The organism is Bacteroides salyersiae, from assembly GCF_031172035.1.
Lineage (GTDB): Bacteria > Bacteroidota > Bacteroidia > Bacteroidales > Bacteroidaceae > Bacteroides > Bacteroides salyersiae.
This window is the reverse complement of sequence record NZ_CP133452.1, coordinates 2,133,844-2,191,514: the sequence shown is the minus strand read 5'-3', so window position 1 is coordinate 2,191,514 and position 57,671 is coordinate 2,133,844. Positions and strand designations below refer to the sequence as shown.

General features: G+C 41.7%; 39 protein-coding genes and 2 tRNA genes (2 of these 41 only partly in view). 26 read left to right on the top strand and 15 right to left on the bottom strand.

Going from position 1 to position 57,671, the window contains the following annotated elements:
• The 3 genes from rsmA to RB604_RS08070 all read left to right on the top strand — a co-directional run.
• Positions 1–65 carry the end of a 16S rRNA (adenine(1518)-N(6)/adenine(1519)-N(6))-dimethyltransferase RsmA gene (gene rsmA / locus RB604_RS08080; RefSeq protein ID WP_005925778.1) on the top strand. Its footprint begins 730 nt before the window's first position, so only the last 65 of its 795 coding nucleotides appear in the window; its start codon lies off the left edge, out of view; it ends in the stop codon at positions 63–65.
• Positions 66–136: 71 nt separating this feature from the next.
• Positions 137–1,477 (top strand): magnesium transporter, encoded by a 1,341-nt coding sequence (mgtE, locus tag RB604_RS08075; RefSeq protein WP_025818959.1) that lies wholly within the window; start codon positions 137–139, stop codon positions 1,475–1,477.
• A gap of 119 nt (positions 1,478–1,596) precedes the next feature.
• Positions 1,597–3,450: a DUF349 domain-containing protein gene (locus RB604_RS08070; RefSeq protein ID WP_005925783.1), complete on the top strand. Its 1,854-nt coding sequence runs from the start codon at positions 1,597–1,599 to the stop codon at positions 3,448–3,450.
• Positions 3,451–3,666: 216 nt separating this feature from the next.
• Here the strand turns inward: RB604_RS08070 and RB604_RS08065 are convergent.
• A tRNA-Gln gene (locus tag RB604_RS08065) sits at positions 3,667–3,737 on the bottom strand.
• A gap of 307 nt (positions 3,738–4,044) precedes the next feature.
• Here RB604_RS08065 and rsfS point away from each other — a divergent pair.
• Genes rsfS through RB604_RS08050 form a run of 3 tightly spaced genes read left to right on the top strand, consistent with a single transcriptional unit; the run spans position 4,045 to position 7,296 of the window.
• Positions 4,045–4,404, top strand: a complete 360-nt coding sequence (gene rsfS / locus RB604_RS08060; protein WP_005925786.1) for a ribosome silencing factor — start codon at positions 4,045–4,047, stop codon at positions 4,402–4,404.
• A 9-nt stretch (positions 4,405–4,413) separates the two neighbouring features.
• Positions 4,414–6,444: an ATP-dependent zinc metalloprotease FtsH gene (gene ftsH, locus RB604_RS08055; RefSeq protein WP_005925789.1), complete on the top strand. Its 2,031-nt coding sequence runs from the start codon at positions 4,414–4,416 to the stop codon at positions 6,442–6,444.
• A 12-nt stretch (positions 6,445–6,456) separates the two neighbouring features.
• The gene (locus RB604_RS08050; protein WP_007478731.1) at positions 6,457–7,296 is read left to right on the top strand and encodes a phosphatidate cytidylyltransferase; all 840 of its coding nucleotides are present in this window, start codon (positions 6,457–6,459) and stop codon (positions 7,294–7,296) included.
• Positions 7,297–7,374: 78 nt separating this feature from the next.
• On the opposite strand, the gene RB604_RS08045 is transcribed toward RB604_RS08050, so the two are convergent.
• The 3 genes from RB604_RS08045 to surE all read right to left on the bottom strand — a co-directional run bounded on the left by RB604_RS08045 (position 7,375) and on the right by surE (position 10,111).
• Entirely contained in the window at positions 7,375–8,118 is a 744-nt protein-coding gene (locus RB604_RS08045; RefSeq protein ID WP_005925795.1) for a NigD1/NigD2 family lipoprotein, read from the bottom strand.
• A gap of 89 nt (positions 8,119–8,207) precedes the next feature.
• Positions 8,208–9,344, bottom strand: coding sequence for a lipid-A-disaccharide synthase (gene lpxB / locus RB604_RS08040; protein ID WP_007478732.1), 1,137 nt, complete (start codon positions 9,342–9,344; stop codon positions 8,208–8,210).
• Complete coding sequence (gene surE, locus RB604_RS08035) at positions 9,344–10,111, bottom strand: 5'/3'-nucleotidase SurE (RefSeq protein WP_005925801.1); 768 nt, start codon at positions 10,109–10,111, stop codon at positions 9,344–9,346. The genes lpxB and surE overlap by 1 nt, the downstream gene beginning before the upstream one ends.
• Positions 10,112–10,423: 312 nt before the next feature.
• Between surE and RB604_RS08030 the strand changes: the two genes are divergently transcribed.
• The 5 genes from RB604_RS08030 (at position 10,424) to RB604_RS08010 (ending at position 16,611) form a co-directional block, all read left to right on the top strand.
• Positions 10,424–11,191 carry a ParA family protein gene (locus tag RB604_RS08030; protein ID WP_005925803.1) on the top strand — a complete coding sequence of 256 codons (768 nt, stop codon included), beginning with the start codon at positions 10,424–10,426 and terminating at the stop codon, positions 11,189–11,191.
• 10 nt (positions 11,192–11,201) lie between these two features.
• Entirely contained in the window at positions 11,202–12,092 is an 891-nt protein-coding gene (locus RB604_RS08025) for a ParB/RepB/Spo0J family partition protein (RefSeq protein WP_007478733.1), read from the top strand.
• Positions 12,093–12,968 (top strand): DUF5683 domain-containing protein, encoded by an 876-nt coding sequence (locus tag RB604_RS08020; RefSeq protein ID WP_007478734.1) that lies wholly within the window; start codon positions 12,093–12,095, stop codon positions 12,966–12,968.
• Between the two features lie 29 nt (positions 12,969–12,997).
• Positions 12,998–14,293, top strand: a complete 1,296-nt coding sequence (locus RB604_RS08015; protein WP_025818961.1) for a lytic transglycosylase domain-containing protein — start codon at positions 12,998–13,000, stop codon at positions 14,291–14,293.
• Between the two features lie 68 nt (positions 14,294–14,361).
• Positions 14,362–16,611 carry a RelA/SpoT family protein gene (locus RB604_RS08010; protein ID WP_005925823.1) on the top strand — a complete coding sequence of 750 codons (2,250 nt, stop codon included), beginning with the start codon at positions 14,362–14,364 and terminating at the stop codon, positions 16,609–16,611.
• 38 nt (positions 16,612–16,649) lie between these two features.
• On the opposite strand, the gene RB604_RS08005 is transcribed toward RB604_RS08010, so the two are convergent.
• Together RB604_RS08005 and RB604_RS08000 are read right to left on the bottom strand one after the other, a co-directional pair.
• A complete protein-coding gene (locus tag RB604_RS08005; RefSeq protein WP_005925825.1) occupies positions 16,650–16,994 on the bottom strand; it encodes a MerR family transcriptional regulator in 345 nt (114 codons plus the stop codon).
• Between the two features lie 2 nt (positions 16,995–16,996).
• On the bottom strand, positions 16,997–17,965 hold the full coding sequence (locus RB604_RS08000) for a M23 family metallopeptidase (RefSeq protein ID WP_055293506.1): 969 nt from the start codon (positions 17,963–17,965) through the stop codon (positions 16,997–16,999).
• 105 nt (positions 17,966–18,070) lie between these two features.
• Here RB604_RS08000 and alaS point away from each other — a divergent pair, with 105 nt between their 5' ends.
• From alaS to RB604_RS07955, 9 genes are all read left to right on the top strand, one after another.
• Positions 18,071–20,689 (top strand): alanine--tRNA ligase, encoded by a 2,619-nt coding sequence (alaS, locus tag RB604_RS07995; RefSeq protein WP_007478735.1) that lies wholly within the window; start codon positions 18,071–18,073, stop codon positions 20,687–20,689.
• 201 nt (positions 20,690–20,890) lie between these two features.
• Complete coding sequence (locus tag RB604_RS07990; protein ID WP_044093553.1) at positions 20,891–23,110, top strand: GH92 family glycosyl hydrolase; 2,220 nt, start codon at positions 20,891–20,893, stop codon at positions 23,108–23,110.
• Positions 23,111–23,126: 16 nt separating this feature from the next.
• Positions 23,127–23,681: an RNA polymerase sigma-70 factor gene (locus RB604_RS07985; RefSeq protein WP_005925836.1), complete on the top strand. Its 555-nt coding sequence runs from the start codon at positions 23,127–23,129 to the stop codon at positions 23,679–23,681.
• 50 nt (positions 23,682–23,731) lie between these two features.
• A complete protein-coding gene (locus RB604_RS07980) occupies positions 23,732–24,733 on the top strand; it encodes a FecR family protein (protein ID WP_007478737.1) in 1,002 nt (333 codons plus the stop codon).
• A gap of 46 nt (positions 24,734–24,779) precedes the next feature.
• A complete protein-coding gene (locus tag RB604_RS07975) occupies positions 24,780–27,059 on the top strand; it encodes a GH92 family glycosyl hydrolase (protein WP_044093554.1) in 2,280 nt (759 codons plus the stop codon).
• A gap of 698 nt (positions 27,060–27,757) precedes the next feature.
• Positions 27,758–31,306 carry a SusC/RagA family TonB-linked outer membrane protein gene (locus tag RB604_RS07970; protein ID WP_007478739.1) on the top strand — a complete coding sequence of 1,183 codons (3,549 nt, stop codon included), beginning with the start codon at positions 27,758–27,760 and terminating at the stop codon, positions 31,304–31,306.
• Positions 31,307–31,320: 14 nt separating this feature from the next.
• Complete coding sequence (locus tag RB604_RS07965; RefSeq protein WP_005925848.1) at positions 31,321–33,195, top strand: SusD/RagB family nutrient-binding outer membrane lipoprotein; 1,875 nt, start codon at positions 31,321–31,323, stop codon at positions 33,193–33,195.
• A 70-nt stretch (positions 33,196–33,265) separates the two neighbouring features.
• On the top strand, positions 33,266–37,609 hold the full coding sequence (locus tag RB604_RS07960) for an endo-beta-N-acetylglucosaminidase (RefSeq protein WP_229103556.1): 4,344 nt from the start codon (positions 33,266–33,268) through the stop codon (positions 37,607–37,609).
• A 194-nt stretch (positions 37,610–37,803) separates the two neighbouring features.
• Positions 37,804–39,819: a glycoside hydrolase family 97 protein gene (locus tag RB604_RS07955; protein ID WP_007478741.1), complete on the top strand. Its 2,016-nt coding sequence runs from the start codon at positions 37,804–37,806 to the stop codon at positions 39,817–39,819.
• 131 nt (positions 39,820–39,950) lie between these two features.
• Here RB604_RS07955 and RB604_RS07950 read toward each other — a convergent pair whose 3' ends face one another.
• Positions 39,951–41,369 carry an ATP-dependent DNA helicase gene (locus RB604_RS07950; protein WP_005925856.1) on the bottom strand — a complete coding sequence of 473 codons (1,419 nt, stop codon included), beginning with the start codon at positions 41,367–41,369 and terminating at the stop codon, positions 39,951–39,953.
• Between the two features lie 97 nt (positions 41,370–41,466).
• Here RB604_RS07950 and RB604_RS07945 point away from each other — a divergent pair, with 97 nt between their 5' ends.
• From RB604_RS07945 to RB604_RS07935, 3 genes are read left to right on the top strand one after another with little or no spacing between them, the layout of a single operon-like run.
• Positions 41,467–42,153 carry a hypothetical protein gene (locus RB604_RS07945; protein ID WP_007478742.1) on the top strand — a complete coding sequence of 229 codons (687 nt, stop codon included), beginning with the start codon at positions 41,467–41,469 and terminating at the stop codon, positions 42,151–42,153.
• Positions 42,134–42,925, top strand: a complete 792-nt coding sequence (locus RB604_RS07940) for a DUF3822 family protein (RefSeq protein WP_007478743.1) — start codon at positions 42,134–42,136, stop codon at positions 42,923–42,925. Before RB604_RS07945 ends, RB604_RS07940 begins: the two co-directional genes overlap by 20 nt.
• Positions 42,916–43,449: an RsmD family RNA methyltransferase gene (locus RB604_RS07935; RefSeq protein ID WP_005925865.1), complete on the top strand. Its 534-nt coding sequence runs from the start codon at positions 42,916–42,918 to the stop codon at positions 43,447–43,449. The genes RB604_RS07940 and RB604_RS07935 overlap by 10 nt, the downstream gene beginning before the upstream one ends.
• A gap of 38 nt (positions 43,450–43,487) precedes the next feature.
• Here the strand turns inward: RB604_RS07935 and cls are convergent, their stop codons facing one another.
• The 3 genes from cls to RB604_RS07920 form a co-directional block, all read right to left on the bottom strand.
• Positions 43,488–44,927: a cardiolipin synthase gene (gene cls, locus RB604_RS07930; RefSeq protein WP_044093795.1), complete on the bottom strand. Its 1,440-nt coding sequence runs from the start codon at positions 44,925–44,927 to the stop codon at positions 43,488–43,490.
• Positions 44,928–45,113: 186 nt separating this feature from the next.
• Positions 45,114–47,927 (bottom strand): TonB-dependent receptor, encoded by a 2,814-nt coding sequence (locus tag RB604_RS07925; protein WP_007478745.1) that lies wholly within the window; start codon positions 47,925–47,927, stop codon positions 45,114–45,116.
• A 74-nt stretch (positions 47,928–48,001) separates the two neighbouring features.
• On the bottom strand, positions 48,002–48,406 hold the full coding sequence (locus RB604_RS07920) for a hypothetical protein (RefSeq protein WP_005925875.1): 405 nt from the start codon (positions 48,404–48,406) through the stop codon (positions 48,002–48,004).
• An 81-nt stretch (positions 48,407–48,487) separates the two neighbouring features.
• On the opposite strand from RB604_RS07920, the gene aroB reads away from it, so the two are divergent.
• Positions 48,488–49,549 (top strand): 3-dehydroquinate synthase, encoded by a 1,062-nt coding sequence (gene aroB, locus RB604_RS07915; protein WP_007478746.1) that lies wholly within the window; start codon positions 48,488–48,490, stop codon positions 49,547–49,549.
• 17 nt (positions 49,550–49,566) lie between these two features.
• On the opposite strand, the gene RB604_RS07910 is transcribed toward aroB, so the two are convergent.
• Together RB604_RS07910 and RB604_RS07905 are read right to left on the bottom strand one after the other, a co-directional pair.
• A complete protein-coding gene (locus RB604_RS07910; protein WP_005925880.1) occupies positions 49,567–52,281 on the bottom strand; it encodes an ATP-binding protein in 2,715 nt (904 codons plus the stop codon).
• A gap of 15 nt (positions 52,282–52,296) precedes the next feature.
• Complete coding sequence (locus RB604_RS07905; RefSeq protein WP_005925883.1) at positions 52,297–53,163, bottom strand: helix-turn-helix domain-containing protein; 867 nt, start codon at positions 53,161–53,163, stop codon at positions 52,297–52,299.
• Between the two features lie 346 nt (positions 53,164–53,509).
• Here RB604_RS07905 and RB604_RS07900 point away from each other — a divergent pair.
• Positions 53,510–53,583, top strand: a tRNA-Pro gene (locus tag RB604_RS07900).
• 116 nt (positions 53,584–53,699) lie between these two features.
• Here RB604_RS07900 and RB604_RS07895 read toward each other — a convergent pair.
• The 3 genes from RB604_RS07895 to RB604_RS07885 are packed head-to-tail and all read right to left on the bottom strand — an operon-like array spanning position 53,700 to position 56,703.
• Positions 53,700–54,173 (bottom strand): DUF4625 domain-containing protein, encoded by a 474-nt coding sequence (locus tag RB604_RS07895; RefSeq protein ID WP_007478748.1) that lies wholly within the window; start codon positions 54,171–54,173, stop codon positions 53,700–53,702.
• Positions 54,170–56,326: a TonB-dependent receptor gene (locus RB604_RS07890; protein ID WP_025818966.1), complete on the bottom strand. Its 2,157-nt coding sequence runs from the start codon at positions 56,324–56,326 to the stop codon at positions 54,170–54,172. Before RB604_RS07890 ends, RB604_RS07895 begins: the two co-directional genes overlap by 4 nt.
• Positions 56,327–56,373: 47 nt before the next feature.
• Positions 56,374–56,703: a hypothetical protein gene (locus tag RB604_RS07885; protein WP_025818967.1), complete on the bottom strand. Its 330-nt coding sequence runs from the start codon at positions 56,701–56,703 to the stop codon at positions 56,374–56,376.
• A gap of 207 nt (positions 56,704–56,910) precedes the next feature.
• Between RB604_RS07885 and RB604_RS07880 the strand changes: the two genes are divergently transcribed.
• Positions 56,911–57,671, top strand: partial view of a 3-phosphoshikimate 1-carboxyvinyltransferase gene (locus RB604_RS07880; protein WP_007478749.1) — the 5' portion only. Its footprint extends 472 nt past the window's final position; 761 of the gene's 1,233 nt are visible here — the first part of the coding sequence; the start codon lies at positions 56,911–56,913; the stop codon falls past the right edge of the window.

Below are 57,671 nucleotides of genomic sequence, written 5' to 3'. Positions count from 1 at the left end.
CCGTGCAAGAATTCATTAACCTGACAAACAGTGTGGAAAAGGCACTGAAAACAATGGATCGTTAAGAAGAGAATTAAATTACAATAGTTTTCGATCGTAAATTGTAAATCATAAAATTGGAGATGCAATTATGGAGATGAACGAGGAATACATAGACAACGTCAAACAACTTATCGAACTGAAAGATGCCGATAAAGTAAAAGAGCTTCTTGTTGACCTGCACCCGGCCGACATAGCAGAGTTGTGTAATGACCTCAACGCAGAAGAAGCCCGTTTTGTCTACCGGTTGCTCGATAATGAAACAGCCGCTGACGTACTGGTAGAAATGGATGAGGATGTTCGTAAAGAATTCCTTGAGATTCTACCTTCGGAAACCATAGCCAAACGATTCGTCGATTATATGGATACGGACGATGCCGTAGACCTGATGCGCGAACTCGACGAAGAAAAGCAGGAAGAGGTTCTTTCGCACATTGAAGATATAGAACAGGCCGGCGATATCGTAGACCTTTTGAAATACGATGAAGATACGGCCGGTGGGTTGATGGGTACGGAAATGGTACTCGTCAATGAGAACTGGAGTATGCCGGAATGCTTGAAAGAGATGCGCCAGCAAGCCGAAGAATTGGATGAAATCTATTATGTATATGTAATAGATGACGACGAACGGTTACGCGGTATCTTTCCCTTAAAAAAAATGATCACCTCTCCTTCTGTGTCGAAAGTAAAACACGTGATGCAGAAAGACCCGATCTCCGTACACGTAGATACTCCCCTTGATGAGGTTGCTCAGATTATTGAGAAATATGACCTTGTTGCTATCCCCGTACTGGACAGTATAGGACGTCTCGTCGGACAAATCACCGTTGACGACGTGATGGACGAAGTCCGCGAGCAGTCGGAACGAGACTATCAATTGGCTTCCGGTCTTTCGCAAGATGTAGAAACCGACGATAATGTCTTTCGTCAAACAACGGCGCGTCTTCCGTGGTTAATCATCGGCATGCTGGGAGGAATTGGCAATTCAATGATATTAGGCAATTTCGATGCGACTTTTGCAGCACACCCGGAGATGGCTCTCTACATCCCGCTTATCGGCGGTACGGGAGGAAACGTAGGAACACAATCTTCCGCGCTCATCGTGCAAGGATTGGCCAACAGTTCGCTCGATTCCAAAAATACACTTAAACAAGTGGCTAAAGAGGCAGTGGTAGCATTAATCAATGCGACCATCATCTCTTTATTAGTGTACACGTATAACTTCATCCGCTTTGGCGCCATGGCAACCGTGACCTATTCTGTATCCATCAGTTTGTTTGCAGTAGTCATGTTTGCTTCTATTTTCGGCACATTAGTCCCGATGACTCTTGAAAGGCTGAAAATAGACCCGGCAATCGCCACAGGACCATTTATTGCCATCACGAATGACATCATCGGCATGATGCTTTATATGGGAATCACTGTTTTATTGTCCTAAATAGAAAATAAATGAAAAAAAATCAGGCAAAAAAGTATGAAGTAATCGTTTTATTTCATTAATTTGTGACCTAATGTAATAAAAGGACTTAAATCCTAATTTCCTAAAACGAATATACAATGATGGACTCTCATGACACTAACCAACCTTTGAATCAAGGGGAGTTAGAAGAAGAAAAGAAAACAGTTGAGGTTTCCGAAGCAATAACAGAAACTCCGACTGAAGAAGCAAATGCTGAAGAACAAGTTGAAACTACATCTCGTCTGACCACCAAAGAGGAAGTGCTTGCGAGAATGAAAGAGCTTGCCTTGAATGCAGAAAGTGCCGGTAAGCAAGAATTGGACAGCTTGAAACAAAGCTTTTACAAATTTCATAATGCTGAATTGGAAGCAGCTAAAAAACAATTCATTGACAATGGCGGCTCCGAAGAAGACTACGCACCACAAAGCGATGCGATAGAAGAAGAGTTCAAAAATGTAATGGCCATTATCAAGGAAAAGAGAAGCGCACAAATGGCCGAGTTGGAAAGACAAAAAGAAGAAAATCTGCAAATCAAACTTTCAATCATTGAAGAACTGAAAGAATTGGTGGAATCACCTGATGACGCCAACAAATCATATACAGAATTCAAGAAGCTTCAACAACAATGGAACGAAACGAAACTGATTCCGCAAGCTAAAGTCAACGAACTTTGGAAAAGTTACCAGTTGTATGTAGAAAAGTTCTATGACATATTGAAGCTAAACAACGAATTCCGCGAATATGACTTCAAAAAGAATCTTGAAATAAAAAATCGTCTTTGCGAAGCAGCCGAAAAATTGGCCGATGAAGAAGATGTCATATCCGCTTTCCATCAACTGCAAAAGTTGCATCAGGAATTCCGTGATACGGGTCCGGTTGCCAAAGAATTGCGTGATGAGGTTTGGAATCGTTTTAAAGCAGCATCCACAGTCGTCAATCGTCGCCACCAGCAGCACTTTGAGGCGTTGAAAGAAGCGGAACAACATAATCTTGATCAAAAAACAGTGATTTGCGAGATTGTAGAATCAATAGAATATGATGAACTGAAAACATTCTCCGCGTGGGAAAACAAAACCCAGGAAGTTATTGCCCTGCAAACCAAGTGGAAAACAATCGGTTTTGCCCCGCAAAAGATGAATGTAAAAATATTCGAGCGTTTCCGTCACGCTTGTGATGATTTCTTCAAGAAAAAAGGAGAATTCTTCAAAACTTTGAAAGAAGGTATGAATGAAAATCTGGAAAAGAAAAAGGCTCTTTGTGAAAAGGCAGAAAGCTTAAAAGAAAGTACAGATTGGAAAGCAACCGCCGATACGTTGACCAAACTCCAAAAAGAATGGAAAACAATCGGCCCGGTTCCCAAAAAACATTCGGATACCATATGGAAACGTTTTATTTCAGCTTGTGATTATTTCTTTGAACAAAAAAATAAAGCCACTTCTTCACAACGTTCGGTCGAACTGGAAAACATGGAGAAGAAAAAAGAAATTATCACCCGGTTAAGCGCTATCGACGAGTCCATAGATACGGAAGAAGCGAGCAAACAAGTTCGTGAACTGATGAAAGAATGGGGTACAATAGGTCATGTTCCATTTAAAGAGAAAGACAAATTGTATAAGCAATACCATAGCTTAGTCGACCAATTGTTTGAACGCTTCAATATCAGTGCGTCCAACAGAAAACTCAGTAACTTTAAGTCAAACATCAGTAACATTCAGAGTGGAGGTTCACAAACTTTATACAGAGAACGTGAAAAGCTTGTTCGTGCTTATGAGAACATGAAGAGCGAACTCCAGACTTATGAGAACAACCTTGGCTTTTTAACTTCTGCATCTAAGAAAGGAAACAGTCTGCTTACGGAACTCAACCGAAAGGTAGAGAAACTAAAAGCCGACTTGGAATTGGTTCTGCAGAAAATAAAAGTAATCGACGAGTCGATTAAAGAAGAAGAGTAACGATTTAATAATGTGTCAATATGCCAATGTCATGCGGTACACGGTGCAGCCAATTGGTATATTGACACATTAACATATTATCTCAATACCTGCCACCGAAAATGTGGATCACCGAATCGCTGTTATCTTTTTTCGGTTACATTGCTATCGGATACAAAGAAAGCCGCTAAAAATGCAATTTTAGCGGCTTTTTATCTGTAATTGACTGTAGTGTTGTTGGGCTATCTGGACTCGAACCAGAAATGACAGGACCAGAATCTGTAGTGTTACCATTACACCATAGCCCAATACTTATTTTTCAACGTCCAACCACTTGTTGTTCGTTTGCGGGTGCAAAGATACAAAGAATTTGAGAACCGCAAACATTTTCGGCATTTTTTTTGCAAAAATCCTCTATTTCTCCCCTTAAACAAAAAGATACATCCCTAAAAAACACAAAAAAAGAAGAGTTTTACGACATAACTTTCTTTGATACAAGAATTCAGCGTATATTTGTAAAATATATCATGTTGGTATGATAAAAAACAAAGAACGAAGTGTTCTTGTTATAAAAAGAAAAGCAAAAAACATTGACTATTAAATTTCAATTGATAAATGAACGAAACGAAATTATTAATCGAAAAAATTACAGAAGGAATTCAAGAAAAAAAAGGTAAGAACATAGTGATAGCCGATCTGACTAATATTGACGATACCATATGCAAATATTTTGTAATCTGTCAAGGTAACTCTCCCAGTCAGGTGAGTGCTATTGTCGATTCAATTAAAGATTCTGCCCGAAAAGGAGCAGATGCTAAACCTTACGGTGTAGACGGACTACGCAATGCAGAATGGGTAGCGATGGACTATTCTGACGTATTAGTGCATGTATTCTTACCGGAAATAAGAAACTTCTACAACTTGGAAAATCTCTGGGCTGATGCCAAATTAACAACAATTCCCGACATTGACTAATTTTTCAATATGGACGATAACAACAAAAAACCTAATAAAGTGAATATGCCAAAGTTCAATTTGAACTGGATGTATATGATTATTGCTTTGATGCTTTTAGGACTATGGTGGAGCAATCAAGGCGGCACTGTAAGTAAACAGGTTCCTTACGACGAATTCCAACAATATGTTCGAGACGGATACGTCAACAAAGTAGTTGGATATGACGACAGTTCGGTCGAAGTATATATCAAACCTCAGTTTGTAGGCCAAGTATTCAAACAAGATTCGAATCGTGTTGGAAAGAACCCGATGATTGTAACAGAAGCACCAACCCGGGAAAGTCTCGGAAACTTCATTGATGCAGAAAAAAAAGAAGGTCATTTCGACGGTTCTATCAGTTATGATAAAAAGAATAATTTATTCAATTCTATTCTGATAAATTTTCTGCCTATCATCTTCCTGATAGCTTTATGGATATTCTTTATGCGCCGAATGAGCGGTGGAGCCGGTGGTGGCGGTGGCGGTGTTTTCAATGTAGGAAAATCCAAAGCACAACTGTTCGAGAAAGGAAGCGCCATCAAAATTACATTCAAAGACGTAGCCGGGCTTGCCGAAGCCAAGCAGGAAGTAGAAGAGATTGTAGAATTCTTAAAACAACCACAGAAATACACCGACTTGGGAGGTAAAATTCCTAAAGGAGCATTACTTGTAGGGCCTCCGGGAACGGGAAAAACATTACTGGCTAAAGCTGTAGCCGGTGAAGCCAATGTACCGTTTTTCTCTCTGGCCGGTTCAGATTTTGTTGAAATGTTTGTAGGTGTAGGCGCATCACGTGTACGCGACCTTTTCCGCCAAGCAAAAGAGAAAGCCCCTTGTATCATATTTATCGACGAAATTGATGCAGTAGGGCGTGCCCGTGGGAAAAATCCTGCTATGGGCGGCAATGATGAACGCGAAAACACATTGAACCAGTTGCTGACAGAAATGGACGGTTTCGGTTCCAACAGTGGTGTTATCATTCTTGCAGCAACCAACCGGGTAGACGTATTAGATAAAGCACTCTTGCGTGCCGGACGTTTTGACCGCCAAATCCATGTAGATTTACCCGATTTAAATGAGCGCAAAGAGGTATTCGGCGTACACTTACGGCCTATAAAGATAGACGACACAGTGGATGTAGACTTATTGGCACGCCAAACTCCCGGATTTTCCGGAGCCGACATAGCTAATGTTTGCAATGAAGCTGCCTTGATCGCTGCCCGTCACGGTAAGAAGTTTGTAGGCAAACAAGATTTTCTGGATGCCGTAGACCGTATCATCGGTGGTTTGGAAAAGAAAACTAAAATAACAACCGAAGCAGAACGTCGGTCAATCGCCTTACACGAAGCCGGTCACGCTTCTATTTCCTGGTTGCTCGAATATGCCAACCCATTGATTAAAGTCACAATCGTACCACGCGGTCGCGCATTGGGTGCAGCCTGGTATCTACCGGAAGAGCGCCAAATTACCACAAAGGAACAGATGCTTGACGAAATGTGTGCCACGTTGGGAGGACGGGCTGCAGAAGACCTGTTCTTAGGCAGAATATCCACTGGAGCCATGAACGATTTGGAACGGGTTACCAAACAGGCATACGGTATGATCGCTTATCTGGGAATGAGTGAGAAGTTGCCCAATTTATGCTATTATAACAATGAGGAATATTCTTTCAACCGCCCATATAGCGAAAAAACAGCCGAACTGATTGATGAAGAAGTGAAAAAGATGGTGAACGAGCAATATGAACGAGCCAAACGAATCCTTTCCGAACATAAAGAAGGGCATAACGAATTGGCTCAGTTATTGATCGACAAAGAAGTTATCTTTGCAGAAGATGTCGAACGGATATTCGGTAAACGTCCATGGGCTTCCCGTTCGGAAGAGATTATGGCTGCCAAAGAGAGCAAAGATGCTGCGGATGCAGAAAAAGCACTTGCTCAAAAAGTAAATGAAGAAGAAAAGAATGAATCAAAACCGGCTACTGGCGAATCATCGGCAGAAGTTGAGCCGCAAAACTAAAATCGAAGTACTTTGAAAAGCAACTTTTTACAGAGAGCAATTACCGGCATACTGTTCGTTGGGGTATTGGTAGGGTGTATACTCTACGATCCATGGACTTTCAGTGCGCTCTTCGTCGTGATCAGCGCCTTGACAATACGTGAATTCGGGCACTTGATCAATCAGGTTGAAGGGGTGAGTATCAATAAGAATATCACTATGCTGGCCGGAGTCTACCTATACATGGCGGTCATGGCATTTTGTACCAACCTGTCCGGTTCTAAGATTTTCCTTCCCTATTTGCTTTTAATCATGTATTTGATGATTAGCGAATTATATCTAAAGAAAGAAAATCCGGTAATGAATTGGGCTTATTCCATGCTAAGCCAACTTTATATCGCCTTACCTTTCGCCATGTTGAATGTACTTTCATTTCACACCAGTCCAATGGATACAAGTGTCAGTTATAACCCGATACTTCCATTGTCGGTCTTTGTTTTTATATGGCTGAGTGATACAGGCGCTTATTGTGTGGGATCCTTAATCGGCAGACATCGTCTTTTCGAGCGTATCTCTCCTAAAAAGTCATGGGAAGGTTCTATTGGGGGAGGCATAGTAGCGATCGGTTCTTCTTTCATATTCGCTCACTATTTTCCTATTATGAATATGGCAGAATGGGCCGGGTTAGCACTGATTGTTGTCATTTTCGGAACATGGGGCGATCTTACCGAATCTTTGCTGAAACGTCAACTTCATATTAAAGATTCGGGAGCTATTCTGCCGGGACACGGTGGCATGCTCGACCGCTTCGACAGTGCATTAATGGCTATTCCGGCAGCAGTAGTCTATCTGTATGCATTGACATGGATTTAATTTAATAAAATTATAAAGAAACGGGCCTATCTCCAACAGCAAAGACAGGCCCGTTTTAGTTGAAAGACACATAAGATTTTATTTCACCTTATCGGCTTCCAGCTCACTATAATCTAAATTCAATACAGCTTCCGGCACTGACATCGTTTCTTTTATATTAAATGTAATTTCCACTTCATCATTCACTGCAGAGTTCAGTTTTAGTTTCAATCCTTTCTTTCCCTCAAAATCAACAGAATTCAAATTAAACGAAACAGCTTCATCTCCCCATCTTCCGGAAAGATCGCCATAGGTATTATAACGGAATTCAAGATGAACATAATCATCTTCTTCGGGCACCTCCAATGTATTATGCACTAAACTCACGAGATGAGGCGTATATACAGGTTTGTCCTGCCTGAATACAACATTCAGATAACCATTGGCAATCCATATCCTATCTTTAAAAATAGTTACCGGATCATTTCCTATTTCTTCCTCGTTTTCAGCTGTCAAAGTTTCTACCTGTTTCGTTAAAATAGGAAAAACATTCTCTACCTTGACAGCCAAATCATAGTTATCAAAATTATCATATAAAGGATTAAAAAGAACAGCCAATCTTTGACCATCCACAGGCCTGAAACCATAAACATTGCTGGCTGCCGGCCAAAGCGTCCCATAATAATCAGAATCTAAATAATAAGTATTACCACTCAAAACACGAACTGTAGCCCAGCTACCACCAAACTGCCCGATAGAATATCCATCATTGTCGTCACACGATTGTAATGCCGGCATCAGCAGAAACAACATTGCTACTAAAAAACAACTTAACTTTTTCATATAGATGTTCCTTTCTTTTATTTCTATCTGATAAATAAAAAAGCCGGGCTTTTACTGCACCGGCTTCACGTTTATTATCAAAACAGATTCTATTTTTTAAGCAATTTCACCATTTCACGGGCTGCATGCCGGGGAGCACCAGCCGGCCCGAGCAACCGGGCCATATGTTCATATTCTTTCAGTATCTTCTGACGACACTTCTCATTAGAGAGAAGGCGTGCAAGTTCTACTTGTATATTTTCAACCGTCATAGTATCTGCCACTAATTCTTTAACAACCTCACGACCGGCAATCAAATTAACAAGAGAGATATATTTTACCTTCAATACATGCCGCCGCAAAAAAGAAACAAACTTACCACAAGTCAAGTAATAACAAACGACCTGCGGAACCCGGAAAAGTGCAGTCTCCAATGTAGCCGTACCGGAAGTTACCAAAGCAGCTTCCGAATGTTGTAACAAACGATACGTTTGATCAAAAATAATTTTTACATTCGCATCACCGATATATTGCCGATAATAGTCGGGAGAAATAGAGGGAGCACCAGCCAATATCATCTGATAATCCGGAAAAGCCGCTGCTGCCTCCAGCATACGGGGCAGATTGTCTTTTATCTCCTGCTTCCTGCTTCCGGCAAGAAGAGCAATAACCGGTTTATCCTCGAGATTATTATCTCTGACAAAAGTAGAAAAATCTTTTGAATGTGCTGCGCTAAAAGCTGTCACTTCATCTACAGTAGGATTACCCACATAGTGTATAGGATACTTATGTTTCTTTTCAAAAAAATCAACCTCAAAAGGAAGGATTGAAAAAAGCTCGTTAACATCCCGTTTAATATTCTTAATGCGGTACTCTTTCCAAGCCCAAATCTTCGGCGAGATATAATAGTATACGGGAATCCGGGTATGAGAATGAACGAATTTGGCAATATTCAAATTAAATCCCGGATAGTCCACAAGAATAACAACATCCGGATTCCATGAACGTATGTCTTCTTTGCAACGTTTCATGTTGGCAAAAATAGTACGCAGATGAAGCAGAACAGGAATAAACCCCATGTATGCGAGTTCCTTATAATGTTTCACCATCGTCCCGCCGACGGCAGCCATTAAATCGCCACCGAAAAAACGGAATTCCGCAGAAGGATCTTCTTCTTTTAGTGCCGCCATCAAATGAGAAGCGTGCAAATCTCCGGAAGCTTCACCGACAATGAGGTAATATTTCATTATTCAAACCATTTGCTTAGTTCGTTCATAAAGCCATAAGCCGTCACATCTACTACGGTAGGGGTAATGGCAACATACCCATTGGCAAGTGCCCAATGATCGTTTTTCTCGTTTTCCGGTTCATCGTCCTTGAACTCCCCTATCAACCAAAAATAATTGTCATCACCTTTACGCGGACAAGGCTCCCATTCATTCGTCCATCTCCCCTTTGCCTGCTCACAAATCTTAATACCTTTAAGTTCTGCCATATCGGGAAAATTCACATTAAGGCAAGTTAACGGAGGCAACCCTTTTTCCAGTACCATAGCAGCTATCTGACGAATATATGGACCGGCAGGTTCAAAGTTTGCACCGGGATCATGACTGCAAAGAGAAAAGCCAATAGACGGAATACCATTCAGACATCCTTCGATAACTACTCCCATCGTACCGGAATAATGAACATTCGTAGCCGAATTATCGCCATGGTTAATGCCACCGACAACAAGATCCGGTTTTCGTTCGAGTACCGTGTTCCAAGCCAGTTTTATACAATCAGACGGTGTACCGGAACATTTATATACAGTCAATCCCACATCTTTACGAAGCAACTGATAATGTACCGGTTGCGTTACAGTAATCGCACATCCGCTTCCGGAACGGGGCGCATCAGGCGCCATTACTACAATTTCCCCCAATGGACGGAGAAATTTTATCAGTTCACTAATACCTTTTGCCATGATACCGTCATCATTAGAGATGAGAATCAGTGGCCGTCTATTTTCCATAATGACCTCCTTAGTCTATATAATTCAGCACAAAAGTAAGAAAAAGAACGTTTACCGCCAACTTAGCCCGATTCAATCTGACATCCACTTCACGCGTTTACAAATCTTAATCTTCTGCAAGTGAGTAAAAAAGCACTCTGTTATTTAATATAAATATGTATATTTGCACGCTAAAAAGAGAATACGCAGCAGTTTCATCATCCAGTTATTAACAAAACAGATGACTTATCAACAGATTTTGCAAAGTTTCTCTTTTTTCGTAGGCACTCTGAGTTATTATCACTTATTTCGCTGCCGATAAAATTAGATAATATGGGAAAAATAATTGCTTTGGCCAATCAAAAAGGCGGTGTAGGGAAAACAACAACTACGATTAACCTCGCAGCCTCGCTTGCTACTCTCGAAAAAAAAGTACTGGTGGTTGATGCAGACCCACAGGCTAATGCCTCTTCAGGCCTGGGAGTCGACATCAAACAGTCTGAATGTACTATCTACGAATGTATTATAGACAGAGCCAACGTAGAAGATGCTATCCATGACACTGAGATAGAATCACTGAAAGTCATCTCTTCACATATCAATCTGGTAGGAGCGGAAATAGAAATGCTGAATCTCAAAAATCGGGAGAAAATATTAAAAGAGGTACTGACTCCATTGAAAAAAGAATACGATTATATCTTAATAGACTGTTCTCCGTCGCTGGGTCTTATTACTATCAACGCATTAACAGCAGCCGACTCGGTAATTATCCCCGTACAGGCAGAATATTTTGCTCTTGAAGGAATCAGTAAGCTACTGAATACCATCAAAATCATCAAATCCAAGTTGAATCCGTCATTAGAGATCGAAGGTTTCCTGTTGACCATGTACGATTCACGACTACGCCAAGCCAACCAGATATATGACGAAGTAAAACGCCATTTTCAAGAATTGGTGTTTAAAACCGTTATTCAACGTAATGTGAAGCTAAGTGAAGCTCCCAGTTACGGCATACCGACTATTCTTTATGATGCCGAATCGACCGGAGCAAAAAATCATATGGCATTAGCTCAGGAAATTATCAACAGAAATAGTAAATAAACGAAGATATATGGCAACACAAAGAAGAAATGCATTAGGCCGCGGACTGGACGCTCTGCTTTCAATGGATGAAGTGAAAACCGAAGGGTCTTCGTCTATCAATGAAATAGAGCTTTCCAAAATCTCCGTTAATCCTAACCAACCACGCCGTGAGTTCGATGAAACAGCATTGCAGGAATTGGCAGATTCTATCTCCGAAATCGGCATTATCCAACCGATCACGTTGCGCAAACTTAACGATGACGCCTATCAGATTATAGCGGGAGAACGCCGATATCGTGCATCATTGAAAGCCGGATTGGAAACAATACCTGCCTACATCCGCACAGCCGATGATGAAAACGTAATGGAGATGGCATTGATCGAGAACATCCAGCGTGAAGACTTAAACGCAGTAGAAATTGCTCTTGCTTATCAACACCTGATAGAACAATACGAACTGACCCAAGAACGTCTCAGCGAACGTGTAGGAAAGAAACGTACTACAATTGCCAACTATCTGCGTTTGCTCAAATTACCCGCTCCCATACAAATGGCGCTACAAAACAAACAGATCGATATGGGGCATGCCCGCGCATTGATAACTTTGGGAGACCCTAAATTACAGGTAAAAATATTCGAAGAGATATTGGAACACGGCTATTCCGTACGTAAAGTGGAAGAAATCGTAAAATCACTCAGTGAAGGTGAAAGTGTAAAAAGCGGTACCCGGAAAATTACACCGAAACGCTCTAAGCTACCGGAAGAATTCAATATGCTCAAACAGCATCTTTCCGGATTTTTCAATACCAAGGTACAACTGACCTGTTCAGAAAAAGGAAAAGGTAAGATCAGTATTCCTTTCAGTAATGAGGAAGAGCTGGAACGTATCATGGAAATCTTCGACACTTTAAAGAAGTAAATGACAAGGATATATAAGATATATAAACCATACTTAACCACCCTGCTTCTCTGTTTTTTACAGGTAGCAGGGATTGATGTGTATGCACAAGAGCCCATCAAAACCACAGTACAGGATTCCATCGGCATCCGCGAAGCTCCTAAAGCCCGTGCACGCCGTCATCGTGATACAAACCGACAGGAAACAGCCGATTCTCTTAAAACTGCCCGCCTGTCTCTTAACCAAGACAGTATCACAGTACTGAAAACTGATAGCATCCTTATGCAAGTAACAGCCCCTGTAGTAGCTGACAGCCTGGATAAAATCAACAAAAAGAATCTTGAACAGATAGAAACAACATTTACACCACCCCAACCGATAGACACTGTTCCTCCGAGTATCCCACAAACCGTATGGATGCCCAATCCTACCAAAGCGACTTGGCTGGCTGTTGTTTTCCCCGGCGGAGGACAAATTTATAATCGAAAATACTGGAAGCTTCCCATTATTTATGGTGGATTCGCCGGATGTGCCTACGCATTGAGCTGGAACGGAAAAATGTATAAAGATTATGCCAAGGCCTATCTGGACATCATGGACAATGACCCGAACACCAACAGCCATCTCGATATACGTGGTCTTAGCAATTATCCGGAAAACCAACAAAAAGAATTGTTACGCAAACGCAAGGATATGTTCCGCCGCTATCGGGACCTCAGTATATTTGCCTTTATCGGAGTGTATCTGATTTCCGTAATAGATGCCTATGTAGATGCCGAATTATCAAACTTTGACATCACTCCGGATCTGAGTATGCGTGTCGAACCAGCTATTATCAACGACCAATTTCACTCAAGAAATAAATCGGTGGGCGTGCAATGTAGCTTTAGATTTTAAAATTACAATTGAAGATGCAACAACTAAGAATGAAGAAACTAAAAAACTATTATTCCCTTATTCTCTTTTTCCTGTTGGTAAGCACACAGGTTAAAGCACAAAGTGTAGATGTAATTATCAAAGAAAACGGAAACGAACGCCAAGAGAGTATCGACCTTCCGGTGAGCATGACATACCCGCTCGACAGCCTGCTTAATGACTGGAAAGCTAAAAACTATATCGATCTTGGCAAGGATTGCAGTACTTCTGAAATCAATCCTCTTTTCAGTGACTCCGTCTACATCGACCGCCTTTCACGTATCCCGGCTGTCATGGAAATGCCCTATAATGAAATCATACGCAAATTCATCGACATGTATACCGGACGTTTACGTAATCAAGTTTCTTTTATGCTAAGTGCCTGTAACTTCTACATGCCTATTTTCGAGGAAGCACTCGATGCCTACAATCTGCCTCTGGAGCTCAGATACCTGCCCATTATAGAATCTGCACTGAATCCTTCAGCCGTATCCCGCGCAGGGGCTTCCGGGTTGTGGCAATTCATGCTTGCTACCGGAAAGATGTACGGACTGGAGTCGAACAGCCTTGTAGACGAACGTCGTGATCCGATCAAAGCCACTTGGGCGGCTGCACGTTATTTAAAAGAGCTGTATGCCATTTATGGTGACTGGAACCTCGTTATTGCCGCTTACAATTGCGGTCCGGGTACCATAAATAAAGCCATACGCCGTGCAAACGGAAAAACAGATTATTGGGAGATTTACAACTTCCTGCCCAAAGAGACACGGGGTTATGTACCTGCATTTATTGCCGCCAATTATGTAATGACTTACTATTGTGACCATAACATCTGTCCGATGGAAACAAATATTCCGGCAAGTACAGACACAATACAAGTAAACAAAAAACTTCATTTTGAACAAATAGCCGATATTTGCGGAGTCAGTCTCGAACAAATCAAAAGTCTGAATCCTCAATATAAGAAAAATGTGATTCCCGGGGACAGTAAGCCTTACACACTCCGCCTGCCACAAAATTACATCAGTACATTCATCGACCAACAGGACACCATCTACGTACACCGTGCCGATGAATTATTTAAAAACAGAAAAACAATCGCTATCAGAGACAATACACCTCCAAGTGCGACAAGAGGAAAAGCGGTTGTCGGCAATGGGAAATTGGTTTATCACAAAATCAGCAGTGGTGAAACGTTGGGAAGTATTGCCGAAAAATACAAAGTCCGCGTAAAAGACATTCAAAATTGGAATGGGCTGCGAAATACCAAGATTACGGCAGGAAAACGATTGAAAATATACAAATAAATACATCTTTGCTTGCTCACTGTTGAAAATTGCCTATTTTTGCAGAAAGCAATGAAAAGATGACATTTATGGATAATAATATACCCCCAAAAGAAATAGCGGAAGAAGAAATGATCGACCAGGCATTTCAACAACTGCTACATGATTATCTTGCCACAAAGCATCGTAAACGTGTTGAAATTATAACCAAAGCGTTCAATTTTGCCAATCAAGCGCACAAAGGTATCAAACGACGTTCCGGTGAGCCTTATATCATGCACCCTATTGCTGTAGCTCAAATTGTGTGTAATGAAATAGGGTTAGGTTCCACATCCATTTGTGCAGCCCTGCTCCATGATGTTGTAGAAGATACCGATTATACGGTAGAAGACATTGAAAACATTTTTGGAACCAAGATCGCACAAATCGTAGACGGACTTACCAAGATATCCGGCGGTATCTTTGGCGACCGTGCATCGGCTCAGGCGGAAAATTTCAAGAAGTTGCTACTCACAATGTCGGATGATATCCGCGTGATCCTCATAAAGATTGCCGATCGTCTGCACAACATGCGCACATTGGGTTCAATGTTGCCTAATAAACAGTACAAAATTGCCGGAGAAACACTCTATATCTATGCTCCCCTTGCTAACCGTTTGGGATTGTATAAGATAAAAACAGAATTAGAAAACTTAAGTTTCAAATACGAACACCCCGAAGAATATCAAGAAATCGAAAAGAAGCTGGACGCCACTGCCGCCGAACGCGATAAGGTATTCAATAATTTCACAGCCCCGATCCGTGAACAGCTGGATAAAATGGGGTTAAAATATCGTATTATCGCCCGTGTAAAATCGATCTATTCTATCTGGAACAAGATGCAAACCAAGCATGTCCCGTTTGAAGAAATATACGACTTGCTTGCAGTACGTATCATATTCGAACCCCGAAATCCGGAAGAAGAACTGAACGACTGCTTTGACATCTATGTATCCATCTCCAAAATATACAAACCCCACCCTGACCGTCTGCGTGACTGGGTAAGCCACCCGAAAGCAAATGGCTATCAGGCATTGCACGTCACCTTAATGGGAAACAACGGGCAGTGGATTGAAGTACAGATTCGTAGCGAACGTATGAACGACGTTGCCGAACAAGGGTTTGCCGCTCATTGGAAATACAAAGAAGGCGGTGGAAGTGAAGATGAAGGAGAATTAGAGAAATGGCTAAAAACGATTAAAGAGATCCTTGACGATCCGCAACCGGATGCCATTGACTTTTTAGACACCATTAAGCTAAATTTATTCGCTTCCGAAATATTTGTGTTCACCCCCAAAGGAGAGCTTAAGACTATGCCTCAAAATTCTACGGCCTTAGATTTTGCTTTCTCATTGCACACAGATATCGGCAGTCATTGCATCGGGGCTAAAGTGAACCATAAACTGGTACCATTAAGCCATAAATTACAAAGTGGAGATCAGGTAGAAATCCTTACTTCCAAATCACAACGCGTACAACCTCAATGGGAAGTATTCGCTACTACAGCCCGCGCACGAGCCAAAATTGCAGCAATTCTTCGTAAAGAGCGAAAAATCAATCAAAAAGAGGGTGAAGAGCTTCTCAACGAATTTCTAAAAAAAGAAGAAGTACGTCCGAGTGCAGTGGTCATCGAAAAATTATGCAAACTGCATAACATGAAGAATGAAGAGGATTTACTTGTAGCTATCGGCAATAAAACAATTATCTTGGGAGAAGCCGATAAGAACGAACTAAAAGAAAAACAAAGTAATAACTGGAAAAAATATCTCACTTTCTCTTTTGGTGGTGGCAACAAAGACAAACAACCGGAAGAAAAAGAGATTCCGGAAAAAGAGATCATCAATCCGAAGCAGATCTTAAAATTAACGGAAGAAGCCCTACAGAAAAAGTATATCATGGCCGAATGTTGTCATCCGATTCCGGGTGACGATGTACTGGGATATATTGATGAGAATGATCAGGTTATCATCCACAAGCGCCAATGTCCGGTTGCTGCAAAATTAAAGAGCAGCTATGGCAACCGTATCATTGCTACGGCATGGGATACCCATAAAACACTTTCTTTCCTGGTATATATCTATATTAAGGGTATAGACGGCATGGGACTCTTAAACGAAATCACCCAAATTATCTCACGACAGCTCAATGTCAATATCCGAAAGTTGGATATAGAAACGAACGATGGCATTTTCGAGGGAAAAGTACAGCTTTATGTACACGATGTAGATGATGTAAAAGCTATCTGCGACAATCTGCGTAAAATAAAAAATGTCAAATCCGTCACACGCGTAGAGAACTAAAGCAATGTATAATTAATAAAAAGAACCGGATTCAGCATTTATCGCTCATCCAGTTCTTTTTTTATAGATAACAATTCTTCTCTAATCTCTTTCAACCGATTAATGATTTCGAAATTACGGATCGTAGCCTCTTTATTATCTTTCAACTTCTGACGGGCACCGGGAAGGGTCATCCCTTTTTCTTTTACCAAATGATAAATCAAAGCAATGGTATCCACATCCTCCTTACGGTATTGCCGCACACCACGCCCATTGGTTTTAGGAGCAATCTGTGGAAACTCTTTCTCCCAAAAACGAAGCAAAGACTGATTGACATCAAACATCTCTGCTACTTCAGCTATCGAATAATATAGCTTATAATTTTTCTCTGTATGGATTGGCATCTTTAATCGAATACTTTACCGTGGTTAGCAGCTAATTGAACCATCTTATCATAATCTTCCGCACTCAAATCCATAAAGTAATAGTTCACGGGATTCATTACCTGCCCCTTGAAATGCACTTCATAATGCAAATGTGGTCCCGTACTCTTACCCGTACTACCCACTCCGGCAATCACTTCACCGCGCACAACCTTCTTTCCGAGCTTCGTACGATATTCCTTGAGGTGTGCATAACGCGTCCGGTATCCAAAACCATGATCTATCTCGACCGTATTCCCGTACCCTGTCTCCCATCCTACTTTTACAACCACTCCATCTCCGGTGGCATACACATCCGTGCCCGGATTGGCAGAAAAGTCCATGCCGGCATGAAATTTAGTAGTTCCGTAAATAGGGTCGATACGCGTTCCGTATCCCGAAGCTGTTTTCTTCAAATCCTTATTCGAAATCGGCTGAATGGCCGGAATACACCTAAGCATTTCATCCTGATTCTTACACATGGCAACAACATCATCAAACGATTTAGACTGAATATATAACTGCTTCGTGAGCAAGTCCAACTTCTGAGTCGTATTGATAACAAGTTTTGAATTTGCCAGATCGATCAGGTCTTCATAACGGTTCGTTCCACCATATCCGGCTCTCCGGATGGCAGGTGACACCGGATCAGCCTGCAAAATAACACGATAAAGATTATCATCACGCTGTTGCACATCCTGCAATACCCCCAAAGCATCATCCAACCGACGAGAAAGCACGTTGTATTGTGCCAGCAAACGGCTATTTTCCGTCCTCAGTTCTTTCTCGGACGGAGAGCCGAAGATGAATAACAATACAATAAAACTCCCTGCCCCCAGTCCCATACCGATAAAAAGACGGCGAAGAATACTCAACGCCTTCTGCCGGACAGTAGGATAAATTCGGTCATAAGTCTGTGTTCGCGGATTATAGATGTAATAAACTTTACGCATCTTAGGAAATATTTCGATGGTTGATGGGGCAAAAATAATAAAAACAAGCTATCTTTGCACTGTTTTTTTGAGAATATTAACCTCAACAATAGATATATAAAAAGTATGTTGACTGCAAAAGAGACAAGAGATTCGTTTAAGAATTTCTTTGAGTCGAAAGGACATCAGATTGTTCCATCGGCTCCGATGGTGATAAAAGACGATCCTACCCTGATGTTTACAAACGCAGGGATGAATCAGTTTAAAGATATTATTTTGGGTAATCACCCGGCGAAATACCACAGAGTGGCGGATTCACAGAAATGCCTTCGCGTAAGCGGAAAACATAATGACCTTGAAGAAGTAGGACATGACACGTACCACCATACCATGTTCGAAATGTTGGGCAACTGGTCTTTCGGTGATTACTTCAAGAAAGAGGCTATCAGTTGGGCATGGGAATATCTGGTAGACGTACTGAAGCTAAACCCGGAACACTTGTATGCCACCGTATTCGAAGGCAGCCCCGAAGAAGGATTGGAGCGCGACAATGAGGCAGCTTCTTATTGGGAACAATTCCTGCCGAAAGATCACATCATCAATGGAAACAAGCATGATAACTTCTGGGAAATGGGTGATACCGGTCCTTGCGGTCCTTGCTCGGAAATCCATATCGACCTGCGTCCGGCAGAAGAACGTGCAAAAGTTTCCGGTCGCGATCTCGTAAACCACGATCATCCGCAAGTAATCGAAATATGGAATCTCGTATTCATGCAATACAACCGCAAAGCGGATGGCAGTCTCGAATCGCTTCCTGCAAAAGTAATCGATACAGGTATGGGTTTCGAACGTCTGTGTATGGCATTGCAAGGAAAAACCTCCAATTACGATACGGATGTATTCCAGCCGATGATCAAGGCCATTGCCAAAATGGCGGGAGTTGAATACGGTAAAGACAAACAGCAGGATATCGCCATGCGCGTAATAGCCGACCACATTCGTACGATTGCTTTCTCCATCACAGACGGACAATTGCCATCGAATGCCAAAGCCGGATACGTTATCCGTCGCATCCTGCGTCGTGCCGTACGTTACGGTTATACCTTCCTGGGACGGAAACAGGCATTTATGTATAAGCTTCTTCCAGTACTGATTGATAATATGGGAGATGCTTATCCGGAATTGATCGCCCAGAAAGGATTAATCGAAAAGGTAATTAAAGAAGAAGAAGAAGCTTTTCTCCGTACATTGGAAACAGGAATTCGTCTGCTCGACAAGACAATGGCCGATACCAAAGCTGCCGGAAAGACAGAAATCAGTGGAAAAGACGCCTTCACTTTATATGATACCTTCGGTTTCCCGCTTGACCTTACGGAATTGATTCTTCGCGAAAACGGCATGACCGTAAACATCGGAGAGTTTGACGCAGAAATGCAACAACAAAAACAACGTGCACGCAACGCTGCTGCAATAGAAACAGGAGACTGGATCATACTAAAAGAAGGAACCAGTGAATTTGTCGGTTATGACTACACAGAATACGAAGTATCTATTTTGCGTTACCGTCAGATAAAACAAAAAAATCAGACATTGTATCAAATCGTACTCGATCATACTCCTTTCTACGCCGAAAGCGGCGGCCAGGTAGGTGATACCGGTGTATTGGTCAGCGAATTCGAGACCATCGACGTAATTGATACCAAGAAAGAAAATAATCTGCCGATTCACATTACCAAGAAATTACCGGAACATCCGGATGCTCCGATGATGGCTTGTGTAGATACAGACAAACGTGCAGCCTGTGCGGCCAACCACTCTGCCACCCACTTACTGGACGAGGCCCTGCGTGAGGTTCTGGGCGAACATGTAGAACAAAAAGGATCGCTGGTAACCCCGGATTCCCTGCGCTTTGACTTCTCCCACTTCCAGAAAGTGACAGACGAAGAAATCCGTAAAGTAGAGCATATGGTAAATGCCAAAATCCGCGCCAATATTCCCTTGAAAGAGTATCGCAATATTCCTATTGAAGAAGCTAAAGAGCTGGGTGCAATTGCCCTCTTCGGTGAAAAATACGGCGACCACGTGCGCGTCATACAATTTGGTTCATCCGTGGAATTCTGTGGAGGTACCCATGTAGCTGCCACCGGAAGCATCGGCATGATAAAAATCATGTCTGAAAGTTCGGTTGCTGCCGGTGTACGCCGTATCGAAGCATTTACAGGGGTAAAAGTGGAAGAGATGTTGGACACTATCCAAGATACTCTGAGCGATCTCAAGGCACTTTTCAACAATGCACCCGATTTAGGCATTGCCATCCGTAAGTACATTGACGAAAACGCCGGACTGAAGAAACAGCTCGAAGACTTTATGAAAGAGAAAGAGGTAGCTCTCAAAGAACGCCTATTGAAAAATGTACAGGAAATCCACGGCATTAAAGTGGTTAAGTTCTGCGCTCCAATGCCAGCCGAAACCATAAAGAATATCGCTTTCCAACTGCGCGGGGAAATCACAGAAAACTTCTTCTTCGTAGCAGGAACCATCGACCACGCAAAACCGATGCTGACAGTTATGATCAGTGACAATCTGGTTGCAGGTGGATTAAAAGCCGGTGATCTGGTAAGAGAAGCTGCCAAACTGATTCAAGGCGGTGGCGGTGGCCAACCTCATTTCGCAACAGCCGGAGGAAAGAATCCGGACGGGTTAAATGCCGCCATAGAAAAAGTATTGGAACTGGCCGGTATCTAAAATCAGATTTTTTCTTATAAAAGCAAAGGATTGATTCTCGTAAAAGGAGATTCAATCCTTTTTTTCTTTATAACCCAGCGAAAACAGACCTAAACATAGAGAAATTGACATAAAGTTCAGCTTTTATATTACTTATTTACCTTATATTTTTTACATTTGCGGCTTAAAACTATGTTATCGCTAAACTCTAACCCCGAACATATGAAGACATTCACCTACGCACTTTTATTTTTTTTACTACTATTCACTGCCTGCACCGCTCCTCACGAAAAAGTATCTGTAGACTACACAACGTACGTAAACCCTTTCATAGGAACCGATTTTACAGGTAATACCTATCCCGGAGCACAAGCGCCATTCGGCATGGTCCAGCTTAGTCCGGACAATGGTCTCCCCGGCTGGGATCGAATATCAGGATACTTTTACCCAGACAGTACCATTGCCGGATTCAGCCATACCCATCTGTCGGGAACAGGTGCCGGCGACCTGTATGATATTTCTTTCATGCCCGTAACCCTGCCTTATAAAGAGGCGGAAGTACCGTTAGGCATCCACTCCCGTTTCTCCCATGACGACGAATCGGCAACAGCCGGTTACTACCAGGTACTGCTAAAAGACTATAATATAAATGTAGAACTTACTGCTACCGAACGCTGCGGTATTCAGCGTTACACTTTTCCGGAAGCACAGGCAGCCATCTTCCTGAATCTAAAAAAGGCGATGAACTGGGATTTCACCAACGACTCCCGCATCGAGATTGTAGATTCTGTCACCATACAAGGTTACCGATTCTCCGACGGATGGGCACGTGACCAGCATATTTATTTCCGGACCCGTTTCTCAAAACCTTTTACCTCTGTACAAATAGATACGACTGCCATCATCAAAGATGGCAAACACATAGGAACCGCCGCCATAGCCCGCTTTGATTTCAACACAAAGAAAGGTGAACAAATTATTGTCAGCACTGCCATTTCCGGAGTCAGCATGCAAGGAGCCGAAAGAAATTTATCGGCCGAAGTACCCGACAATGACTTTGATAAATATCGTAATGCGATTCGCGACAACTGGAACCGGCAACTTTCCAAAATAAAAGTGGAAAGCAGCAACAACGATGATAAAGTAAACTTTTATACCGCACTCTATCACAGCATGATTGCGCCGACCATTTATAGCGATGTGGACGGTGCATATTACGGCCCTGACAAACAAATCCACCAGACAAACGGCTGGGTAAACTACAGTACCTTCTCACTATGGGATACTTTCCGTGCCGCCCATCCCCTTTTCACCTATACCGAACCGGAACGTGCCAACGATATGGTGAAATCCTTCCTTGCCTTTTATGAACAAAACGGCCGCCTTCCGGTGTGGAACTTCTACGGCAGTGAAACCGATATGATGATCGGTTACCATGCCGTTCCTGTAATCGTAGATGCCTACTTGAAAGGCATAGGCAATTTTGATCCGGAAAAAGCGCTTGAAGCCTGTGTCGCAACAGCTAATATAGATGATTATCGCGGCATCGGAATCTATAAAAAATCAGGATATGTACCTTACAATATCACAGATAGCTACAATGCCGAAAACTGGTCGCTGTCTAAAACACTGGAATATGCATATGACGATTATTGCATTGCCAAGATGGCTGAAAAGATGGGTAGGAAAGAGGTCGCCGAAGAATTTCACAAACGTTCTCAAAACTATAAAAACCTATACAATCCCGCTACTTCTTTCATGCAGCCACGAGATGACAAAGGGAACTTTATAAAAGATTTCCATCCGGATGAATATATCCCGCATATCTGTGAAAGCAACGGCTGGCAATATTTCTGGTCCGTGCAGCAAGACATCAACGGGCTCATGGCACTGACCGGCGGTAAAGAACGTTTCGCGGAGAAACTGGACAGCATGTTCACTTATCACCCTTCTGCGGATGACAAACTTCCTATATTCAGCACCGGTATGATCGGTCAATACGCCCACGGAAATGAGCCCAGCCATCATGTGATCTACCTGTACAACACCGTAAACCAACCTTGGAAAACCCAGCAATATGCAGCCAAAGTCATGCATGAACTTTATCTAAATACTCCCGCCGGACTTTGTGGCAACGAAGATTGCGGTCAGATGTCCGCCTGGTATGTATTCAGCGCAATGGGATTTTATCCGGTAGATCCGGTCAGTGGAAAATATGAGATAGGTACCCCCCTGTTTCCTGAAATGAAAATGCAGTTATCGAACGGTAATGCATTTACTGTACTCGCTCCGGCCGTCAGCAGAGAGAATATTTACATTCAATCCGTAAAACTCGACGGTAAGCCTTATGACAAGAGCTACATCACCCATGAACAAATAATGGGAGGTGCCACTCTTGAATTTGAAATGGGCAACACCCCCGGCCCGGTATGGTATAAGTAACCTAAAAAAACCGTGAATGAAGGAAGATTTTAATATCACCTACAAAGCTCTCTTTCGAAAGTACTATCCGAATCTGATCTTCTACGCCACCCGTCTGGTAGGTGAAGAAGAAGCAGAGGACGTGGTACAGGACGTATTTGTGGAGCTTTGGAAACGTAAAGATTCCATGGAAATCGGAGACCAGATCCAGGCTTTCCTTTACCGGGCTGTGTATACACGTTCGCTCAACGTGTTGAAACACCGCAATATCGAAAGCGGCTACATGGCCATCGTAGAAGAAATCAACCAGAAACGTGTGGAATTCTATCAACCGGACAACAACGAAGTAATCCGGCGGATAGAAGACCGTGAATTAAAAAAAGAAATATATGATGCCATAAATGAGTTGCCCGACAAATGTAAGGAGGTGTTCAAATTAAGCTATCTGCACGATATGAAAAACCGGGAAATAGCAGATACAATGGGAGTTTCACTGCGCACAGTAGAAGCACATATGTACAAGGCACTGAAATACTTACGGAGCAGACTCGATCACTTAATTATCTTACTCACATTATTTTTTCTGAGATAAGTAAGTGTTTTTATTGATTGAGTTGTTTATTTATATAATATATAGAAGAAATGAATAATCTCAGCGAAGAAATAATAGCAAAGTTCCTCATGGGGAAGTGCACAGAGGAAGAACTCGTCCAGGTAAATCTCTGGATAAAAGAATCAGATGAAAATGCCCGAAAGCTATTCCGGATGGAAGAAATATACCATCTCGGAAAAGAAAAACATACAGTATCTCCCAAAAGAATGGACCAGGCGGAAAGGAGTTTGTACAAACGTCTGGCCATAGAAGAAGCAAAGCAGAACAGGACATTGGCGATCCACCGCTGGATGAAATACGCAGCCATCATCACTGTCATTTTATTGACAGGTACCGGCATCACCTATTGGATAGGACAAAATGCCTTGATAAACAACAAGATGATCGCTGTTGCCTCAGAAGGCAATGTAGAAGAAATCGTATTGCCGGACGGCACTAAAGTATGGTTAAACCAGTCGGCTGTCCTCAAATACCCACGCGAATTCTCCGACAAAGAGAGAAACGTTTATCTGGAAGGTGAAGCCTATTTCGAAGTAACCAAAAATAAAGCAAAACCCTTTATCGTGCAGAGCGAAGCCATGCAGGTAAGGGTACTTGGAACCACCTTCAACTTCAAGAGCAGCAAAGCCTGCAAATCGGCAGAGGCCACTCTGATAGAAGGAGAGATTGAAGTCAAAGGCAATAATGAAGAAGGGATGATCATCCTTGCCCCGGGACAAAAAGCAGAGCTTAACAGAGAGAGCAAACGGCTGACCGTAAAGCAAGTGGACGCCCGAATGGATGCGGTGTGGCACAATAATCTGATACCTTTCGAGAAAGCGGATATCTATAGCATAGCAAAAACATTGGAACGCTTCTACAATGTAAAAATCATCTTATCTCCTGATATCACAATCAACAATACATATTCGGGAGTATTAAAAAGAAAAGACAGCATCAATTCTGTATTAAAATCTTTAAAGAATTCAATTCCCATCGATTATAAGATCGTAGGAAACAGTATATTTATATCCGACCAGGCTAAGAAATAATTTCATCGGTTTACCTTCTCCCCGGTAAACACTCAACTCATATATTATGAAAAAACTTCTTTTAATGATCTGTGCGCTGAGTAGCGCACTTCTTATCCAGGCAAAAGACCGGACTCAATATGTCAATCCCCTGATGGGAACCCAGTCTTCCTACGAACTCTCCACCGGAAATACATATCCTGCTATTTCCCGCCCTTGGGGAATGAACTTCTGGACACCCCAAACCGGAAAAATGGGGGATGGCTGGCAGTATGTTTACACTGCAAACAAAATTCGCGGTTTCAAACAGACCCATCAGCCCAGCCCATGGATCAATGATTACGGGCAGTTCTCTATTATGCCTGTTGTTGGGAAGCCCGAATTCGATGAAGAAAAACGAGCCAGCTGGTTCGCCCACAAAGGAGAAGTAGCCCGCCCTCATTATTATAAAGTATACCTTGCCGAACACGATGTAGTAACCGAAATGACCCCAACCGAACGTGCCGTTCTTTTCCGCTTTACCTTTCCGGAAAATGATCATTCGTACATCGTTGTAGATGCCTTTGACAAAGGGTCATGCATCCGTATTTTACCGGAACAGAACAAAATCATCGGTTACACTACACGTAATAGCGGAGGAGTACCGGAGAATTTTAAAAACTACTTCGTTATCGAATTCGATAAACCGTTTACCTATAAAGCTACTTTTGCGGACAAGGCTCTGAAAGAAAATACGCTTGAACAAACAGCCGACCACACCGGTGCCGTTATCGGTTTCAAAACCCGTAAAGGAGAAATAGTGCATGCCCGTATCGCCTCTTCGTTCATCAGCCCCGACCAGGCCGTACAGAATCTGAAAGAACTCGGAAACGATGATTTCGACACCTTAGTCCAGAAAGGAAAAGATTCCTGGAACAACGTTTTAGGTAAAATAGAAGTAGAAGGCGGTAATCTCGATCAATATCGCACATTCTATTCGTGCCTCTATCGCTCTCTTCTTTTTCCACGCAAATTCTACGAACTGGATATAAACGGAAATCCTGTTCATTACAGCCCATACAACGGACAAGTGCTTCCCGGATACATGTACACCGACACCGGTTTCTGGGACACCTTCCGTTGCCTGTTTCCTTTTCTCAACTTAATGTATCCGTCGGTGAACCAAGAGATGCAGGAAGGTCTCATCAATACCTACAAGGAAAGCGGATTCTTCCCCGAATGGGCAAGCCCCGGACACAGAGGTTGCATGATTGGTAACAACTCGGCATCCGTACTGGTAGATGCCTACTTGAAAGGAGTGAAAGTGGACGATGTAAAAACACTGTACGAAGGGCTTATTCACGGAACAGAGAATGTACATCCGGAAGTTTCTTCTACCGGACGTCTCGGATATGAATATTACAATAAATTGGGTTACGTGCCCTATGATGTAAAAATCAACGAAAATGCTGCCCGCACATTAGAATACGCATACAACGACTGGTGTATCTACCAGCTTGCCAAAGCATTGAACCGCCCGAAAAAAGAGCAAAAGCTCTTTGCACAACGTGCCATGAATTATCGTAATATATTCGACAAGGAATCGAAATTGATGCGCGGACGCAATGAAGACGGACAATTTCAATCTCCATTTTCCCCTTTAAAATGGGGAGATGCTTTCACAGAAGGCAATAGCTGGCACTATTCCTGGTCTGTATTCCATGATCCCCAGGGACTGATTGACCTTATGGGAGGTAAAGCCCCCTTCGTTCAGATGCTCGACTCCGTATTTGCCGTTCCACCTTTATTCGACGACAGCTATTACGGACAAGTAATTCATGAGATCCGCGAAATGACCGTAATGAATATGGGAAATTATGCACACGGCAATCAGCCCATTCAGCACATGATCTATCTGTATAATTATGTCGGACAACCCTGGAAAGCCCAATATTGGTTACGCCAAGTGATGGATCGCATGTATACTCCCGGTCCCGACGGTTATTGCGGTGATGAAGATAACGGTCAAACTTCTGCCTGGTATGTATTCTCTGCATTGGGATTCTACCCGGTATGTCCGGGAACCGATGAATATGTACTTGGAGCCCCTCTGTTCAAAAAAGCGACCCTGCATCTGGAGAATGGTAATAATTTGGTAATAGATGCTCCTGACAATGACGAGAATACCATGTATATAAAATCGCTCCAGTTCAACGGAGATAATTATACCAAGAACTATCTGAAACACGGGGATCTGCTCAAAGGCGGAACCATAAAATGCCATATGAGCCGGACTCCTAATTTACAGAGAGGTATTCAGCCTTCTGATTTCCCCTATTCCTTTTCAACAGAAGAAAAGAAAAAATAATCGAATTTATTCCTTTTTTACTGATTGCATCCAGACCCCAACAGTAAATCCGTTTACTCACTCCCTTCACTTTTTCCAATGTCCGACAAAGGCATGGGATTGTGAAGGGAGTTGTTTATTATCTCCCCTCCCCCCTTTCAGGCAAGAACATTGCATTTATAAGCGAGGATATATATTTTTGCAACATCTCTAAAATGACAATTTATATAGGACTAACAACGGGAAAAGCAAACTTATCGAGGTCTTAAAAATATTGGGCAAATTAACTTGGCATAACAAGAGAAGTTGTCAACTAAATCCCAGTACAGTATAATAATTCGTTTCAACTTATTGGAAAGGAAAGTTTCTTCTACATGGAACTCCTTGTTTCATTAGGTTGGAACTCTTTGTTTCATCAGCTTGAAACTCTTTGTTTCATCCGTATGAAACTTTTTGTTTCTCGGTGTGGAACGAATGGTTTCTCCGGAGGAAACAAAGTTAATATAATGTTTCACCTCATAATCATCTATATAAAAACGCTTTTAAGATAACAAAAAACTGTATTAACACACTCCTTGAACACATAAACAAAATTATTTAAAAAAAACTTCATTTAGCAGTAAGTGTATTTTCATCTATCATTGTTTTATTATCAAAAGGGGAAACAGAAGTATCCTCATACAAATATATTACTAATGTATAACCACTAAATTTTGTTTATGGAAAGCAATCATTCTTTTCGAAGTGCTAAATCACTTCGGGCTTTACTGATTCTTTTGCTTATGGTAATCCCAGTACAATGGGCCGTCGCTCAATTGACACTGAACACCTCTCGCACCACATTAGGAGCAATCATTAAGCAAATTCAGTCTCAATCCGAGTATCAATTCTTTTATGACGATCAATTGTCAACAATCCCCGTTGAGGCCATAAAAGTAGAAAATGCATCATTAGAAGATGTATTAAATCGAATCCTCAAAAATAAAAACATTTCATTTAAGGTAGAAGATAACATTATCTATCTGAAACCTCAAACACCTGCCCAAGATCAACAACCAAAGGTAGGACAACCACGCAAAATAAGCGGGACTATTGTCGATGAAAACGGTGAACCGTTGATTGGTGTAAATGTACTTGTAAAAGGAACAACCAATGGAGTGATCAGCGATTTCGACGGCAATTACACTTTAATGGTCGATGAAGAAAACCCTATCCTCCAGTTTTCATACATAGGCTATACTCCGCAAGAAATAACCGTAAAAGAACAAGCTGTTATCAACCTGAAAATGACATCCGATACACAAGTAATTGATGAAGTCGTAGTAACAGCATTAGGAATCAAACGTGAAAAAAAGATGCTCGGATATTCCGTTCAAGAAATAAAGAGCGACGCATTGAACACGACCGGAGATCCTTCCGTAACCAGTGCATTGCAAGGAAAAGTTGCCGGCTTGCAAATGAACACCTCCAGTACCGGGTTAGGTGGTTCTACTAAAATAACAATCCGTGGTAATTCTTCTTTAACAGACAACAACCAACCATTATGGATCGTAGACGGTGTACCTTTCACAGATAACCAGACATCCGAAGCTTCCGCTTACGGAGGATACGATCGCGGAGGTACGTCTTTCGATATTAATCCTGAAGACATTGAATCAATTTCCGTATTAAAAGGACCGAATGCAGCTGCCCTATACGGATCACGTGCCGGTAATGGTGTAATTCTTGTTACAACTAAAAAAGGCAGTAAAAAAGACGGATTTGGTGTAACCTACAACGGTAGTTTCACTTGGAGCCAAGTAACCGGTACATTGAAAATGCAAGATAAATATGGTCAAGGAAGCAGAGGGGAGTTGGTATATAAGCCTAAAGAAGGTACTCAAGAGGTAGCAAAACCGACTGTTCCTAACGATAACGAGCACCAAGATGAATGGAATGCATATAATGAATATATTGCTAACAGAACCTTGAGCGGTGAACTTGCTTATGGTCCCGAACTCGACGGTCGCATGGAACGTACCTGGAATGGAGAACTAATCCCCTATTCATATTATGGCAATAAATTGAAAGATTATTTCGACACAGGTTTCTCACAATTCCATAGTGTGTCAGTAGGTAGTTCTACCGAAAAATCCCATTTTAGGGCATCATTCGGATTTAATGGCAATGATGGTTTATTCAAAGACGAGACTTTGGAAAAAATCACAGCGGATATCAACGCGGGAGCAGAAGTTAACAAATATCTATCAATAGATGGTAAAATATCGCTTTCACGTATGTCTGCCAAAAATCGTCCACTGACAGGACTCAACGGTGAAGTGGCACAACTACTCCTCATTCCGGGTAACATCCGCTTGTCCGATTTACAGAATTATACAACCACAGAACGTTTACACGAAAACTGGTTTGGTCCCAATCAACATTATTCCAATCCTTACTATGTGCGTCACCGTTATCAAAACTCCGATGAACGTTGGAGGGCATTCGGTTATTACGCAGCCAAACTGAACCTGACAGACTGGATGAAATTTTCTGCTAAATATGCATTCGATTACTATCGTACCAGACTACAGACCAGCGACTTAAGCTTGGGTGATCAGGCCATCGCCGGAAACGGAGAAAGTTGGCAGGAAAAACTTACTACGGACAATATGAGCAGAGGAGAAGAAAATCATTTTGAGCACAACATCGAATTCATGTTTACAGGAGATAAAGCATTCGGTGAAAAATTCCGTCTCGGCTACAATGTGGGTAGTAATATCATGTATCAGCAATTTGAAACTCTGACAGTAGGAGTCAAAAATATGTTAGATAAAAACAACTGGTTATTCAATACAGCCGAAAGATTGGACAATGCAACAGACAAGGGACATGAAAGAGCCATGTATTCCGTATTCGGATCATTACAACTTGCTTACAACGAATATCTGTCATTAGACTTAACTGCACGTAATGACTGGTCTTCTACTCTGCCCCAACAAAACAATTCTTTCTTTTATCCTTCTGCCAGCTTAAGTTTTGTTATTTCAGACTTTGTCCGCTCTTTAGACAAAAATTTGCCTACATGGCTGACTTTTGCCAAACTCCGCTTATCCGCAGCCCAAGTCGGTAAAGATCCCGAACCGTATAACTTATGGAATACAAGAAAGTTCGAATTCCAAAACGGAACCCGCGTTCCTATTGTTGAAACTATTAAAAAGAACAGTAATCTCAAACCGGAAATCAAAACGTCCTACGAAATGGGATTGGATATGAAATTCCTCAATAACCGGTTAGGATTCGACTTCACTTATTACTATAGTTCAACCAAAAATCAGGCAATGCTGGTGGATGCTTCCTCACCATGGAGCCAACAATGGGTAAATGCCGGAAAAATCAGTAATAAAGGTGTGGAAATGATGATCTATTCTACTCCTGTGCAGACAAAAGATTTCCGATTCGATCTGGGCGTAAATCTTGCTAAAAATATTTCCACTGTAGACGAATTGGCCAATGGCGTAAATCATATTTATTTTAGCGGTGATCCTAACATGCCGGTAAAGGTAGGAGCAGTACCGGGAGGAAAATTAGGAAACATCTATGCCAATAATCTCATGAAACGCGATGCCCAAGGCAACGTTGTCGTAGGAAGCGATGGCCTTCCTATACCGGAAACCGGTAATGGTAATCTGGAACAATACATATTGGATCATCCTATAGGAAATATCGAGCCCAATCTGCTAATGTCTGTTACCCCTTCTTTCTCATATAAAGGCTTCACGTTATCAGCGATGTTCGATATGAAATTCGGCGGAGATATTGTCTGTGTATCTGAAGGTATGGCTACCGCTGTTGGTACTGCCAAGCGTACTGAATACCGTGGAGAATATAAAGAGATTAACGGAGTGAAAGACTATTATATGGTAGTGCCCGGAGTAAAAGAAGATGGAAGTCTGAATGACATCCCCGTCAGTGCACAAACCTATTACTCCACCATCGGTTTATACAAATCAGCCAAAGGATATGCCGAAGAGTTTGTATACGATGCTTCCTATATCAAATTAAAGGAATTATCCATCGGATACAATTTTCCCTCAAGAATTCTGAAAAAAACTCCGTTCACAGCTTTGAAATTATCATTTGTAGGACGTAACCTCTGCTTTCTGCTTAAACACACACCAGGAAATCCAGACGGAGGCTATGATACAACGATGTTCTCACAAGCACTTGACTATGCTGCTGTGCCTTATACACGCACATTCGGTTTTTCAATTAATGTAGGATTTTAATAAGTAAGATAACCATGTTTATATATAATAAATCAATCATATTCAAGACGCTACTCGCTTCTATGACTTTGTTCTTGGCAACTTCCTGTTATGACTTGGACGAAATGAATAAGAATCCATATGAGTTACCGGATAATTCCGTCAGTGGCGGTGATACAGATACAGGTGACGATGGTACCAAATATAACGATCTTAATCTTAATTTCGAGGTGACCAAAGAAGATTCTGCGGCATACAAAATAGATTTAATGGCTGCCAGTTCTACTTTCCGCAATTTCTTATACGAAGGATATTATGCGGAATATCAGATTACCACCAACTTGAGCCATGATATTTACGCCGGCTATGTAGCAAACAACCAGCCCAAACATGCCAAATCAAGCCCGGATTACAAATACGCTGATGGCTGGTCGGGAAAACGTTGGAGTGAGTTTTACCAGAAAAGAAGTGCCGAATACCGAACGTTACTAAGATCTTTCAAGTTCAATGAAACTCCGGAAAGATATACCAATATGTTCTATATTACACGTATTTATTATGCGTTCTTAGCTTTGGCCAATACTGATACATATGGTGATATGCCATTCAAAGAATACGTACAAGCGCGTATTCCTGAAACAAACAACGTAAAATATGAAACGCAGCAAGAAGTATACGATGCGATGTTCCGTATTCTGGAGCAAGCCGTAGACAGCATTGATCCTGAAGATGTATCACAGTTCTCCATTACAAAAGATGATATCTGCTATTTCGGAGATACTTACAAATGGTTGCGTTTTGCCAATACACTCCGCTTGCGAATGGCCTTACGCATATCCAATATAGATCCGGAACGTGCACAAAAAGAAGGAGAAGCTGCATTGAACAATCAATACGGATTAATGCTAAGCAATGAAGATAATATGTGTACAGTACCCAAATATGCACCTATAGATATGGGAGGTACCGATGACGGAGGTAATGAGAATGCACTTGCCATGTGTAGTGTAGCCTATAACGGCGAAAGTGTAATGTCATGGGATATGGAACAATTTTATCGTAATCTCAGTACCGGCGGTGAAGAGTATCAGATAAAAGAAGGGCGAAACGGTTATATCACCAAAATCATAGACCCACGTTGCCTGGTATCCTGGTACAGAAGCAAAATGACTACCAACGGTATTGCCACCGGCGAAGAAAGCTTACGTGAAGATTTTGTAGGTTGCAAGCGTGGTGCTCAAGAACCGGATATATCCATGTCTCCGCTTAATTATAGCATCACTCGTACACAACCCCATGGTATAAAAGACCTAAATCCAAAATATTGGTTTAACTACGCCCGTCCGACAGTATGGTTAGGTTATGCAGAATCTTTATTCTTGAAATCAGAAGCAGCATTAAGAGGATGGAATGGCGCCGATCTGACCATGGGAGTAGAAGACTATTTCCGTGCCGGTATTCAAGCCTCTATGGATTATTACATGATAGATCCAAACTTTACAACCTCTTATATTAACGGTTTAAAAATATATTCGGAAGGAAACAACCCCTTCAGCGGAGGTGACAAAGAAGCCATGTTGGAACAGATCATTACACAAAAATGGCTGGCCGTATTCCCTAATGGTAACGAAGGATGGGCAGAATTCAGACGAACCGACTATCCGGCATTGCAAAATCAATTGACCAACGAATCAGGCGGTGATGTACCACAAGGAAAAACGATCAAACGCCTATTATATCCAAACAGTGAAGCTTCCAATCAATATTTCGTAGAGAATGCGGATCTGAAAGCGAAAAACACACAAGGCACACGCCTGTGGTGGGACATAGCCGATACTAACGATTCAAATGGTAATCGCCTAAAGCCCAACAACTTTCATTCAGCAATAACCAATAAATTATTACAGTAAGAATAAAAAACGGTAGAAACAATTCATTATAGTTGTTTCTACCAAATCAAACCTATTAAATTTTATTATCATGAATCTAAAAAAGCTACTTGGACTAATGTTGTTTGCCTCTATTTTTGCAGGCAATGTACACGCGCAGCAGCCTTATGGTGCTTGTTGGCACCCAGAGGATATCAAAAACTGGTCTCCGGAAACAGACCCGGATGCAAAATTCAATCGTAGTACCGTAAAATACGCAAAAAGATTTAAAGAGCCAGAGCTGATTAAAGCCAATCAATTCCAGTTCTATGAAGGGCAGGTTTGTAACTCTACCATTTTGTATCATACTTGTAGTCTATGCCCAGCTCAAGGTGCAAACAATTTTACCGGTTATCAACCTACTTATTGGCAATACATGGACAAAGTTGTATATTGGGCAGGATCTGCTTCGGAAGGTATTATTATTCCTCCTCCCGCACCCTCTATCGATGCCGCTCACATGAATGGTGTAAAGATGTTGGGACAAGTTTTCTTCCCGCCTTCTGCATTTGGAGGTACACAAGAATGGGTGCGCCAGATGTTAACTGTTGAAAACGGCAAATATATCTATGCTATCAAACTGTATGAAATAGCTAAATATATGGGATTTGACGGATGGTTCATCAATGAGGAAACCGGAGGTGGAAGTACAAGCGAATGGGTAGCATTCGTCAAAGAATTCAACAAAATAGCAGATGAAAACGGTGATACCCAAATGGAAATCCAATGGTACAATGCCAGTGGTTATCCAAATACATCAATCTTGAATGCACACCCTAACACCTCGCAATTCTTGGAATACGGTTCGGTAGGAGATTATCGCAGTTATGCCAGCCAATTAAACTGTACAGAAGAAGAAGTGATGCAGAAAATCTACAGTGGTGTACAATGTGTAAACTCCGGACTAACCGGTTATGGTAGTGCCATGCGTACGGTATACAAAGAAACGGAGCATGTAGGTTCTCTCGATTTATTCTGTCCGGAAGAACGCGTATGGAAAGACAATGTGAAAGATATTCTGGACACTCAGAACAACTGTGGTGAAAAAGCATACGCTGCAATAGAAAAAACATTCCAAAACGAAGAAACCATGTGGGTAAACCGTGCAGGCGATCCGACAGATGTAAGCGAGCGAAACAGTTGGCCCGGTTTCTCCGGATGTATTTTGGAACGTTCCGTCATCACTTCTATGCCGTTTGTCACTTCTTTCAGCACGGGTGTAGGTAAACACCGTTTTGTCAACGGCGAAAAGATGAATACACAAGACTGGTATCATAGCGGTGTTCAAAGTATCATGCCGACATGGCGTTGGTGGATCGAAAATAAAGGAAACTTAAAAGCAAAAATAAACTGGGATGACGCTTATAATTTTGGTACCAGTATCAAAATCTCCGGTACACTAACTCAAGGTGATCACCTCACACGCCTATACAAGACCATGATTCCGGTAGAAAATGGCGGTAAGTTCCGTCTGGTTTATAAAACCAACACAGAAAACTCTATCGAAGTGAAACTCGGAACTGAAAGTAAAACAGATGGCGCTTGGATCACTTTAGGCAATCCGACCATTACTGACCAAAACGGATGGAAAGTAGCCGAATATGATCTGTCAGCATTGAAAGGAAAAACAGTTTATATTATAGCACTAAACTTTAAAGCTACTTCGGAAGTGGCTGCATACGAAGCTTTATTAGGCGAGCTGGCAATGTTGCCTGCCAACTATGCACCAGTAGCCCCAACCGTCACTAATTTGAATACTACAAGTGTTTTAGGTGAAGAAAAAGGAGATATCCGTTTAACTTGGGACTTTACAACAAACGAAGATTTCGAACATTTTGACATTTATACCGAATTAGCAGATGGCAGTAAAAAACTTGTCGGACAAACTCGTGGCGAAGCTTTTTACATCCCGACATTCGAAAGGAACGGTAACGATGCATATGTAAACATCGCCGTAGTACCGGTATTAAAAGATATGAGCGAAGGTGCTGCAAACAAATTGAAAGTAGAATATCCTAAAGCAACAGCCCCTAAGATTTCATTCAAGTTAAGCAAAAGTTATGCAGTTGTAGGTGAAGAAGTAACCATTACAGCCAAAGGTACAGGCAATCCAAGCGCATACGAATGGGTACTGCCTTCGTCATTGCAGCTTACCGCCGGCAATCTTACTGATGCCACTATTACCGTAAAATGTCTGGCTGCCGGAAAACAAAAAGTTACAGTAAAAGCTACCAATGTAATCGGTACGTCCGAAACGACCAGTGAAGTGGTTGATGTTATGGAAGAAGCCGAAATTGGTGAAGTAAAGAATGTCGCACTGAAAAAAACAATCTTAGATTTCAGCGGTTCAACCAATAATAATGAAACTCCCAAGAACATCATCGATGGGGTAACACGGCCAGGTTCAACCAGCCAAAAATGGTGTAATATCAGTTCCGACCATTGGACTGTTATCGATTTAGAAGGAGCTTATAGAATATATGGATTCAAAATATACGATTGTAACTCCGGTCCGGAAACAGGCCAGAATATTAACAGTTACCGAATCTACGTCAGCAACGATGCTAAAAACTGGGAACTTCTGGTAGATGAAACCGGACGTGAAAAAGATGATGTAAAATCCGATTTTATTGCTCCGGTCAAAGCACGTTACATCAAACTTAATCCATACTCTGAATCAGGTATGACTATCCGTATATGGGAATTCGAAGTATATGGTAAGGATGACAATAACATGACTGTGGAATTACCTGCCACAATGAATATCAATGCAGGAAAAACCGCAACTCTTGTTGTTAATTACAATCTGAACGGAGATGAAAGAGCAGAACAATTCACATGTACGGCAATTCCATCAAATGCTTTTGTAACGATTGGTGAGATAACAGAAGATACAGAAAAAGGCGTCTTCAATATTCCTGTAACAGGAGCGAATGCAATAGGTGGTTCACAAATCAAAGTAACCGTAAATAATGGCGGTGCTTATAAAGAAAGAACAGTAACAGTGACCATCGATTCTGAAAAAGCCCCTAATATATTATCCGGTATGACGGCCCAACTTCGTCAATATAAATCCGACTATTCGTTTGAAGCAGAGTATGATGAATACACGACGGTTGATTTAACAGACGGAAATACCGGCAAAGAAGGCTTGATGGTAATTGAGAATCCATCTTCACACAAAGATGACTTCTGGGCTATATTTGAAGCGACTGAAACATGGAAACTTTCTAAGATAAAAGTATATATCCCCGATAATAATCAAGGTGAGAATGACAATGGCAATAAAGGTTCAGTAAATAATGAAATCAGCTTTAGAATAAGTAATGACGCCAAATCCTGGACTACCCTCAAAACTTTCTCTGACTTACAGGAAGTTTCTGAACTGGAATACATCCTTCCTGAATATAAAGAATGCAAATATTTGGCCATCGTATGCAACCTAAATGTTTATTTCTATCCATCATTGGCCGAAGTGGAAGCCTACGAACAGTTAGCTGAAGCCATTCCGGTAATGGCTCCGGTCACAATCAAATCAGGATTTAATGCAGACGTGGTAGCAGAGGCAAAACCTGCTGTCGATCATAGTACAATGGTTTTGGATGACCAAGGATGGGTTCTTTACAACGAGGATATCCAGAAAGAAGGCAGCTTGCCTAATGATGGTATCTTAACCTCAAATTCCGGTATAAAATACCAACTGGCGGATTACACAGCGCTCAATGCCGCGACTTTGAAAACGACTAATTCTCCTATAACTTTGGAATTTGTATCAGCCCAGCAAGCAGAAGAACTATATTTACTAAGCATTAGTGCAAATGGTACTTCCAAATTAGAAGTAACGGTAAATTATGAAGATGAAAGTACAGATGTACAAACATTCAGTATCGGCGACTGGTGGAGTGCTTCATCCGGACAAGGAGAAGCTTATTATGGTTTAAGCCGTATTATTACTAAAAAGAATGGTTGGGATTTCAATGCCGATGATATTGACGAACGTTTCGAATTCCGTCTATTCGAACAAACTGTTACGGCCGATCCCTCCAAAAAAATAGTATCCATCACATTGAACAGTAAACAAAGCGGTTCATATCCTACAGTATTAGCTGTATCTAAAAAAGGCAAAAACGAATCTGTAGGCGTTGAAGATACTAAATTGAAAGAAAGTACAGTACATGTTTATCCGAATCCTGTAGCTGCTAACGAAACATTATACATAACGACTGATGATGTCCAACAAGTTTCATTAATAGCTTTAGACGGTACAGTACTGATACAACAACCTGTGACTAAGGACATCACGGAAATTCAGATGAACAATATCTCTTCCGGCATGTATCTGCTCATTACAAAAGGTAACAACGGATTAGAATCGGTTAAGGTGATTGTTAAGTAATCATCTTTCAGAGAGATAATAAATCTATAAAACAAGACCTACCTTAGTTCTTTTTTACTAAGGTAGGTTTTCTGCTTTATACAAGCATTATTATTAATTTTTTAATAAATTTGAAGCACAATTCACCACTTACAATGAGTGATTGACCTTTATCATAAAGGTACTTGTAAAACAATATAAACTACAAAAACAGAATGAAAAAAGCCCTTTTTATCTCCATTGCATTTATATGCGTATTGGGTAGTTGTACCCGTCCCCGGCCTACAGAAATCAACTCTCCCGATAATACGATCAAACTTGCTTTCTACCTGAATGACAGCAATCAAATGGCTTACCATATCACTGTTAATGATACCCCATTTATTGCTCCCTCCATTCTCGGTTTCGAAGCCAGAGACGGAATCAACCTATCAGAAGATTTCCACATTACCGGAACAGATTTCGACTCCAAAGATGAAATATGGACACAACCGTGGGGAGAAAATAAATCAATACGCAATCATTATAATGAAATGGCTGTACATCTGACAGACACCAAAGAGACTCTGCTAACCCTTCGATTCAGAGTATTCAATGATGGTATAGGATTTCGCTACGAATACCAGGTGCCCGATGCGGACAGCCTGTTTATCACGGATGAACTGACCTCCTTCAATATTGCACAAGACGGAACATCCTGGTCAATCCCGGCCAGTTTCGACACCTATGAACTGCTATACCGCACACAGCCCATAAGCCAAATAGACAATGCCAACACGCCCATGACATTCAAAACAGGAAATATATATGCCAGTATACACGAAGCGGCACTGACCGACTTCCCCGAAATGACCTTGAAAAATACAGGCAACTGTCTGCTGAAATCGGAACTGGCTCCCTGGCCGGACGGTGTAAAAGCCCGAATCACAGGTGGAACTTTCCAAACTCCCTGGAGGACCATACAAATTGCTCCGAAAGCCGTCGGGCTGATTAATTCGGGATTAATCCTAAACCTGAATGAACCGTGCGTATTGGAGACAACCGACTGGATACGTCCGATGAAATACGTAGGTATCTGGTGGGGCATGCATTTGGGAGTGGAAAGCTGGGTAATCAATGACCGCCACGGCGCAACAACAGAAAATGCCAAAAGATACATCGACTTTGCCGCCGCCAACCACATTGAAGCGGTGATGTTTGAAGGCTGGAATGAAGGATGGGAAAATTGGGGAGGCACACAAAACTTCGATTACACCCGGCCATATGCCGATTTCAACCTGCAAGAAACAGCCCGTTATGCCCGGGAAAAGGGAATAGAGATAATCGGTCATCACGAAACTGGCGGTAATATTCCGAATTACGAGAATCAATTGGACAAAGCCTACCAATGGTATGCAGACTTAGGCATACATTCGGTAAAAACCGGCTACGCCGGAGGGCTCCCTGCCGGACACAATCATCATGGGCAATACAACGTACGCCACTATCGGAACGTAGTAAAAACAGCTGCCAAATATCACACTACCCTCGATGTGCATGAACCGATCAAGGATACCGGTATCCGCCGTACCTATCCGAATATGATGACGCGTGAAGGTGCACGGGGAATGGAGTGGAACGCCTGGAGTACGGGAAATCCGCCCTCCCATCACGAACTGCTGCCATTCACCAGATTACTGAGCGGCCCGATGGATTATACACCGGGAATCTTCGACATCCTGTATGAACGGGCCAAGCACTCACCTTTCCGGAAAAAGTGGAATAGCATGGATAGCAAGGACTGCCGCGTCAATACAACATTAGCCAAGCAGATTGCCAATTGGGTGGTAATCTACTCCCCACTCCAAATGGCTGCGGACATGATAGAAAATTATGAAGGACATCCTGCTTTTCAATTCTTCCGTGATTTCGACGCCGACTGTGACTGGTCGGAAGCTCTGGCTGGAGAACCCGGTGAGTTTGTAGTAATCGTCCGTAAAGCAAAGGACAAATATTTCTTGGGAGCCACAACTAACGAAGAAGCACGTACAACAGATATCAAACTGGATTTCCTTGAAAAAGGAAAGACGTATAAAGCAACAATCTATGCCGACGGAGCAAATGCCGATTGGGAAACCAATCCTACTTCATACGAAATCTTAGAGAAAACGGTGACAACCGATGATACTCTTTCTATCCGCATGGCAAAAGGCGGAGGACAAGCCATTACTTTCATACCGCTTGAAAAATAGTTAAGGAAAAGGGAGATACTGCACACTCGTAAAAGTATCTCCCTTTTCTGTATTTACCATCGCATTCTATATTTGCCACCACCAATCAACAGCACCGCTTCTATCGACAACAGACCACATAGAAATCACCACTATATCCACTGCTCCTTCGGATAATTGACCAAATACAACGTTCGAGTAGCACGAGTGAAAGCCGTATATAACCAACGAAAATAATCGGGTGTCAGATACTCATCCGTCATATATCCCTGATCAAGAAAAACATTTTGCCACTGACCGCCCTGAGCTTTATGACAGGTGACAGCATATGCATATTTCACCTGTAAAGCATTGTAATGCGGGTCAGCCTTCATCTTTTTCATACGATCCCTCTTAACAGGAATATCCGCATAGTCCTCTAACACGCTATAGAACAAACGGTCGTTTTCCGTTTTCGGCAAAGCCGGAGCATCCGAATGAAGTGTATCCAGCAATAAATTGGCCTCCAACTCAAAATCTTCATGGTCGGGAAATGTCAATACGACCTCTGCAAAGCGAAACTCATACAGCTCGCGCGTACGACGAACCCGACGCACCACAGCAATCTCTCCATTTGCAATAAAATCCATTTCCTTGCTTTTTTCCGTCCAATAATAATTATTCTTTGCCACCATCAACATATCACCGGTATTCAGTTCGTCTTCCCGATAGAGAATTTGCGCCCTTATACCTTTATTATATATATTGGCCCGTTTATTGGAACGGCAAACCACAATTGTCTCATCCATGCCGTCCCGCTCATAACAGGCAGTAAGTGTATCGATCAGTTCCTCCCCCGGTACTACCTTTATATCGGCAAATCCGGAAATCCGAATCTTGGGAAGAGAATAACATTCATCTTCCGCAATCAATTCACGAAGACGGGTCGCATTCCATAAAATACCGGAATCCTGTACCTGTCGCACTACCTGTGTCAGATCGACCTCCCGCACTTCCAAACCGTATCCTTTCAAAGCGTCCGTAAAAAGCGCCGGACTCAACTCCTCACCCACCGGCGGAAGCTGAGCCGTATCGCCCATCAATAACAAACGGCATCCCGTACCGGAATAGACAAACTGTATCAAATCATCCAACAACCGTCCTGTACCGAACATTGCCCCAGACAACCCTTCATTGGAAATCATGGAAGCCTCATCTACTATAAATAAAGTATGTGTAGCAAGATTGTCATTTATAGAAAAATTACCGGTCTCATTCGAAAAAGACTGTTGCCGGTATATCTTTTTATGGATAGTAAATGCCGGATGTCCTGCGTAAGCCGAAAACACCTTCGCCGCCCGCCCCGTAGGAGCCAGTAGAACAGACCTTTGCTGCAATTTGTCCATTGTCTTAACCAATGCACCCACCAATGACGTTTTACCGGTTCCGGCATACCCACGCAGCACAAACACTGCGTCATTGCTTTGCGAAAGCAAAAACTCCGAAAGAGATTTTACAGCTATTTCTTGCTCAAAAGTTGGTTGATAAGGAAAATTTTCCTTAATTTGCCTTTCTAAATAGTTATTTATCATTTTTGTACGAGAAAAAAGTTCTCGGAACCATCGAATTTAGATTTATTTATTTTAATTTTGCGATGCGAATATAACAACTAAAAAAAACATATTTATCATGAAAACAGTATTTAATATCGTATTAGGTCTGTGTGCGCTTGCTTTAATCTACATCTGCTACACCAGCATCATGGGGCCTATCAATTTTGAAGAAGCTAAAAAGCAAAGAGATCAAGCTGTTATTGCCCGCCTGATTGACATCCGTAAAGCACAGATGGAATTTCGTAATCTTAACAAAGGTCAATATACGGCAAGCTTTGATACTTTGATTGATTTTGTTAAAAATAAAAAGCTTCCTTTCTTATATAAAGTAGGTGAGTTGACAGACAAGCAGCTGGATGAAGGTATGACTGAGAAAAAAGCAATGAATATCATCAATAAAGCTAAGAAAACCGGTAATTACAGCGAAGTTAAGAAGCTTGGACTGGAAAACTTTAAACGTGATACAATGTGGGTAGCTGTATTGGACACAATCTATCCAAAAGGTTTTAATCCGGATTCTATGAGATACATTCCTTTCGGAGGTGGTGCTCAGTTTGAAATGGCTATCAAAAACGATACAGCTAAATCGGGTGCTCCTATTTTCATGTTCGAAGTAAAAGCTCCATACGATACTTATCTGGGTGGCCTTGACAAACAGGAAATTGCTAACTTGAAAGACCTTCAGACTAAATTAGGTAAATACTGTGGTTTGATGGTAGGTTCTATTGAAAGTCCTAATAACGGTGCAGGAAACTGGGAATAATAAAATCGACTTTAGTAAATCGGAACAATATACATTATCCATCCGTCTCAGTACGGATGGATTTTCTTTTTCTATCTACAATCCGATTCACGAAAGTTCGCTCTCTTTTTTTGAAAAAGAGACCAATGCTTCATTGTCCTTAACGGCAAATCTGAAACAGTTTTTCCGTGAAACCGAATTTCTCACTTTACCTTATAGAAGGGTAAATATCCTCATGGCAGACAAACGCTTTACGCATGTTCCTACCGATTTTTTCGAAGAAGAACAAGCCGGAATATTGTTTTATCACAACCATTCCCCAAAGGAAAATGAAATAGTATTGCACAATGTTTTGTCAAGAAGCAACGTGACTGTCATATTCGGAATGGACAGAAGTGCTTATCTGTTTCTCAAAGAGCAATATCCCGAAGCCCGGTTCTATTCGCAAGCCAGTCCGTTAAACGAATACTTTTCAACTAAAAGCCGGTTAGGCAATAGCAAAAAGATGTACGTATCCCTGCGTAAGAATGCAATGGATTTGTTTTGCTACGAACGCGGACATTTGTTATTGGCCAATTCTTTTGAATGTGAACAAACCGCCGACCGTATCTACTATCTGCTTTATATATGGAAGCAACTCGGCTTCGATCAGGAACGGGACGAACTTCATCTCACAGGTATTCTGGCCGACAAAGAAAATCTGGTTACAGAATTACGTAAATTCATCCTTCAGGTATTTATTATGAATCCGGAGACTAATATTGACATACAAGCCCTATTAACATGCGAGTGATCAGCGGAATATACAAAAGAAGAAGATTTGACGTACCCCGTACGTTCAAAGCGCGCCCCACCACAGATTTTGCCAAAGAAAATCTGTTCAATGTATTATCTAATTATATCGACTTTGAAGAAGGCGTCACTGCCCTTGATTTGTTTGCCGGAACAGGCAGCATCAGCATTGAACTGATATCCCGTGGATGCGACAGAGTGATCAGTATAGAAAAAGACCGGGAACATCATGCCTTTATCTGTAAAATAATGAAAGAGGTACAAACAGAAAAGTGCCTGCCTGTCCGTGGAGACGTATTCAAATTTATTAACGGCGGACGCGAACAGTTCGACTTCATTTTTGCCGATCCCCCCTATGAGTTAAAAGAACTCGGAACCCTGCCGGAGCTGATATTCAAAAACAACCTTTTGAAAGAAGACGGACTTTTCGTATTGGAACATGGTAAACAAAATAACTTTGAAGATCATCCGCATTTCGTAGAAAGAAGGGTGTATGGAAGCGTCAACTTCTCATTCTTCAAGTAGAATCACGTCAACAGGCTGTTTGGTTCACTGCCTATTCTTTACAGCAAAGGTGCCAGCAGCCTTACCACCGATTCCATTGCTTTCTGAGGCCAAGGACGTTTTATCCAGTTTTTAAGGAACACTTGTGTACATTCCCTCTGATCGAGCATAAATATCTCTTTCATCTGTAAAGCAGTCACCATATCATACATAAAAGCATTTACCTCAAAATTATGTTCAAAGCTGCGGAAATCCACATTGGTAGATCCGACTGTAGAAAGCATATCGTCCGAAACCATCAGCTTGGAGTGTAAAAAGCCTTTCTTATAAAAATAAACCTTCACACCCGCCCGGAGCACGTCTGCCAAATAAGAACGGGAACCCAAATGAGTAACCCGGTTGTCGGCACGTTCCGGCAACATCAGGCGGACATCCACTCCGGACAATGCCGCAGCCTGCATCGCCGCCAATACCTGCTCTGTCGGCAAAAAATAGGGAGTCTGTATATAAAAATACCTTTGGGCACCGGAGATAGCCATCGTCAACCCCTGCATAATTTCTTTCCAAGGACCTATCGGCTCGCCCGTCACAATCTGCACCAATGAATCACCATACGAATCGATCTTCGGGAAATAACGTGAAGAGGTGATCAACGTACGGTCTACAAAATACCAGTCAAGCAAAAAAGCACTTTGCAAACCGTGTACGGCTTTTCCCTGAAGCATTATATGTGTATCACGCCAGATTCCCCAAGAAAATCCCCGCATATAACGTTCGGCCAGATTCATACCGCCTACAAATCCCACAAGCCCGTCGATAACGACAATCTTACGGTGATTCCGATAATTTACTTTACTCGTAAACAACGGGAAACGTACTTTCAAAAAGCTACGCACCTCAATACCGGCTCCCCTCATATCTTCAAAGAAAGCACTCGGCACGTGCCAACATCCTACATCGTCGTAGATAACCCGCACTTCAACTCCGGCACGTGCTTTCCCGATCAAAACATCGCGCACTAACCGTCCTACGGCATCATCCTCGAAAATATAGAATTCCATATGAATATGCTTTTCCGCCTTCTGCAGTTCCCTCAGAAGAGCTTGCAACATAGAATATCCGGAGGTATAGGTGTCCACCCTGTTCCCTTCAAACGGCAAAGCCTGATTGGTATGCTGAAACAACTTAATAAGCCGCTCATAGGCTTCCGGCAAAACAGAAGAACCCTGAGCCAGATATTCCGCCATCGGCTTCTTCAATAGCCGTCCATAACTTTTTTTCCCAATGATCCGTTCACGACGCTGGCTACGTCCGAAAAAGAAATAAAACACCAGTCCTACGATAGGGAGAAACATCAATACCAGAATCCAGGCCATCGTCTTCACCGGGTTACGATTATCGAGAATCACAACGACAATCGTACCGATAATGGCTCCGAAATAAATGATATCGAAAGCTACTGTTGCTATTTGACTAAATATGATATTCCAATCAATCATAATAGCAAATGTAGATAAAAGGATCGGCATATCAAAGCATCTTTTTCATTAATGATTATATATAAAAAACATCCGGATGTATTGCAAACACAAAATCAATTTTAATACAACGGAAAAACGATAAGAGAAAAGGTTCACAACTATAACTTACAAGTCATGAACCTCTTTTCTTTTTATGCGTAAAGTTTAGAAACGTAGTCTTCCGCCACCGTGGCCGCCGGGACCTCTACCACCGCCGGGGCCCATACCCGGACCGCGACGTCCGGGAGCTTTCCCCCCCAACGTATTGAAACGATATACAAAGTGCACCATGAAATAACTGCCCAATGTATTATACTCCGTATCGCTCATCTGCGTTTCACTGATAGAACGACTCAGGTTGGTCTGCTGTTTGAGGATATCATAAATCTTGAAGCGAAGAGTCGCTGCATTGTTTTTAAGGAAATTCTTGGATATCTGTGCATTCCAAATAAGCTCGTTATCATTGAAGCCACCTGTATATCCACTTTTAAAACGACAATTTATATCAGTCGAGAGATACATCTGCCAAGGAAGATTAACATTCGTATTACCACCCACGTAATAATCGAAAGTCTCACGATTACTATTCTCCTGTTTGCTGTTACGTACCAGATTATAATTTACCGATCCATTGAGAGACACATCAAAAGCATCGCAACGATAATTACCTGTCAGACGTTCACCCACAGCAAAATTATGAGTCGTACTTAACTCCTGGTTACTCTTATCCTTACCAACCGTAGTATAACTCACAGCATCGCTATAACGGACATTGGCATTGGAAGACATCGTAAATTTCTTATTTTTAAACGGAGTATTGAACGAGAAATATCCACGGGCATTCCAATTACCATTCACATTTTCTTTCCTGTACGTACGTGCACCCGTCTGCGGATCATAAGTCATCTTATTGGCAACAGAATTCAACGTATTCGAATAATACAAATTTAATGAATAGCTACGCATACTTTCAGGAGTGAACTTATTGTAATACAGAGAGAAAGTATTATTGAACGAAGGTTTCAAATTGGGATTACCATATTTCAAACTCATCGGATCGGTAATATCGATTACTTCCTGCAAATCTTCAATGTTCGGAGTACTGCTACGTCCACGATAACGGAACATTAATACATGCTGTTTATTAAACATATAGCGGAACATAACAGACGGCGCCCAATTCAACACATTTTGCTGAGGTAAATGACGATCGGAATTAGGACCGATTGTCGTTTCACTCAACGAAGATTGCGGAGTTAAGCTTACCCCCGCACTATACATCATTTTAGGATGGATACCCCGGATTGAAAGATCGGCTGTATGCGTATCATAGAAGTTTTCCACTTTCGTACTCAATTCATTATCATACCCCCGCTCAAAATATTCGGGATATGGATACTTATTTATACTATCATAAACTAAAGACTGAGCCAATTGTTTCCGGTGTGCAAACTCATAACGCAACTGAACAAAATGGTTCTTAAATACCGGCTCTGTATAAGAAGCCGACACGCTCCAATTCCGGCTGTCGCTCGTCCGGTTCGTATAGCGTGCTATATCCGAAATACTGTCTAACTCAAAAAACTCTGTACTGGATTCCGAATAACTGTCCGTCTCACTGTCACTATATCCGAAACGTGCTCCCACATGTATGTTACGTCCTTTATTGTTCAAGCGGCGAAACATCATCAGATTTCCATTAAGCGAATAATTATTACTGTTGGAAGAAGAGGAAGATATCTTGGCATTTACCGGATCGTGGGTGTTATTCCAGGTATCCGATCCGGAAGCATTTTCCGAGTCTGTTTTCGAATAACTGCCACTGGGGCGAAAAATAATCGTAGTAAGTGTATCCGGCCGCCACTCCAAGCGAAAATCCACACGCAAGTCGTGCCGTTTACGACGTGACGTATTTTCACTGGCACCAAACGAAGACTGTTCTCCCAAAAATGTCTCCGTTGAACTCTTCCGACGGGCGTCATTATCAGAATAACCATATTGAACGTTACCTCCTACTTGTACCTTTTTCGTGTCTTTTGCAAAGTTAACACCTAAAGAACGCGCCGTAGTGATACCCGAACCGGCATTACCTTCACCAAGCCCCTGACCGGCATCGCCAAATTCAGAGAATCCCTTATTATTTGTATTATTAGCAGCACCAATAATCGAAATACTGGCATCATCCTTAAACCGGCTGACCATCGCACCTGCTTCATAACGTTCATCACTACCGTAACCGGCAATAAGATTTCCAATCCATCCTTTCTTCATCCCCTTCTTTACAGTAAGGTCGAGCACGGCTTCTTCTTCACCATCATCAATGCCTGTAATACGGGCCATATCACTCTTCTTATCATAGGCTTTTACCTTTTCAACCATATTAGCCGGTAAATTCTTCATTGAGACACTGGGATCATCAGAGAAAAATTCCTTACCATCCACCATGATCTTTTTTATCTCCTTACCATTCAGAGTGATCTTCCCGTCTTTATCCACTTCTGCTCCGGGTATCTTTTTTACCAATTCCTCCAACATGGCCCCTTCGGCCACCCGATAAGCAGAAGCATTGTACTCTGTAGTATCCGCCTTTACCGTTACAGGAGGTGCCTCAGCCGTAATGACCGCTTCACTCAACATCACAGCATCGGACTGCAATTCAATGGTACCCACATTTTTTGCAGGAGCTTTTTCCGACAATTGGAGAGGAATATTCTGAGTAATAAATCCGATATAAGAAATCTTCAACACATACTTTCCGGCTTTCACCTTAGGCAGTGTAAATGCACCTTGTTTCTGTGTAGTGATACCGGCTGCCTGGGTGCTGTCCGGCAATGCTAACAATTGAACCGTTGCCATCTCGACAGGTTCCTTCGTGTCTTCTTCAACCACTCGTCCGGAGACGGTGATCACTTTGTTTTGTGCAAATGCAGAGAGGGTACATAGTAACAACAGTACCATCCAGATCGATAATTTTTTCATTAGTCTATGCGTTTGTAGTAGTGACAATTGTTTTTTTGACACTTGTCAACGCAAAAGGTTTAATGAGGTTACAATTATCTTTTAAATATTTTATCCACCATCGCCTTTTTCATCCCGAATTCAAGACAAAGGACGTTAATAACAAGGAAAGTCAAGAAGGAAGAGGTATCCACCGTCACCAAATCTCCCGTAGCCACCCGATAGAGCATTCCGCCAAAGACAAACAGCACAGTGAGAAAAATGGCATTACGCGTGGCCAGATTACGTATCTGTTCGGTCTCCCGGCTCTCGTTCTTTGAGAAAGCAAAAAGGATCATAAGCGCGCCTACAATCATCAGAAGCTTGGTACATTCTTTATAAAACAGTAAATTGGTATCGGTTACCTTTCCCATCATCACAAGAATAAAAGGGAGAAAAAGAGCCACGATCAGAATTACATATCCCAAAGGGCGACAGTATACAGGTAGTAATGCTTTCATTGATTTGATGTTTTAATGAGACAAAAGTAAGCAAAAAAAAGTTTTTTATATACTTTTGTAGCATAAAAAGCAAATCGAATTATGAGCAAGCAAGAAGTTATCCTGTGCGAGAGCCTGGAAGTCAGCCTCGGCCGTGCCATTGAAAAATGCCCGCACGACCGTCTGTTCATCCTGACCGATGAACAGACCCATCGCCTGTGTATGCCTCAGATGAGGGAAGTTTCTTTTCTGAAAGACGCCATCGAAATAACCATCGGGGCAGGCGATGTACACAAAACATTGGAAACACTGGCTTCCGTATGGCAGATTTTAAGTGATAAAGGCGCAAGCCGCCATTCGCTTCTGGTAAATCTGGGCGGAGGTATGGTGACGGATTTGGGAGGTTTTGCAGCCGCGACTTTCAAAAGAGGTTTCGCTTATATCAATGTTCCCACTACTTTGCTCGCCATGGTAGATGCATCAGTAGGAGGAAAAACCGGAATTAATTTCAACGGTCTGAAAAACGAAGTCGGTGTATTTGCCCCGGCGGACAGTGTATTGATTGAAACAGAATTTCTACGCAGTCTGGATGCCCAGAACTTTTTCTCGGGATATGCCGAGATGCTGAAACACGGGCTCATCAGCAATGAGGCTCACTGGGCGGAACTTCTTAATTTCAATACCGATCTCATTGATTATAAGTATCTGAAGAAACTGGTAGGAGAATCTGTACAAGTGAAGGAAAATATCGTAGAGCAAGACCCTTTCGAACACGGCATCCGTAAAGCTCTGAATCTGGGACATACCGTAGGACATGCATTCGAAAGTCTGGCACTGGCAGAAAACCGTCCGGTACTTCACGGGTACGCAGTGGCATGGGGAATTGTTTGCGAACTATACCTATCGCATCTCAAAACAGGGTTTCCTAAAGAGAAGATGCGGCAGACAATACAATTTATAAAAGAGAATTACGGCAGTTTTACATTTGATTGCAAGCAATATGAACAACTTTATGCTCTGATGCTGCACGATAAAAAGAATACTGCCGGAGTAATCAACTTCACCTTGCTGAAAGAAATCGGAGATATCAGTATCAATCAAACAGCCGACAAAGATCAGATTTTCGGGATGTTTGATTTCTATCGGGAATGTATGGGAATATAAAGAGGATAGAATCCTCTTTATATTCCTTTTACTTCCTGATAAGGTATTGTAAACCAAAACACAGAGCCCTTGCCTTTATTCGATTCAACACCGATTTCCCCATTCATATACCGGACAATCGTATCACAAATAGATAATCCCAGACCAATGCCTTGAACAAAGCTGTTCAACTTCACAAAACGTCCGAATATCTTCTGCCGATACTCTTCCGGAACGCCACATCCGGTGTCGGCAACATAGAAGCGGAGCATGCCGTTATTCAAACGGGAAAAGCCAAAATGAATGCTTCCTTCGGAGGTAAATTTAATAGCATTGGACAGCAGGTTATTCATTACCTGCATCAACCTGTTCCGGTCTGCATTTACATAGCATTCCATATGCAAATCATCAAACTGTAACGCCAGCTTTTTCTCTTCCGCTTTCGGACGAAACATTCTTTCCAATTCCTGCATCAGATCATCCAGATAAACATTCGAATTCACAAATTCCAATGTCCCCGCTTCAATTTTCGAGAGATCAATAATATCATTAATCAATTGGAGCAATAATTGATTATTATGTTCGATGATATGTAAATATTCTTTGCGTTCCTTTTCACTTTTGGCAGAATCGAGTACACTGGAAAAACCGACAATGGCATTTAACGGTGTACGTATTTCATGACTCATATTGGCTATAAATGCAGATTTAAGCCGGTTAGCCTCTTCTGCTTTTTCCTTGGCGGCAATGAGTTCTTCCTCCATCTTTTTCCTGTCGGTTATAATCAGTGCAGAACCGATAAGGGTCAATGGCTTACCCGCATCATCCGTTTCATCAACAGCTGCCCAAACCTCCAGCCAGTCATAATCCGTATAAGGGACAGTAAGTGCACGAAGTTTTTCGTTCACTTTCTGCTTTTTCCCGTCTCTCAAATCACGAAAAGCCTCTTTTACCCGTTTTAAATCGTCTTTGTGAATTCCCTTTACTATTTCCGATACAGGCATAGCAAAAGAGTCTTCTTTCATTTCCGATGTGGCACCACTCCTAAGTTCTCTGTTACCATCAAACCAAATACAGTTCTCTACCAGATTCCATCTCCAAGGAGTAATATTTGCAATACCGAGTGCCATAGACAATTTATGATTAATGGTCCGTAATGACTGACGAGTATGAATAAGCTCGGTAGTATCCACACAGAACACATTAATCACCTCCGGAGTATCGGAGTTCATAACAAGAACGTCATAATCGTGCCCGTTTCTGGCATGCATAGGAAAAGACACTGTTTTACGTTCCCGCCCTGCTACGTCCATATACTTCTTTAAACAGGCGAAAACTTCGGAACTATTCAGTACACTTCCCCGTTTACCTAAGGCCTCTTCTTTCTTGCCAAAATGTTTTTCGAAGCTGGGATTAACATCTATAATCAAATAATCATTTACCTTGTCATCCTCTCCTCTTATCAGCCGGCATCTCAGATAAACAAGAGGCATATCATTAAACAGATCATTATAATTGCTCATTAAATAGATCTGTTTTGCCTGTATCCTACGGATATTACTCAAGAAATGGATGCGAACCAACAAAAGAATTATTCCGAAAACAATACATAGCAAAACAGCACCCAAAATATACTTGTACTGCTCTATGAAATTTGCAGGTTTATCATAAAAATAGGTATTCGACGGACAAAGACCAGGCTCCAACCCGGTTCTAAGCAATTCTTCATAATTAAAAACAGGACCGGCATTCACTTTTGTAGTCAGTATCTCAGAAGCTTTGCTTCCATTCAGAATTTTAATACTGACATCCGCTATTGCCTTACTTATATCTTTCGACAATGAAAAATAGCCACCTACCAATCCCGTTTTCCCATTCATATCGCCCAATGTGAATACAGGCTGCATGCCATACTGATTCAACAGTTTATAAGTACGTGCAGACAATAATGACGTATTGGAAGAAGGAATATCAAGCACTTCCCATGCTGCATACAATACCCCTGTATTTTTATCAGTCCGTTTAAGATAGCTCACTATTTCCTCCATGCTCTTTTGCCCCTCTGTAAAAAAACGTAATCGCAAATCGGGAAAATACTTCACCACCGCTTCTGCTACCTCCTGCCTGCACTGAGCACTAAACCATCGACGATCCGAGATGAATACCAACTCACTCATATCGGGAATCTGCCCATACATCAAATCGATTGTCTCCTTTATATAATAGGGAGCATATACTAAAACCACATTGTGCCCGTTTATGATACTTCGCAATGGTATCTGTTCTCCACGTGGAATAGCCATTTTTTGGTAATAAACGCTGGTGGGCCCCACATAATTGTTTTCTGTAAACAGAATTACCGGAGTGTCTTTCCATCGCCTTTCCAACTCTTCATGAATCAACATCCAAGTATTCCCGCCCATTATAATAACGAGTGCCGGAATTTTATTTTCATATTTGGTAAACAGATTCATTCGCACTGTATCCATCTGCATTTCGTCATACACCTGTGCCAAATTCAGGTTCTCTGGTGAAATTGCCATACCTTTGTATTCTACCGGCAAACTATGAATCAACTCACTGATAATATGATTACACAGTGGCGAAAGGTCTGAGTTTGCATTAACAATAAGAATTCCTCCGTCTTTCAGTTGCAGGTTTGTAGCAAACAAAGGACATAAGAAAACCTGCAACAATATAATTCCGCATACTGTCCTCCACCTACGTTTCCAAATCTTTTCTGCTTGTTTCATTTGTTTTATTCATTTTTATTTCTGCATTCTATACTCCAAGAGCGACATACCGGTATGTTTCCTGAAGAAACGTCCTAATGAAGACTGATTGGCGAAATTTGTCTTAATAGCAATTTGCTGGATATTCATAGTAGAGTTCTTCAGCAACGCCTTAATTTCCAAAACAATATATTCAGTTATCCAATCTTTAGCCGTTTTACCGCTTACTTCCTTGATTATCATAGACAGATATTTGGAAGTAATAAACAATTTATCGGCATAAAAAGCTACCTCTCTGTTTTCTTTGTAGTGCTCCATTATCAGTTTAAAAAACTGATCGGCTAATTCTTCTTTACGTGCATCCGGCTTATGCCCTCCCATCAACAGAGAATCATTAAGATAAGTATTATACAGATCAAGATAGAAGAATCTCAGCAAATGAATCAAAGCTTCTCTCCGGTAAGGCCCCTGTCTCTGCCTTATCCGGTTCGAAATCAGATCAAAATACATATTGAACCCAGCCACTTCACGTTCATTCAAGGAAAACCAGAAATGACTCCTCATATAAAAAAAATAATGAGGAGAAAAACGATGTACCCCGCTCAAAACATCCTCATAAAAAGAGGATGAAAGAATAAAAGTAAGCGTTATAAAGTCATCACTAAAATTCGTAAACGACACAAGCTGTCCCGGGAAAAAGACAGCTAATTCATTTTCACATAACAGATGTTCATTATCATATATGTTAATATTCGCATTGCCTTTTAAACAGAAAACGATCAGCCCCGTCTGGATATAAGAAGGATAAGTTGTCAAAGGAAGATACTTCAAATTTCTGCAGATTTTGAATTCATCGCCAAGGACACTGATTTCTAACGATCCTTTTATTTTACTATTTGGCATTCACTAATTTATCTTTAAAATATTTATGCAAAAATATAATATAGCTGATTATTGGGTACAAATACAAGAATTTTGGTATCACATTACAGAAAAAAAGCACATACTATTTACATTCTTTCATAAACAAATACGAAACATTTAAAGTTTATATCCTATAATATATAATAACATTTTTCTTTATAAACTTCTGAAATCAGAATGAAAAACACTTCAAAAATAATACTTTTACAGCAGAAATTATGGATCAACCATTCACTCATCATCAAATCAAAACATTTTTAGGAAGAAATTATTCATGCGTTTCTTGGCTATTTAAAAATAAAGTACTACTTTTGCATCCGCAATTCGGGATGTAGCTCAGCCCGGTAGAGTACGCGTCTGGGGGGCGTGTGGTCGCAAGTTCGAATCTTGTCATCCCGACTACCGAAAATCAGCCATTTACAATCAAGTAAGTGGCTGATTTATTTTTTAGTGGAACACATTTGGGATCAGGCTCAGTTTGAAAAGTCCGGCCCGATACAAACGCCTGTTCCTACTCATTTTTCATGTACATGTAAAGATGCCGTCGTACTAAGCACAATATTACGGGCAATATAACTTTCATTACCTGCAACATCCGTACAATACACCATCAAATGATAATTCCCAGGAGTTGCATCTGCAGGAATTACAATATCGTGATGATGTATGTGTGCAGTTTTCTGACCGGAAACATCATATGAACGGTTGAATGAAAAAGCTGTTCCACCTCTTTCTACCCTGGTTCTTCCATGCGAATGATGATCGAAATTATTATGAATATCTATTTTGTAAGACTTCAGCATGACGTCATCCGAAAGATCCATCTCAAAATGCACACCTTCTTCCGAGCCGATCAGTAAAGCTTGCCCTTCAGCCGGTTCATGTAGTTCAATCACTGGTTTAGTGGTATCACTATCATTATTGTCACAAGAAAAAAATGTAGCTGCGGAAATCGCCAGTATGGCTATGAAATAATTTTTTGTTTTCATTTTAATAATCGTTTAATAGGTATTTTAATTAATAACTGAAAGTTCCGTCCCGGTTCTGGTATCTCCATCTTCCGGTAGAAACTGAGATGATTGTAATGTCGGGTATCGAATATATTCCGGGCTGTCAGTGTTATTTCAACTTTTGTTCCTCCAACCGGAAGATTTACTGTTCCACCAAGATGGAACAAATCAGTTCCCGGAGTGCGATCTTCATTACGATCTACCCGATTTTGAGAGGCAATGGCTTGCCACTCTGCATAAACGGCAAATTGATTCTTCCTCCATGTCAACACATTACGCATGGAAGCAGGAGGTGAAAAACTCAGTGGAATATGCTCGTCACAATTATAAGTATAGATATATTCGCCGGAGAAACGATAATTGAACCGATGAAAAAAATCGACACTGAACGCTGCTTCCAAACCGACGAACACAGCTTCTGCTTCCGCATACCGGTAAATTTGTCCGGCATGAGGTAACACAGACCATTCTCCGGTAGAGTGCAGAAAAATATAATTGCTAAACCAACTGACATACGGAGAAATAGAAACAGACACGCCCCGACGTTCAAAAAGATAGGAAGTATCCAATTGCCATCCTTGCTCGGAAGCCAACAAAGCATCACCCTGTTCATGACGGAAAGTCCCATGATGTACTCCATTGGAAGCTAATTCATTGGCACCGGGCAAACGGAAGCTACGACCGATATTTATTTTCAACAGATGCACCGGAACCGGATTCCATACCATTCCTAATGACAGAGAATAATCACCAAACCGCTTGTTTACTTTATGACTGTTCCAACGATAAGACTCCACCTGTTCCTCATCATAACCCTGTCCTATTAAATAAGTCGCCAGATAATTGTCTTCATGAGACGAAATATGAACCGCACCGTAGTCATAGCGTATCCCTCCCGAAACAGAAAAAGAATTGTTGGGACGATAAGTGGTAAGCCAGAGCAAGCCGGTAGAAAAACGATGATATTCCGGTAACAGAAAGGCATAACCGGAGATCGCATTTCGTTGATGTTGAACATCCCAACCGACCGTATGCTCCCAAAAAGAAAAACCGAACAAGCGTAACCTGACCGAAGTGCTAAAAGTATTCAGTTCAAAAGCCAGCTCTTTATCAGGATCTTGTTCGGGCGGTGATTGTGTCCCATAATGTGTATGAAACAGACTCCATTCTTCCCGGTGATTATTCTGAAAGCCCAAATCCGCTGACAGAAGTACCTTTTCCCAAACATACTGCTGATGGGTAGTAAACTTCACATGATTCACTTTACTGAAGGGTAATTCTATATTACGATTATCCCCGTCATCCTGTAACCGTGATATATCGGGAATCCCATGTGCCCCTGGAAAAAAACCGTTCTTCTGAAACACATTACTCACCATATAATCCGACTTATATCCACCCCGATGATACCGGGTAAAAAAACTGACATTCCGCTCAAATCCGGCCGTATTCTTCATCCTCCGCCCATATAACGGCATTTTCTGAGTCAAATAAACCACCGTATCCGCCGGTACCCGATAATCCCCGAAATGCTGTTCGGAATAACGGATTTTGGCAAACCATACATTTTTTTTAAAGCCCAGCATAAGAGAACCGCCCACCGTACCATTCACTGTTTTTCCCAAAAGCGCCGCTTCCGCGAAAAACTGATCGGCAACAGGCAAGGCAGCCTGTTGAATATCAATTACCCCTCCCATAGCATCACTTCCATAAAGCAAGGAAGAAGGCCCTTTCAACACACTGACGGTCTCTACATTAAAAGCATCCAATTCCAATCCATGATCTGCTCCCCATTGTTGCCCTTCCTGTTTCACTCCGTTCTCCGATACAACAATCCGGTTGAATCCCATTCCCCGGATCATCGGTTTCGAAGCACCGACTCCGATATCCATTGCCTGCACACCTGGAATATTAGCCATAGCTTGCATCAAGTTACCGGTAAAGTTTTTCCGCAAAAAGTCCTTGTTTGCCACATCAACCGTAAGTGCCGTCTTTTTCATCTGATATTGCCGGTACGATTCCGTAACAACCACTTCAGATAAAGACACACTTTGTATTGAATCGGACTTTTGCGCATGGACGCATAGGGTAAAGAATACACCTAACACGCCCGAAATAAATCCGATACGCATCATTTACAATTTATTGTTTATAATACTGTGAAAGAAATAAGAAGTAATTATGCTACCGGAGGTCCGCGCAGATAATGGGAATAAGAAAGCGCATATGCTATCTTTTCCGGATAAGTAACCCGCTCATAAGGGACGAGCGGCAATATCAGTATAAAATCGGATGAATCGGCTTCCGTAAAAAGAGAAAGAGAGTATTTACAGACAGCACAATCATCACAAGCATTATGCGAATGGTGGGAATGATGAGTATCCGGACAAGAAGCAGACACGGCATTTTCCGCTTCGTGATGGTGAAATGCTTTCACCACGAAGAAAGGCATGAATGTTGCAAGCAACAACCATGAAATGCAGACTCTTTTTCTAATGCTTCTTCTCACCGGGTCTTTATTTACATCATAAAGGGAATGGCACAAAGATATATATCCGGGTCTATATATGCAACTATGCTACCTGTATTTTCATAAAATACCCATTAATTTACCAATAGATAGGTATATTAAGATATCTGTTACTCCGATAATCGAATTATGCGAAAATAAATCCTTATTTTTGCAGGTACATTAATTATTATCGTATCAAAAGCCATGCGTTATAAACTATCAGTTCCTTCCGCCGTGAAGGCTACCATACAATTACCCGCTTCTAAAAGCATCAGTAACCGTGCACTTATTCTCAATGCGCTTGCCCAAGGCACTACTCCGCCATGCAACCTGTCCGATTGTGACGACACGCTCGTCATGATTAAAGCATTGGATGGAAACAACGAAACCATAGATATCATGGCAGCAGGAACTGCCATGCGTTTTCTGACCGCTTATCTGAGTACGACTCCCGGAACCCATATTCTCACCGGAACAGAACGGATGCAGCAGCGTCCTATACAAATACTGGTCAATGCCTTACGTGAATTAGGGGCACAAATCGACTATGTGAATAAAGAGGGATATCCCCCCTTACGTATTCATGGAAAAGAACTGACGGGAAATGAAATCACCTTGAAAGGGAATGTCAGTTCGCAATACATCTCTGCACTACTGATGATCGGACCCGTTCTGAAAAACGGACTTCGCCTGCATCTTAGCGGAGAGATTATTTCCCGCCCTTACATCAACTTGACATTACAGCTGATGAAAGACTTCGGCGGACAGGCTTCCTGGCTTTCGGAAAGCAGTATCGAAGTGTCTCCGAAACCTTATATACCGGTATCATTTATGGTAGAAAGTGACTGGAGTGCCGCTTCCTACTGGTATCAGATAGCCGCTCTGTCAGAGAAAGCGGAAATCGAACTTATCGGCTTGTTTCCCAATAGTTATCAGGGAGACAGCCGTGGTGCAGAGATCTTTGC

Excerpts from the sequence above, each read along its gene's own strand:
- RB604_RS07905 (WP_005925883.1), bottom strand. The coding sequence starts at position 53,163 with ATGCCAAATAGTAAAATAAAAGGATCGTTAGAAATCAGTGTCCTTGGC.
- RB604_RS08010 (WP_005925823.1), top strand. The coding sequence starts at position 14,362 with ATGGATAATAATATACCCCCAAAAGAAATAGCGGAAGAAGAAATGATC.
- cls (WP_044093795.1), bottom strand. The coding sequence starts at position 44,927 with ATGATTGATTGGAATATCATATTTAGTCAAATAGCAACAGTAGCTTTC.
- RB604_RS07935 (WP_005925865.1), top strand. The coding sequence starts at position 42,916 with ATGCGAGTGATCAGCGGAATATACAAAAGAAGAAGATTTGACGTACCC.
- RB604_RS07985 (WP_005925836.1), top strand. The coding sequence starts at position 23,127 with ATGAAGGAAGATTTTAATATCACCTACAAAGCTCTCTTTCGAAAGTAC.
- RB604_RS07895 (WP_007478748.1), bottom strand. The coding sequence starts at position 54,173 with ATGAAAACAAAAAATTATTTCATAGCCATACTGGCGATTTCCGCAGCT.
- RB604_RS08005 (WP_005925825.1), bottom strand. The coding sequence starts at position 16,994 with ATGCCAATCCATACAGAGAAAAATTATAAGCTATATTATTCGATAGCT.
- RB604_RS07960 (WP_229103556.1), top strand. The coding sequence starts at position 33,266 with ATGAATCTAAAAAAGCTACTTGGACTAATGTTGTTTGCCTCTATTTTT.
- RB604_RS08015 (WP_025818961.1), top strand. The coding sequence starts at position 12,998 with ATGAAGAAACTAAAAAACTATTATTCCCTTATTCTCTTTTTCCTGTTG.
- RB604_RS08030 (WP_005925803.1), top strand. The coding sequence starts at position 10,424 with ATGGGAAAAATAATTGCTTTGGCCAATCAAAAAGGCGGTGTAGGGAAA.
- RB604_RS08020 (WP_007478734.1), top strand. The coding sequence starts at position 12,093 with ATGACAAGGATATATAAGATATATAAACCATACTTAACCACCCTGCTT.
- rsfS (WP_005925786.1), top strand. The coding sequence starts at position 4,045 with ATGAACGAAACGAAATTATTAATCGAAAAAATTACAGAAGGAATTCAA.
- RB604_RS08025 (WP_007478733.1), top strand. The coding sequence starts at position 11,202 with ATGGCAACACAAAGAAGAAATGCATTAGGCCGCGGACTGGACGCTCTG.
- RB604_RS07980 (WP_007478737.1), top strand. The coding sequence starts at position 23,732 with ATGAATAATCTCAGCGAAGAAATAATAGCAAAGTTCCTCATGGGGAAG.
- RB604_RS07975 (WP_044093554.1), top strand. The coding sequence starts at position 24,780 with ATGAAAAAACTTCTTTTAATGATCTGTGCGCTGAGTAGCGCACTTCTT.
- RB604_RS07970 (WP_007478739.1), top strand. The coding sequence starts at position 27,758 with ATGGAAAGCAATCATTCTTTTCGAAGTGCTAAATCACTTCGGGCTTTA.
- RB604_RS07890 (WP_025818966.1), bottom strand. The coding sequence starts at position 56,326 with ATGCGTATCGGATTTATTTCGGGCGTGTTAGGTGTATTCTTTACCCTA.
- mgtE (WP_025818959.1), top strand. The coding sequence starts at position 137 with ATGAACGAGGAATACATAGACAACGTCAAACAACTTATCGAACTGAAA.
- RB604_RS07965 (WP_005925848.1), top strand. The coding sequence starts at position 31,321 with ATGTTTATATATAATAAATCAATCATATTCAAGACGCTACTCGCTTCT.
- RB604_RS07990 (WP_044093553.1), top strand. The coding sequence starts at position 20,891 with ATGAAGACATTCACCTACGCACTTTTATTTTTTTTACTACTATTCACT.
- lpxB (WP_007478732.1), bottom strand. The coding sequence starts at position 9,344 with ATGAAATATTACCTCATTGTCGGTGAAGCTTCCGGAGATTTGCACGCT.
- RB604_RS07945 (WP_007478742.1), top strand. The coding sequence starts at position 41,467 with ATGAAAACAGTATTTAATATCGTATTAGGTCTGTGTGCGCTTGCTTTA.
- RB604_RS07950 (WP_005925856.1), bottom strand. The coding sequence starts at position 41,369 with ATGATAAATAACTATTTAGAAAGGCAAATTAAGGAAAATTTTCCTTAT.
- RB604_RS08070 (WP_005925783.1), top strand. The coding sequence starts at position 1,597 with ATGATGGACTCTCATGACACTAACCAACCTTTGAATCAAGGGGAGTTA.
- ftsH (WP_005925789.1), top strand. The coding sequence starts at position 4,414 with ATGGACGATAACAACAAAAAACCTAATAAAGTGAATATGCCAAAGTTC.
- RB604_RS08000 (WP_055293506.1), bottom strand. The coding sequence starts at position 17,965 with ATGCGTAAAGTTTATTACATCTATAATCCGCGAACACAGACTTATGAC.
- surE (WP_005925801.1), bottom strand. The coding sequence starts at position 10,111 with ATGGAAAATAGACGGCCACTGATTCTCATCTCTAATGATGACGGTATC.
- RB604_RS07910 (WP_005925880.1), bottom strand. The coding sequence starts at position 52,281 with ATGAAACAAGCAGAAAAGATTTGGAAACGTAGGTGGAGGACAGTATGC.
- alaS (WP_007478735.1), top strand. The coding sequence starts at position 18,071 with ATGTTGACTGCAAAAGAGACAAGAGATTCGTTTAAGAATTTCTTTGAG.
- RB604_RS07920 (WP_005925875.1), bottom strand. The coding sequence starts at position 48,406 with ATGAAAGCATTACTACCTGTATACTGTCGCCCTTTGGGATATGTAATT.
- aroB (WP_007478746.1), top strand. The coding sequence starts at position 48,488 with ATGAGCAAGCAAGAAGTTATCCTGTGCGAGAGCCTGGAAGTCAGCCTC.
- RB604_RS07925 (WP_007478745.1), bottom strand. The coding sequence starts at position 47,927 with ATGAAAAAATTATCGATCTGGATGGTACTGTTGTTACTATGTACCCTC.
- RB604_RS08045 (WP_005925795.1), bottom strand. The coding sequence starts at position 8,118 with ATGAAAAAGTTAAGTTGTTTTTTAGTAGCAATGTTGTTTCTGCTGATG.
- RB604_RS07955 (WP_007478741.1), top strand. The coding sequence starts at position 37,804 with ATGAAAAAAGCCCTTTTTATCTCCATTGCATTTATATGCGTATTGGGT.